We start from the raw sequence: 40,587 nt of genomic DNA on the forward strand, positions 1-40,587 counted from the left end.
AGATTATGATTTAACCTTCCGGTTTTATAGAGCTGGTTATAAATGTATTCCTTGCGATCAAGTGCTATTACATTGGCGAGACTATAGTACTAGAACATCTCGAACTCATGAGCATTATGCTATCAATTATTTTCTAGAGATAAAAGTGCATTACTTTTTAGAATTAGATTATGATGAAAAACGACCACTAACAATTTGGGGAGCTGGAAATAAAGGAAAAACAGTTGCTAAATTGCTCATTAAAGAAGATATACCATTTTATTGGATCTGCAACAACACTAAAAAAATAGGAAAAACTATTTATGATCACGCGCTTTTAAATTTTGAGTACCTATCCGAACTACATAAACCTCAGAGCATTGTTACTGTGGCCAATGAAGATGAACAATTAAAGATTAAAACCTACCTCCAAAAGCAAAATATGAAGGCTGCTAGAGATTATTTTTTGTTTTGTTAAATTTCTCAAAAGCTACAGGTTGTTATCTTTTATCATTTTCTATATTTGATTTTATAAACTTTTTTTACTGGAATGCAGTTTAAATATCCCGAATTACTTTACGCGCTTTTTTTACTTATAATTCCTGTTCTTATTCACTTATTTCAGTTACGTCGTTTTCAAAAGGTCCAATTTACAAATGTGAAGTTTTTGAAATCTGTTAAACTGCAAACAAGAAAAAGTTCTCAATTGAAAAAGTGGCTAACCTTAGTATCTAGATTATTACTCTTAGCCTTTGCTATAGTCGCCTTTTCTCAGCCGTACATCCCTAATGAAAAAGATTTCAATGAATCCCAAGAAACCGTAATTTATTTAGATAATTCCTTTAGTATGGAAGCCCAGGGCAATAATGGCTCCTTACTTAATGAAGCAATTCAGGATATGATTAACGGTTTACCTGAGGATGAGACTATTAGCTTATTTACTAATACAACAACCTATAAAAGCACATCCATTAAGGCAATTAAGAATGAACTCATACAATTGGAGCACTCACCAACTCAACTTAATTATGATGTACTTTTATTAAAAGGCAAGCAATTATTCTCAAACGACCAAACTTCAACAAAAAATTTAGTCTTGGTTTCAGACTTTCAGCAAAAAGATAAAGCATTAACTCTTGTAGCTGACAGTTCATATAACTTAAAGCTAGTACAACCAAAGCCCGCAATTACAACAAATGTTAGTATTGACAGTTTATATATTTCAAACACTAATGCCGAAACTATAGACTTAAAGGTTTTACTTTCAAATCAAGGTAACACTAACTCCAACGTAACCGTTTCTTTATATAACAATGAGACATTACTAACAAAGAGCGCATTAGATGTTGAAACAGAAGCTGAAACTATTTTTACAATAGCCAACAAAAATGGATTTAATGGTAAATTAGTTATTGAAGATAATGGTTTACAATATGATAATACATTCTATTTTAATTTTAATTCTAAACCAAAGATTAAGGTTTTAACCATTAATAACAATAGTAGTGATGACTTCCTTAAACGTATTTACACATCTGATGAATTTGAATATCTTTCTTTTGGAATTAATGCTTTAAATTTTAATCTCATTCCAGATCAAAACTTAATTATTTTAAATGAATTAGAGCGTATTACAGACGCCTTATTATCTGCACTTAAATTATTTAAAAATGAAGGAGGTCATATTATAATTATTCCTTCAGTTGACATCTCTTTAAATTCTTATAGTCAAATTTTTAAGGAATTTACAAATAATAACATCGTCGCTTTAAATAGCAGTGAAAAACGTGTTACAACTATTAATTATAATCATCCACTATTAGCTAATGCTTTTTACTCGAAAGTGAGTAATTTTCAATATCCAAAAGTGAATAAATCTTATGTTTTTAGCAGTAGTATGAATACCGTTTTATCCTATGAAGACGAAAACTCTTTTTTAAGTGGCTCAAACGGATTTTACATATTTTCTTCTGCTTTAAATAAGGATAATTCTAATTTCAAAAATTCACCCTTAATAGTTCCTGTACTTTATAATCTGGGTATCCAAAGCTTAGAGTTAGCTCAACTGTATTACACTATAGGGCAACCTAACACCATTGCTATTCCAAGCTCATTAGGTCAAGATGAAATCTTAACACTCCATTCAGCCAACAATTCTGTAATTCCCTTACAAAAAACATATAGTAATTCTGTAGTTATTGAAACTTCAGAGTTTCCAAATGAAGCAGGAATATTAGAAGTTAAGAATAAAGCAAGACGTCTTGAAAACTTAAGTTTTAATTATAATCGTGATGAAAGTCAGCTGCTTTATTTCGATATCAATGCGTTAGATGACGTTTTAACTTTTAATAATCTTGAAGAAACTATAAATGATATAAAAAGTAGCACAACTATTAATGCACTATGGAAATGGTTTGTTATTTTTGCGCTAGTATTCTTAATAATAGAAATACTTCTGCTAAAATATCTTAAATGAACGCACTCATAAAATCTGCAACTATCGTTGATTCTAAAAGTGATTTTCACAATGAGACAGTTGATATTTTAATTGAAAAAGGCCGAATTTCTAAGATATCTAAACGCATTTCGAATCCTAATCATTATAAAGAAATTAAACGGGAAAACCTTCACGTATCTCAAGGGTGGTTTGATTCTAGTGTATCCTTTGGTGAACCGGGTTATGAAGAGCGAGAAACAATAGACAACGGATTAACCACTGCTGCACAATCAGGTTTTACGGCAGTTGCTTTAAATCCAAATGCAAACCCTGTCATTGACAGCTATGCAGCCATCACATTCGTTAAATCAAAGGCACAAAATAAGGCAACTATGCTCTATCCTGTTGGTGCTCTAACCCAAGGTAGCAAAAGTGAAGATTTAGCTGAATTGTTTGATATGAGTAATGCAGGTGCAGTTGCTTTTTATGACTATCAAAAACCTGTTAGCAACCCTAATTTATTGAAAATTGCCTTGCAGTATGCAAGTAATTTTAATGGGTTAGTTTGTTCCTTTCCTCAGGAATCTAGAATCTCAGGACTAGGTGTTGTCAATGAAAACATTAATAGCACACGATTAGGGCTTAAAGGAAATCCAACCTTAGCAGAAGATTTGCAAATTGCTAGAGACCTCTTTATTTTAGAATACACACAAGGAAAACTTCATATTCCAACAATTTCTACAGCAAAATCAGTGGAACTTATAAGAGCTGCTAAAGCTAGGAAATTAGATGTGACGTGTAGTGTGGCAATTCATAATCTTGTTTTAACAGATGATACGCTTGAAGGGTTTGACACGCGTTACAAAGTATTGCCACCGCTAAGAACCCAGAATGATTGTGATGCTCTTATTGAAGGGCTTAAAGATGGAACAATTGATATGGTGACTTCCGATCATAACCCAATTGATATTGAGGATAAAAAAATTGAATTTGACTATGCCAAATATGGAACCATTGGTTTAGAATCAGCTTTTGGTGCGTTACAAACTGCGTTTACAACTAAAAAGGCAATTAGTTTGTTGACTTCTGGTAAGTCAAGATTCAATATCGCAGAGCATTGCATTAATGTTGGAGAAATGGCAGATTTAAGCTTGTTTAATCCTACTCCATCTACTACATTTAGTAAATCAAAGATTACGTCCAAATCAAAAAATAGCGCATTTTTAGGGCTGGAATTAAAAGGAGAAGTATTTGGAGTTATTTCAAATAATAAAATTGCGTTGAAATAATGACACAAGAAGATATTAAGGCAGGAAAAACGCTAGCCATAATCAACTATATAACACCAATTGGCTTTCTCATTGCAGTTACAATGAATCAAGAAAAGAGAAACCCATACGTTTTTTTTCATGCCAGACAGATGATTGGACTAATTATCATGGTTGGTTTCTCCAATTTATGTGAAAAGTTTGTCAACTCTTGGTTAGGCACTGGAATTTGGTTTATTACGTTTGTAGGTTGGTTATATTGCCTCATATACGCCATAAAAGGTGAATATAAACTTCTACCAGTTTTAGGTCACTATTTTCAAGACTGGTTTAAAAACTTAAAGTAACAAATTAATGTCCTCAGATCTTTATTACATTACTCGTAAATCGGTATTAGAAAAAAACGCTCCTTTATTGATTATGTGTCATGGTTATGGAAGTGACGAAAATGATTTGTTTTCATTCGCTTCAGAACTACCGGAAGAATTATTTATTATATCACTAAGAGCTCCTTATCCAATGCAGCCTTATGGTAATGCTTGGTATGCCATTAATTTTGATGCTGTTCAAGGAAAGTGGTGTGATAATGTACAAGCGAAAGCGTCTGTTGATGCAATCTCAAAGTTTATTGATTACGCAGTAAACACCTATCCCGTAAATCCTGATAACGTTACATTACTAGGTTTTAGTCAAGGCACGATTTTAAGCTGTGCTGTAGCGCTTAATTATCCGAAAAAAGTTAAAAACATTGTTGCATTAAGTGGATATTCAAACAAAGAAATTTTACCAGAAACAATTGAAAAATCAGAGGTTTCGCATTTAAACTTTTTCTGCTCTCATGGCACAGTAGATCAAGTAATTCCTGTGGACTGGGCAAGACAAACACCTACATTTTTAGAGGTAATAGATATTAACCATATTTACAAAGAGTACCCTGTTGGTCACGGTGTTGCACCTCAGAATTTTTATGATTTTAAAGACTGGTTAAAAAACTATATCTAATTAATTTTTGGGTACATAAAATATTCAACCAACTTATATTTTAAGTTGTTGTTTTCGTCTATATCATAGGTGACGAATATTTCTCCCCAATACTCACCATCGGTAAAATTAGCAACAATCCAACGGTGATTAAGAATTCTGATTTTATTAATAAGAAGTTTTGATCCAGTTAGTGATACAAACGGCACAATCGGATGATCATCTCCTTTATAATCGTTCATATTATATAGACCGTCAGTAATTGCAGTTATTAGTTCGTCTGCATTGTATCCTTGAGCTATAAAGTAGTCTAAAGCATTATCATTACCTTCAATATTAAAATAACCGAGTTCAAAGTTTTGCTCCTCTAATTGAGAAATCGTCGTGCTTTGTTCCTCAATTGTATTCTTAAATCCTTTAATATCCTTTTCGTACTTATCAATTATGTTTTTTGAATTCACATACTGAAAAATAAGCAGCAGTACTGAAAAAATTAGGAGATACGTTAATACTCGTGCCTTCATAAATCTTAAATCGTAATTTTTAAATTATCGTATGCCAGAAAAACGTTTTCTGGTAGTTTTTGTTGTACGTCGTCATGAAAACCTAATAGGTGACTTATATGCGTTAAATAGGCGCGTTTAGGCTTTACTTTTTCAATAAACTGTAGGGCTTCCTCAAGATTAAAATGTGAAATATGGGGTTCTTCACGTAATGCATTAACCACCAACACATCAAGATTTTCTAACTTTTTAACTTCTTCATCAGGAACGGTTTTCATATCGGTCAAATAGGCAAAATTGTCAAACCTAAAACCAAATACTTGCAGTTTATGGTGCAAACCATCGACAGGAATAACATCTAAATTACCCAATTGAAAGGTTTCATTCTTAATTTCATGCTGTATCACACTTGGAACACCAGGATATTTTTCTTTCGTTGTAAATATATAGTCAAACCGTTTTGCAAGTGCATTAAATACGCGCTTATGCGCATACAAATTAATATCACCTTGTCTAAAAAAGAATGGTCTTATATCATCAAGTCCCATTGTATGATCTGCGTGCTCATGAGTAAAAATTAGACCGTCTAATTTTTTGACATTTACACGTAACATTTGTTGCCTAAAATCTGGACCACAATCAACTACATAAGTAAAGCCATCCCATTCTAGTAAAATTGAAACACGTAAACGTTTATCCTTTGGATTTTCACTTAAACAAACGGGATGAGTACTACCGATTATTGGGATGCCTTGTGAAGTGCCAGTACCTAAAAATGTTACTTTCAAAAGGTGTTAAGTTTATAACAAAAATAAGCTTATTTTTTTGTTTGAAGTACTAATTTGATACCTTTGTAGCTCAGATACAATCCCAATATCCATGGAAGAAATAACGTATAAAGGCGACTTTCATATTGAGAATATTCCTTCTCTAAAAGACAAAGCTTTACGTATTAATCTTAATAAAGACATTTATGGGACATTTGCAGAGATTGGTGCTGGCCAAGAAACTGTACGTCAGTTCTTTAGAGCTGGAGGAGCTTCTGGCACAATCGCAAAAGCCATGTCTGCCTATGACAAACATTTTAGTGATGCTATTTATGGAATCGAAAACGATAAGCGTTATGTAACAGAAGCGAGACTTCGTAAGATGTTAGTGCATGAAGTTAACTTAATGGAAGAACGTATTCCAAGAGATGACAATCCAAATAAAATTTTCTTTACGTACGCCAATACAGTGGCTACAATAGATTTCGCAAAGAAGTATAAAGGCCATGGTTGGGTGGGTATAAGATTTCAGGTAGAACCTAAAGGTGAATATAACGAGATTGTACTTCATATTCGCTTTAAAGAAAATGATGCGCGTTTACAGCAGGAAACTTTAGGAAAGCTAGGAACGAATTTGATTTATGGTGCTTTTTACAAGTATAATCAACCACGTAAATTACTACGGTATTTATATGATCATTTAGACAAAGATCAGGTTGAAATTGATACTATAAATTTTGACGGTCCTGTCTTTAAAGATGTCGACAATCGCTTAATGAGTTTACAACTTGTTAAAAATGGTATGACGGATGCCGTAATGTTTGCCCCAGATGGAAATAATGTTTTACCTGCAAGAGTTCTTTACAAGAAAAATATTTTAGCCCTTAGAGGTAGTTTTAGACCGGTAACAAAAGTAAACATGGATATGTATGAGAAGTCATACGAGATGTTTATTAAAGAAAATAAGGTAGATAAAGAAAAAACACAGGTTATATTCGAAATTACCCTCTCAAACCTTAGAGCAGAAGGTGAAATAGATGAACAAGACTTTATGGATAGAGCACGACTTTTATGCTCCCTTGGTCAAACTGTATTAATTTCAAACTTTCAAGAGTACTATAAACTAGTGGAATACTTCTCACAATACAGTAAGAACAGAATGGGTCTAGCATTAGGTGTCAATAACTTGGTAGATATTTTTGATGAAAAGTATTATCGCCATTTAAGCGGTGGAATTCTCGAAGCCTTTGGGAAACTATTCTACAAGGATTTACGCGTGTATCTTTACCCAATGCAAAATGAAGATGGTACGCTAACAACGAGTGAAAATCTCAAAGTACATCCGCGTATGAAGGAACTTTACAAGTTCTTCAAGTATAACGGTAAGGTTGTTGATATTACTGATTTTGACACATCAAACTTATCCGTGTTTTCACGTAAAGTTCTAAAAATGATTGCGGAAGGCAAAACCGGTTGGGAAACCATGTTGCCAGAAGGTGTTGCTAATTTAATTAAAGCACAAAGTTTATTTGGCTGTGAATCTGAAGAAGTAATCCATAAATAATGCGATAGACTAATAATAAAAAACGACTTAAATCTAAGTCGTTTTTTTGTTTAAATATCTAATCTGCTAAGATTTGAGCCGTATGTTCTTTGGTTTTTACTTTTGTAATTACATTAGACAATATCCCATTTTCATCAATTATAAAAGTAGTTCTATGAATACCATCATATTCTTTGCCCATAAACTTCTTTGGTCCCCAAACACCAAAAGCCTCAATCACAGATTTGTCTTCATCTGCTAATAACGGATATTGAAAACCATATTTATTTTTAAAATTTGATTGACGCTTAGGACTATCTGCACTAACACCTAAAATCTCAAAGCCTTGAGCTTTAAATCTATCATAATTATCATTTAGATTACAGGCTTCGGCTGTGCAACCAGGTGTACTCGCTTTTGGATAAAAGAAAACCACTAATTTCTTACCTGCATAGTCTGCAAGGCTAATTGTATTTCCATCTTGATCAACTCCTGAAAAATTTGGTGCTTTATCACCTACTTTTAAATGCGTCATAATTACTTTAATTTTGTTTTTGTAAAAATACGATGAATGACAAAACAAGAAAAGGTAGAGTTTGTTATAAATACGTTAAATGAACTTTATCCAGAGATTCCTATACCTTTAGATCATAAAGATCCATACACCCTATTGATTGCGGTTTTAATGTCTGCACAAAGCACAGATGTAAGAGTCAACCAAATTACACCACTGCTGTTTGAAAGAGCCGACAATCCATATGACATGATTAAATTAAGTGTAGAGGAGATTAGAGATATTATAAAACCTGTTGGACTATCACCAATGAAGAGTAAAGGGATTCACGGTCTATCTCATATCCTTATTGATAAACATAATGGGGAAGTCCCAAAAACTTATGAAGAACTCGAAGCCTTACCTGCAGTGGGTCATAAAACTGCCGCTGTTGTATTATCTCAAGCTTTTGGAATTCCTGCATTTCCTGTAGACACTCATATTCATAGGTTAATGTACCGTTGGAATTTAACTAATGGTAAAAATGTTGTTCAAACCGAAAAGGATGCCAAACGTCTATTCCCAAAAGAACTATGGAATGACCTTCACCTTCAAATAATTTGGTACGGTAGAGAGTATTCACCCGCTCGTGGTTGGGATTTAGATAAGGATGTAATTACTAAAACTGTTGGCAGAAAAAGTGTTATAAATAAACACCTTAAAAAAAAGAAATAACAGTTCTTGGTATAATTATTGCTCCTTGTTGTGAAACTTCCAATCAATGAAAAAAACTATAATTCTACTCTTTACACTTATAGCTACATCTTGTATTCCCTATAAAATTGCACCAAAGTTTAAAAACAAGGATTATAAAATTATGAAGGCTAAAAAATTTCAAAGAAAATTGCCCAATGAGACCTCATACATTTTTAAAGACCCTAAAGATGCAAACGAATTCTACAACTACCTAAACACAAAATACAATCTTAATCATGTAAATGTTGGTCTTAACACAACTATTAATATAAACAACAGTACTTACAATTTAACGTATCATGAAGTAGAGCGAACAGATGAAATTGCTAATGTTGGACTAGTGGTTACTGATTTAGTATTAGAAGAGAAAACAGGGCTTACTGCCTTCGAGAATAATTATTCCTCAAGAACAGGACATTGGTATATTATTATAACCGTTTATGATGAAAGCCTAAAGAATTGTTTGCTAGAGAAGCATCCTAAACATAAAGAGATTGTTTCGTTTTTGAGAGAATTACAACAAGAATATCTTAGAACGTACAATTACGAGGAATTACGATTCACAAAAAAATCCTGATTTTTTCAAATCAGGATTATTTCCAACTTAATTTAGAAGTGCTTCAAACTTCAATTTATTATAATTTATAACACTTAAAGCCTTTGAATAATTCAAAAGGAAACTTATCGTTTCTTCTTTTGGTTTTAGGTTATCATTTTTTGGGGAAGCGTTAGAGTAAATTTTTTCCATACTAATAAATTAGAGTTTATTATATGTTAAAAACGCATCAAAAAACACTTTATTGTATCAATTTGTTAAAACTATATTATTTTGTTCAATAACCTTTCGCATATTAATCAATGCATATCGCATTCTACCTAAAGCTGTATTTATGCTAACACCTGTTCTTTCAGAGATTTCTTTAAAACTCATATCCTGATACATACGCATTACAAGCACTTGTTTTTGATCTTCGGGCAATTCTTCAATAACCCGTCTTACATCAGACGCTACTTGAGTTTTAATCATACTCTTTTCTGCATTTAGTGAAGAATCACTTAAAATCGAAAATATGCTAAACTCCCCTGCATTATCAAATTTTGGCATACGGCTATTCTTTCTAAAATGGTCAATAACCAAATTGTGCGCAATACGCATTACCCATGGTAAAAATTTACCCTCCTCATTATATTTTCCACGTTTTAATGTCCTAATTACTTTGATAAAAGTATCCTGAAAAACATCTTCAGTAATATCTTTATCATAAACTTTAGAATATATAAAACTGTAAATTTTCTGTTTATGACGTTCTATCAACACTGATAGTGCTCTTTCGTCTCCTCTAATGTAGTTACTAACCAACTCTGCGTCCTGGATAAGTTCTTGTTTCATAATATTACTCTTAGTAGCAAGAAGTGAACTTCTTGTCAAGGGGTTAAAATTTTCTAGAGTAATGTTATGCTATACAGTGTTGTTTTATTGCGTAATAATGTTGTAAATATAATAACAATCATTCTGAAAAAGCAAAAAAAAGCACCAAATTTTAACATTTAATCTATTAATTATGCATTTTATCAGCTTAAATAGATAACGTATCTTTGCAAAATTATACGCGAACAAATCCAATGAACACTACTATTTTAGATGTAAATCCTAAAGAAAGCATCATTATTAAAGGTGCTAAACTGCATAACCTTAAAAATATTGATGTTGTTATCCCTAGAAATAAATTAGTAGTTATTACCGGATTATCTGGTTCAGGAAAGTCTAGTTTAGCCTTTGATACCTTATATGCAGAAGGACAACGACGCTATGTAGAAAGTCTTTCGAGTTATGCCAGACAGTTTTTAGGTCGACTCAATAAACCTAAAGTAGATTATATTAAAGGAATAGCGCCTGCCATTGCGATAGAACAAAAAGTAAATTCAACAAATCCTAGATCTACTGTAGGCACAACAACAGAGATTTACGACTATCTTAAATTATTATTTGCAAGAGTTGGTAAAACCTTTTCACCCATTTCTGGAAACGAGGTGAAAAAGCATACAGTTACAGATGTCATAGAACACATCACTAAATACGATGAAGGTTCCAAATTACTGTTGCTCTCTCCTATTCTATTAGAGGAAGGTCGTACTATAGACAATAAATTACAGACCCTTTTGCAACAAGGTTATGCGAGAATTAAATATAAGGGCAAGGTCTTAAGAATTGATGATGCCTTAAACGAAGCTATTTTGTCAGATAAAGACCTATATCTTGTTGTAGATAGAATTGTTTACAAAGACGATGAAGATTTTTTAAATCGTTTGGCAGATGCCATTGAGACTGCTTTTTTTGAAGGGGTTGGGAGCTGTATTATTGAATCGCTATTCGATAATTCGCAGATGAGTTTTAATAATAAGTTTGAGCTAGACGACATGCAGTTTCTAGAGCCAAATGTTCATTTATTTAGCTTTAATAATCCTTACGGTGCTTGTCCAAAATGTGAAGGATATGGTGATGTTATTGGTATTGATGAGGACTTAGTCATCCCTAATACAGCCTTATCTGTATATGAGAATGCCATTTTTCCATGGAGAGGTGAAAGTATGAGTTGGTATAGGGATCAGTTAGTGAATAATTCTCACAAATTTGATTTCCCTATACATAAGCCATATTTTGAACTTAGTACAGAACATAAAGCATTAATATGGTCTGGGAATGCCTATTTTGAAGGATTAGACAGCTTTTTTGCTGAATTGGAATCGAAAGCCTACAAAATTCAGAACCGCGTTATGCTGTCCCGGTACCGTGGTAAAACAAAATGTAATGTTTGCAAAGGTAAACGCTTACGTAAAGAAGCTAGTTATGTTAAAATAAATGGTGCTACAATTACAGATTTAGTGGACCTTCCACTCAATGAACTTAGAAACTTCTTTAATGGGCTTGAACTCAATGCTTATGATGAAAAAATTGCAAGACGTCTCCTTACAGAAATAAATACGCGATTAGATTTCTTAGCAAATGTTGGTTTGGACTATTTAACATTAAACAGGCGTTCAAACACTTTATCGGGCGGGGAAAGCCAACGTATTAATTTAGCAACCTCATTAGGAAGTAGTTTGGTCGGTTCGATGTATATATTAGATGAGCCCAGTATAGGCTTGCATCCAAAAGATACAGAGCGATTAATTAATGTTTTAAAGTCTTTACGTGACTTAGGCAATACAGTAATTGTTGTTGAACATGACGAAGATATCATGAAGGCTGCTGATGAAATTATAGATATAGGTCCTGAAGCTGGCACCCTTGGTGGTGAGATTGTAGCCACTGGAAATTTTAATAATATTCTCGCATCTACAACACTTACAGCTCAATATTTAAATGGACAATTAGAAATTAGAGTACCTGAAAAGCGAAGAACCTCTAAATATCATATCGATATCCTAGGAGCAAGAGAAAACAATTTAAAGAATATTGATGTGAGCTTCCCTTTGAATATGCTCACTGTTGTCACTGGAGTCTCAGGAAGTGGCAAGAGTACTTTGGTTAAAAATATACTGTTCCCTTCTATCCAAAAGAAATTAACAGGTTTTAGTGATAAGGCTGGCCAGTTTTCTGAAATGACAGGTAATTTCTCAAACATTCAGCATGTAGAGTTTGTAGATCAAAACCCGATAGGACGATCATCCCGTTCCAACCCTGTAACCTACATAAAAGCTTATGATGATATTCGCGCATTGTTTGCCGCTCAAAAGTTAAGTAAGATACGAAATTACCAAGCCAAGCACTTCAGTTTTAATGTAGATGGTGGACGCTGTGAAACGTGTAAAGGTGAAGGAGAAGTGACCATTGAGATGCAGTTTATGGCTGATGTCCATTTAACCTGTGATACTTGTGGCGGAAAACGTTTTAAAAAAGAAATCTTAGAAGTACAATTTGAAGGCAAGTCCATTCACGACATCTTAAGTATGACTATTGATGATGCTATTGATTTTTTTAAGACCTATAAGCAAACTAAAATTCAAAATAAATTACAACCGCTTCAAGACGTTGGGCTAGGCTATGTTACTTTAGGGCAGTCCTCTTCTACCCTTTCTGGTGGCGAAGCTCAACGTATAAAATTGGCAACCTTCTTAGGAAAAGGAAGTAAAAGTGATAACGCGCTTTTCATTTTTGATGAACCAACAACTGGGTTGCATTTCCATGACATACAGAAGCTCTTATCATCTTTTCAGGCTCTAATAGCTAAAGGGCATTCAATAATCGTAATCGAACACAATATAGATCTTATAAAATGTGCTGATCATATTATTGATCTCGGACCAAAAGGGGGCAAACAGGGTGGACAACTCATTGCCCTTGGAACACCAGAAGAATTAGTAAGTAATTCTGATTCTATTACTGGAAAATATCTACAAGAAAAACTGTAACTATGGAATCACCAGAAGGATTCCATCAAGAAGCTATAGAGGCAAGAGAAAATGCAAGAAAAAAGGTTAGCACCTATTTATTAAATCGTGGTGGACCTAATTATGAAACCCACTCACTTCACAAAACTAGAAGAAATAACCTTTGCTTCAAACTTAATGCTCGCTTAGGTTTTGAATCTGTAGTTTTTTTTGGACTTCCCTTGGCTTTTATTGGTTTTATAAGTTATAAATACAGTGTTTCAAACAACCTTAAATTTTTATTAAGTAACACAGTTTTTTATTTAGTCTTTGGATATTTTTCTTTTACACTACTCTTAAGTCTATTCGGAAATTTAAAGTATTTTACCTTTAGTAAAAGACATAATCTTTACTATAAAGGTTTTCCATTATTTCCGCATCAGCTAGCTTATTTTAAATATAAGCTTAGTGACATTATAGCAATACAGGTTTTAGGAGAAGAATTGGTTGCTGAAGAATCAAAACTTAAAAGAAATAGTTTTGAATTAAACCTCGTACTTGAAAATCTAAAAAGAGTCCATCTTATAGACCATAATAACTTACAAGGTTTATTGGACGATGCCGAAATTTTATGCGCTTATCTCAACGTACCATTATGGCATGTGAAATCCGCTGAAGACTCAACCTCAATTAATTGGAAAAACTCTTAGAAAATAAATGCTAATAAAACCAGTACACTAAACGACATTGGTACAATAAACATAAGAAAGGTAAACGTAATTATACCACTCTTAATCCAAGATAAAAACCAATTCTGACCATAAAACTTAATAAGAGAGATTAAAAAATAGAAATAGGTTGATATAGCAATAAGCCAATCAATCCAGTTTGGTATGTCATATATAAACCTGTTAACACCGAAAAGAATACTAAATACGGTAAATAGAAATGAGAAAAAATAAAAACTAAATACTAAATGGTGAGAGTATCTGCCTTTATTGAAATAAAATATCTTTAATATAAATGCAAACAGTGGCAACAAGAAAAACATTGAAATAGGAATACTATCAAAAAAAGCTTGTACAATGCCACCTGCACCTCTTCCCTTAGTGATTTTAAGTAAATTTTCAAAGATGCGTCTTTCAAAATATCCTGGATCATCAGACATTCCCATTGCTTTTAAAACAATTTCTTTATCTGCACCTGCAACAATTAAAGAATCTACTTTCTCCTTATCAAAATCCCAGGTTATATTTTTAGAATTACTCTTTTTAGCCCCTTGTTTTAAGATAGAATCAGTTAATTTTAAATCCTCATCCTTTAAACCTAATAGTGCTTTATTAGCTTCCAAAGGCACCATGGCTTTTGATATTGCTATCGAATCAAGGACATTTTTTACACTATCATTTTCTACTTTAGTGGCAGGATTACTCGCAACTACTTTTTCATTGATTTCATTAGCCTTAGTCACCAATTCTCTAGTACTAAAAGATATAATAAAAAAGAAAATAACAGAAATAAATAAGTACATCTGAGCTGGATGCAGGTACAACAATCGCTTCCCTTCTAAAAACTTCTTAGCTAAATAACCTGGTTTAAACATTAAAGGCAGAAAACTCTTGAAAAATCTTGCGTCAAAAGAAAAATAATTACTAATGGTATTATAAAATAACACACCAATTGTGAGATCATCATTAGTCTTCTGACCACAATGCGGACAAAATTGAAAGCCCATCTCGAAGAGCTGATCACAATTCTTACAATTAATTTTTTCTGTACGCATTTATGATGGTTAGTCTGGTTTAAAAATAATGAAATTTATAATATCGCGTCTTTAAATAAGAAGAATCAATATGTAAAATGTAACATATTAGCGTTTAAAAATATTTTTAGATAATTGTTTATCAACCTCTTATAGTTTTGGCACGCTAATTGGGTATTAAGAACATATTGCGTATACCTAAAAGTCCTAAAGGAGTTAGTGACTAGGTAAATCTAAAAACCTATTAATTATGAAAAGTAAATTACTTTTTTTGGTAATGATGTTATTAGGAATAATATCTACCGTAAACGCAACAGCAGGATATGCTGTTTTAAATGGGGAAGATTTAAATAATACGCGCTACCGTTTTACACAACCAATATTGTTTGTAGAACGTGGTGTAGAATTTCTAATCTTTCCAGATGGAAGTTTCGACTTTAATACAGATGTGTTTGCAACGAGATCTCGAGATGGACACTATTATTACAGACATAATAGAAGAGGAACAAATCGAACCTATGGGGCGCCAGGAACACGATACCACAAAGTTAATCGAGGTGTTTTAATTACTCATGACCGACTTGGTCGAGTAAGACGAATTGGAAATGTATTTATCAATTATGATAGACGTGGACGTATAAAACGCGCTGGCTCTGTTTACATGAGTTATCGTATAGGACAATTAAAGCAAGTCGGGGGGTTAAGGTTATTGTACAATAGATATGGAAAAGTTATTGGTATTAGAGGTCATGTTAACCTTAATAATCGCAGCAATAGTTTCAATTTTCAAACCAATGATGAATGGCAAAACGACTGGAATAATGAATGGAATGATGATAATGACTTCTATTACTACCGAAAAAACGGTAAAGTAAGGACGCATAGAAAACGTAAAGTAAGTCTTGATAACTCAACACAGTCTAAATAGATGTTGAGTGCCAAAAATCCTGAAGACCTTCCCCAAAGCTTCGGGATTTTTATTTGATAGCATATAGCGCTAATTATCAATTGTTTAAATTTTTTGGCACGTTGTTTGTATAAAATATATCGAATGATTTTAAACCCTTTAACTATGAAACGGATTCTATTATTAGCAGTTTTAATTGTCGTGAGCACAACTGTATTTGCAACTACCATTAGAGTAGCAGAAGCAGAAGCTTCATTAAATAATTACGTGAGAGGTTATGGTAATTCTTTCATATTTAACGAAGGAGGTATTGAATTTTCAGTCTATAGAGATGGACAATTTGACTTTTACATTCCAGATAATGGACCGGATGTAAGTGTTGGAATCAATACACCTGGATTTGCTTTAAGTTTTAATGCTGGTTACAACTATAATCCATATGTACAATACGATAGATTTGGTGCAATTATCCAAATTCAAAACACACCAATCTTCTATGATTTCTATGGGCGTGTTAACCAGATTGGCGACATCTTTATCGCATACAATAGTTTTAATAGAATCAGCAGAATTGGCGGTTTAAATGTGTATTACAGAAACAATATCTTTTGGCGATATGATGGATTCATCAACACTTATAACAGAGCCTATGTTTGGAGGCCTTGGCATAGATTTTATATCCTTCCACCAGTCAACTATTGTGTTATTAATGTAAATCCTTACAGACAGTTTTATTCACCTGTAAGACACATTTGGTATAGACCATACAGAAACAATGTGAGATACTATAATGTAAATAATGGTAGACGCGGTAATACACAGATTACTAGAAGAAATAGCAATTATGTACAAACACCGCGCACACAAAGAGAACGTACTATTCAAAGAACAGTAACGCGTAGAAATGCAGAAATAACAAGACGAAGAACTACGAGCCTTGCTGAAACCACAAGACCACGTGCTATGGTTAGAACAACACGTAATAGCTCAAATACAAGAGTGTCAACACCAGAAAGGCCTACAAGATCTAATTCGGTTAGAACAACTAGAAGTCGCAATGAAAATGTGACTAGAACACAAAGATTTGTGTCTAAAGAAGTAGAAAACCCAAAAAATACTTCTGTTAGACAACCAAATGCGATGGAATCTCGTATATATAATAGATCGACATCGCAAAACAATAGACAACGAAGTACAATTCAGAAGCAAAGAAAAACGTCTTCAGTATCATCAAGATCTAATGCAAGTAGACAAAGTAACCAAAGGTCTACAAGGTCTAATTCAAGACGAGCTAGAGGATAAAAAATAAAACATGATTTTTTTTGGTTGGTTAGTAGAAGTCCCGTATGATGTATGCCTCAGAGCACCTTGCGGGATTTCTTGTTTATAAATATTAAAAGTATCTAAATTTTTAGGTACTTTTTTATGAGCTGTGATACGTCATCAGATACATTCAACTTATAAATGATGCAAATATATAGTCCTGAAATTAGAATGGATTTTATACTGATATTTAGAATAGCATAAAACTGAAAGTCCCAAAAGTAGAAACTCATGCTCAACACCAATAGAATTCCAATTAACTTAAGACTATGAATAGAGTAAGGCAGCATGTTAAACTTCTGCTTTACAAATAATATTTTTATAGTGTTATACATAAAAACTGCAAGAAACGTGGCTATGGCTGATCCTTCTATCCCATAAATAGGAATAAATATCAGATTTAATAGTATTGCCATTATGGCAAGCCCAATTCCAAAAAGAAGCACCATGAAATAGTAGTCACTATTAAATAAGATGGCGTTATTATTACCTAAACTATTATCATAAAGCTTTGCCAAACTAACAATTAAAACCACAAACAATCCACCTGTAAACTCTGTTGGTAAAATGTCGTAAAGTGCATTTATATTTACCACAATTAAAAGAAATATCAAACCACTAACAACCATTAAACTTAAAGAACTTCGCTTGTACAAATCTTCTAAAGCCTCAGCGTTATTTTCATTTAAATATTTAGCAGTTAAAGGCATCATTATTTGATGCATAGATCGTTGCGGCACCGCAATAACAGTTGCAATAAAAATTGCAACACTATAATAGGCTACTTGTTCAATATGCGCTAGAAGCAATCCAATCATAAACTTATCAATATCCAAAATTAACATAGCCACCGATCCAGCTATGATCATTAGCAGTGCATATTTGAAAATAGATCTAAATCCTTCGAAATTTATAAATTGAAATTTAGGTGACCAGACAGAAAACGCATATAGCTTCATGATGAGCATTCGTAAAACATAAACCCCAACTAATGCTAAAATAAAGTCTTTAACGGTGATCCATTTTAAATACACTGCAATTAACAATACCATGATACAAAGGCGATGAAAAATTTCTTTCATAATATTGCCAAAAACGGTTTTCATCTGGACCTTAGCCCATGAAAAGAAAATTTCAAAATACGCCATTGTAATAGCTAAAACCAAAATATGCCATAGATAATCCTTTACTATAGGATTTTCCCCAGATAACAAAATAGCAATACTTTCATATGACAAATAGCCAATAAATACAGCCGGAATAATAACTAATAATGGCAATAATAGCATCAATGTGAGAAAGCTATCAATGCTTTGTTTGGTTTTAAAAGACGAATAAAACTTTATAATAGCATTATGAACACCAAAAGCCATAAATGGCATCATAATATTGGCTGCAGAGAGCAAAAAAGCAACCAAGCCATAATATTCGTCAGTTAAAAAATTGGTATAAAGAAATAAGGTATTAATGGCACCTAAACCAAAACCGAGATAAGTGCTAATTGTATTTTTAAAAGATTGTGTTAATACAATACCCATGGCTTTACAAAGTACAACTATAAACGCTCAATATGCAAAAACAGCATTAACTCTTAATAATTGAAGTTAGAACTTTAGTTAAGTTTTTTCTACTATATCTCTCAATTCCTGTAGGATTAACAGTTAATGCGTCTTGCTGATAAGCCTTAAAACAGGAACTTATGCGCGTCTTAAGCATTTTCTTTTGCTGATAGTTAAAATAAGAACCTGTATTGGTTTCTTTGATTATTTGCTGTATATCTGAATCATCCGGACCAATAGCCAAAATTGGTGTTTCAGAAACTAAATATTCAAAGAGTTTTCCAGGAATTATGGCCTTCGTGTCTTCCGAATCAATTTCGATGAGTAATAGTAGTCTTGATTTAAGTTGAAATTTAATAGCGTCGTTATGACTCACATAGCCAACTAAATTCACATAAGTTTCCAAACCAGAATTATTTAAAGATTCTAAAACATCTTCACTAACGACACCAACTAAATTAAGTTGAAATTTAGAAGCAAATTCTGTATTTGATTGGATAAGCTCTGCTAGAACTTCCCACAGAACTTTTGGATTGCGTTCAGAAAGTAAAGATCCAATATGAGATAATGTAAATTTTTCATCTTTACCCTCTACCCTTACTGAGTGATTATCATAGCCATTGGTAATTACAGAGATAGGCTGTTCTGTTTTAGTCTTAAATTCAGCTTGTGTATGCTCACTAGTTACGACAATATGATCTGCAGAATTCAACACTTGTGCTTCAAGTGTTTCATGTTCTAATTCAGAGGATTTAGTTAGTTTTAATGCTTTATGATATCCTATTGTGGTCCATGGATCTCTAAAGTCTGTAATCCATTTTAAGTTTAATTGCTGTTTTAATTGTAATCCAATAAGATGTAAACTATGAGGTGGACCAGTAGTTATAATTGTATCTATTTGGTGATCTTTTAGATAGTTTGATAAAAATGACACTGATGGTTCTATCCAGTTTTTCCTTGCATCTGGAATAAAATAGTTACCTCTGATATAAAGCATCAACTTTTCGATTAGTGATTGCTTTTTAGTTTTTGGAATAACACCTGAGCTAATTGTTGTAGCGCTTTTTTTAGAGAATAGTCTAGCCAAGGCGTATGGCTCTTTTATCGGTAGCTTAATAATTTCAACACGCTCAGGAACCTCATTAAGTAAACTTTGATCTATGATTGGATAATTAGGATTCTGTGGACAATAAACGATAGGGTCTATTCCAAATTCAGGTAGATACTTAACAAATTTCAACCAACGTTGCACGCCTGGTCCACCAGCTGGAGGCCAATAATAACAAATAATAAGTGCCTTTTTAGTATCCATAAAACCAATTACGCTGGTTCTTTACGCTGTTTTAATTGAAAGGCAATTGCTAACAAAACTAAAATCCCCAATAATGCAGAACTTGCTAAGGCAATAGAGCTTCCCGTCTTTACAACTCGCGGCTCAAACTTAAACTCAATGGTATGATTACCGGATGGGACTTCCATACCACGCAGCACATAATTCACACGAATATGCGTGGCCAATTCTCCATCGATATAAGCGTTCCAACCATTTGCGTAATAAATCTCAGAAAACACTACGAAACCTTGATTTGGATTTGTTGATTCGTATTTTAAATAGTTTGGCTTAAATTCTTTTAAACCGATGGAAGCTGTAGAATCAACTGAATAATTAAACTGCTTCTGTTTCAAACTCCAATTATTCATACTCGTAACTGCAGCACGCTTTGTATCTAAAGAATCAAGTATTTGAATTTCTTCATTAGAATCCTTTAATACATGTAAAGATGACACAAACCAAGCATTACCGTTTGCATCGGGATTATCATATGGAAAAATCTGTCCTTGGTCTTCGGCAATGATATATTTTGTATTAAGCATATTAAGAACATTCATATTATTATTATAAATATGAAATTCCATAAGCTCATTGTAACGGCCTAATTTAGCAGCATGGTAACCAAATAAAGAATTGTGAAAATAGGCTGCGCGACCAGGGCGACGCTGTCCCTCAGATGACATGTCTAGGACACGATAATGGCCTTTATCTTTTAATATTTTCTTATCAGCAGCATTAGGTTGATAAGGCTTATCGACGCTGATAGCTGAAACAAAGTCCTCATTATTCACATACGATTTATTAATGCTCACCTGATCAAACAAAATCAACACACCAAAAACAACTACAACAAGCACTTCAGATAATTTCTTTTTCAAGAATACATAAATAGTACCAGCAGACAACAACACTAAAATCAAACTTCTAATAGTATCTGCATTAAATAGTGTCTTTCTGTCTTTTATTAAAGCATCTATCAAAGGCTCAGGAATGCCTTGGTCTCTAAAGCTTTTAAAGTCGAAGAAAGTTGATTTGAACAACAAGAAAATCAAGCATAAACCTGCTGTTATAGCAATGGTATACTTGAGTGCCTTTAGCTTTTCGCCATCTTTTTCAAAGTCATTGAAAAGACGCACTAATGCAAATATTCCTAATACAGGAATGCATAGTTCTAAAATCACTTGAATTGAACTTACCGCTCTAAACTTATCGTAAAGCGGTACATAATCAATAAAGAAGTCCGTTAGAAACCCTAAATTCTTTCCGTAAGAGAGTAGTAAGGATAAGATTGTTCCACCTACCAACCACCATTTCAATCGACCCTTTACTAAAAACAGTCCTAGTACAAATAAGAAGATAATTACGGCACCAACATAAGCCGGAGCCTCGACTATAGGTTGATCTCCCCAATACATAGGTGCATTACGCGACAAATCCAATGCTTCAATTGGTGACGCACCCATAGTAACATATGTCTTATATGTTTCAGAGTCTTTACCAATATCTTCAGAATTACCACCACCCATAAACTTTGGAATGAATAAGTTGAATGTCTCCGTAAGTCCGTAACTGTATTCAGTGATGTAATCTTTACTTAAACCACTGGTAGCTTCCTTAGCACTGCCATCCACATTTATGGTTAACTCGCTTTGACCTCGGGTACTTTCTTTGACGTATTCTTGGGTGGCCATGATATTAGTGGCATTGAGTCCAACCGCAAGAATAGCAGCAACAGAAAGTAAGCCTACAGATTTAAAAAAATGCGGCAATAATTTCTTCTTATAAGCATCAATCAAATAAACCAAGCCAAGGACTAACACCAATAACAATAAGTAATAAGTCATTTGAAAGTGATTGGCAACAATTTCTAAACCAAGTGCAACTGTTGTCAGTAAAAATCCGAGAACATAGTTCTTCCGGAATGTGAGTATTATTCCGGCCAATACCATTGGCATATAGGCTATTGCATGGGCTTTTGCATTATGTCCCACACCAAGAATAATAATTAAATACGTTGAAAATCCGAAAGCTAAGGCACCAAGTGCGGCTAGTTTAAAGTCAACCTTTAAGGCTAATAGTAACATGTAAAATCCTAAAAAGTAAAGGAACAAGTAATCTGCAGGTCTTGGTAAAAAGCGCAAGGATAAATCGAGCTTTTTAATGTAATTATGAGGGTATTTAGCCCCTAACTGATAGGTTGGCATACCACCAAACGCACTATTGGTCCAATACGTTTCTTCACCTGTAGTTTTCGCATATTCTTTCTGCTGCTGCGCCATTCCAATGTAATGCATAATATCACTCTGGAATATTTTTTTACCTTGTAAAACTGGACTGAAATACGCTAATGATAGAACCACAAAACCAGTTAGAACTAGTAAATGTGGCAATAAACGTTTGAAAGAAAATGACATGAAATCTTTATATTATTGATTCCGAAAAGTAACTAATTTTTAGTAAAGAATTAGAATGGGATTCAAGTAATATTATTCGATTTCTTCAAAATCGATATACTCCCCCACTTTCTCATTAGAAGCCTTATTTTGTTTTGGCATTGTATCAATAACCGTTTCACCTTCCCTACGCTTTTGATCTGCACGTTGCTGTGCTTGATTTTGAAAATCTCCAAATTGTTGTCCAAAGCGTTCCTCCGCCTTCTTTGCAACAAATTTCATCAAAACCGGAGCAAATAGTCGGGATAATATCTTTAGACCAAACCAGATAAGTAAAATTATTAATACTGTTCTTAGTAAACCCATAGCCGAAGCTTCTTATCGTATTTTATAATGTTAGTATCAAAAATACAATTATAGTTACGTATAATCCGTTATTAATCCTTAAAAAAAGTATAAATTATATATATTTGAATTCAAACCAAAAGTACATGCGCATACTCAAATCAATTTCTATCTTAATACTGATTCTAACTTACTCGATGTCCTATGCTCAGTATACTGAGGTCATAAATTCTAACAGACCTGGACTTTCTGAAAGTGCCTTTGCTGTGGGTGTTAATGTAATTCAATTTGAAGTCGGTGCTTTTACAGTAAAGGAAGAACATGTTCCTTTAGAATACGAGGTTGCAGGTTTTGGACTTGACTTTTCTGTTCGCTACGGATTATTGTTTGAACAACTGGAAATTTTGCTCGATGGTGCTTATCAAAACGATCAGATAACATTTAACAGCGCTTCAGTTGCAGTAGAACGTGACCGTTCAAATTTTAGAAATTTTACTTTAGGAGCTAAATATCTGGTATATGACCCTTATAAAAATGCTGAGGAAGCAAAACCAAACTTATATAGTTATCATGCCAACCGTAAATTTCAATGGAAATCACTAATTCCAGCGGTTGCTGTCTATGCAGGTGCTAATTTTGACACAAAAGACAACCCATACACAGCACCAGATGTAGAAGGTTTTAGTCCAAAGGTCATGATTGCCACACAAAATAATTTTAATGGGGGTTGGGTGTTTGTTATGAACTTAATTAAGGATCGAATAGGATCTGAATTTTCTGAATTTCAATATATTTTTACACTAACGCATTCCTTCACTCCACAATGGGTTGTATTTGGTGAGGCACAAGGTATAAGTAGTGATTTTTATGCAGATAACATCTTCAGAATTGGTGGTGCATATCTTTGGAATAAAGACTTTCAATTAGACGCAAATATTGCATTTAACACTAAAGATACACCTTCTGTATTCAATATAGCATTTGGTGCTTCTTACAGACTAGATTTTCACAAAGACAAGAAAATCGATAATGGAAATGGAAATACTGGTAATTACAAGAAAAAGCGAAAAAATAGGAAAAAGACAGAAGACGAATTTGATTCTGATGGAATATAATTAGCTGTATGATTACCATTAAAGAAGTAACATCAAAAAAAGATCTAAAAGCGTTTGTTAAGTTTCCTTTCAAACTTTATCATGATTCTCCGTATTGGGTGCCACCAATTATAAGTCAAGAATTAAAAACCTTCAACAAAGAACAGAACCCTGTTTTTAAGGATGCAGAGGCGAGATTCTTTTTGGCCTATAAAGGAAAGGATATTGTTGGCCGCGTTTCTGCTATAATTAATTGGATTGAAGTCAAGCAACAAGGGATAAAAAAAATGCGCTTTGGTTGGTTTGACTTTATTGATGACAAGACGGTTTCCCAAGCCCTATTAGATAAGATTACTGAAATCGGAATATTCAATAATTTAGAATTTATTGAAGGTCCTGTTGGGTTTTCTAACCTTGATAAAGTTGGGGTAATGACAGAAGGATTTGATCATATTGGTACTATGATAACCTGGTATAACCATCCGTATTATCAAGCACATTATGAAGCTTACGGGTTACAAGTTTCTAAAAAATATGTGGAAAACAAGTTCCCATTTAGCAATATTAACCCAGAGAATTTTAATAAGATACAGGATTTAATAAAGCGCAGATATAAACTTAAAGCCTTAGATTTTAAAACCACTAAGGATATCATGGCTTATGCAGATGAAATGTTCGATGTTTTCGAAACGTCTCATGCGAAACTCTCATCGTTCGTAGCTATTAATCCTGAACAAAAAGCCTATTTTAAGAAAAAGTTTTTACCCTTTCTTAATCCAGAGTATGTGAAGTTTGTGGTTGACGAAAACGACAAGTTAATTGCATTTGCTATCGTTACGCCGTCATTTGCAGAGGCATTACAAAAAATGAAGGGTAAGTTATTCCCTTTTGGATTTAGGCATATTATGCACGCAAAAAAACATTCAAAATCAGTAACCTTCTATTTAATTGGTGTACTTCCAGAGTACCAGAATAAAGGGGTTACTGCCATTATCTTTAATGAATTTTATAACGAATTTGAGAAAAAAGGTGTTGAGCAATGTATTAGAGGTCCAGAACTAGCGGATAATACAGCAATCCATCAATTATGGAAACACTTCAATCCAACAGTGCATAAAAGACGATGTACTATGAGTAAACCTATATAAAAAATGCCTTATCAATACTGATAAGGCATTTTTATTATCATAACAATTATTAGATCTTTACTCACCCATGGCTGCTATTAATGCAGCAGACATCCTGCGGTAAGTACCGTTTTCAAGGCGATCTCTAATCGCATCAAAAGCATCTAAAGTTTCTTTAACATCTTCTAAAGTATGCGTTGCTGTTGGAATCATTCTAAGTAGAATTAAACCTTTAGGTATTACAGGATAAACCACTATAGAACAGAATATTCCGTGATTTTCTCTTAGATCTTTTACTAAAGCCATGGCTTCTGGAATACTTCCTTTAAGATATACAGGCGTTACACAACTTTGAGTCGTTCCTATATCAAAGCCACGTGCTTTTAAACCAGACTGTAAAGCGTCAACAATGGTCCAAAGATTCTTTTTAAGTTCTGGCATAGTACGCAACATCTCTAAACGTTTTAAGGCACCAACTGTTAAAGTCATTTGTAATGACTTGGCAAACATTTGAGAACGTAAATTATATTTTAGGAAATCTATAATTTCTTTATCACCAGCAATAAATGCACCAGTACTCGCCATAGACTTAGCAAAAGTTGCAAAATACACATCGATATCGTCTTGAACTCCTTGCTCCTCGCCTGCGCCTGCACCTGTAGCACCTAGGGTTCCAAATCCGTGTGCATCATCAACCAATAATCTAAAGTTAAATTTCTTCTTTAAAGCAACGATTTCCTTTAACCGCCCTTGCTCACCACGCATACCAAACACACCTTCAGATATGACTAAAATACCTCCGCCTGTTTGCTCGGCCATTTTTGTAGCACGCTCTAAGTTTTTCTCCAAACTCTCAACGTCATTATGCTTATAGGTAAAGCGTTTACCCATATGCAGTCTTACACCATCAATAATACATGCATGTGCATCGACATCATAAACGATTATATCATCTTTAGCAACCAAAGCATCAATCGTAGACATGATTCCTTGGTAACCAAAATTAAGTAAATAAGCTGCCTCTTTACTAACAAACTGAGCAAGTTCGTTCTGCAACTGTTCATGCAAATCGGTATGACCAGACATCATTCTCGCACCCATTGGATAAGCAGATCCATACTTAGCAGCTGCTTCAGCATCTACTTTTCTTACTTCAGGATGATTTGCTAATCCTAAGTAATCATTTATACTCCAGGTAATAACTTCTTTTCCTTGGAATTTCATTCTGTTAGAAATCTCCCCTTCTAACTTAGGAAATACGAAATAACCTTCAGCTTGTGCTGCCCATTTACCTAATGGTCCTTTATCTCTGTAAATCTTATCAAATAAATCCTTCATACAATACGTTTGCCATTAACCCTGTTCTATGTTACAAAACACATAGAAAAGTTAAATAGTCTTAGTTATTTTAATTTTATTACTGTGCGCAAAATTAGGTAATAATATTATGAATGCATAATATTATTTACTTGAACTATTCACTAAGTTTTAAACATAAAAAAAGCCTACCAACCAAGGTAGGCCTTATATTTTTATAACCTACTACTTCACATACTGAATTGTAGTAGACACTTCATTTTTACTGTCAAAAAAGCCTTGATCAGACATCCATTTATCGCTATACACTTTACTCATATATCGTGACCCATGATCTGGGAACACCACAACAATCTTATCTGTTGCCTTAAATTCGCCTTCAGCATTTAATTGTTTTAATGCTTGCATTGCAGCACCACTAGTATAACCAACGAATATACCTTCCGTATTAGAAATTTCTCTTGCTGTATGTGCACTCTCTTCGTCTGTTACTTTAACAAACTTATCTATTAAATCGAAATCTGTTGCCGTCGGGATTAAATTCTTTCCTAAGCCTTCTATCCGATATGGATAAATCTCCTTTTCATCAAACTCACGTGTTTCATGGTACTTCTTTAAAACAGAACCATAAGCATCAACACCTATAATCTTTACATTTGGATTTTGCTCCTTCAAGTATTTTGCAATACCAGAAATCGTTCCACCTGTTCCACTACAAGCAACTAAGTGCGTAATTTCACCGTTAGTTTGATTCCATATCTCTGGACCCGTTGAATTATAATGTGCATCAATGTTTAATTGATTGAAGTACTGGTTAATATAAATAGAACCTTTAATTTCTTCATGTAAGCGTTTAGCAACCTGATAATAGGATCTAGGATCATCAGCGTTAACATGAGCTGGACAAACATAAACCTTCGCACCCATTGACTTTAACATGTCAATCTTATCAGCTGAAGATTTAGAACTTACAGCAAGGATACACTCATATCCTTTAATGATACTCACCATAGCGATACTGAAACCCGTATTACCAGAAGTCGTTTCAATAATCGTATCGCCAGGAGATAAAATTCCCTGACGCTCAGCTTCTTCAATGATGTGTAATGCTATTCTATCTTTAGAGGAATGACCTGGGTTAAATGCTTCAACTTTTGCGAAAAAGTTACCATCAAAATCAGAGGTCATTTTATTGAGTTTGATAAGGGGTGTACTACCTATTAACTGTAATACATTATCAAATACATTTTTGTTGTTCTCCATAAATGTTAATTTCTGTTATCTAAAACGAAGTCGTATAGACACATAAAACCTTGCAAAAGTAACATTTTTTTTTGAACTAGCTCGAAATACCTTCCAAATCTAAAAGGAAGGCAAATTCTTCAGCCTCTTCCTTAAGACTTTCGAATCTTCCAGAGGCTCCACCATGACCTGCATTCATGTTGGTTTTAAGGTACAATTGGTTACTATCTGTTTTTAATTCACGTAATTTTGCAACCCATTTTGCAGGTTCCCAATATTGGACCTGAGAATCGTGCAATCCAGCGGTAACTAGCATATTTGGATAAGATTTAGACGTCACATTATCGTAAGGTGAATACGACTTCATATAGTCATAATAGAGCTTATCGTTAGGATTACCCCATTCATCATATTCTCCAGTCGTTAACGGAATAGAATCATCTAACATCGTGGTAATTACATCCACAAAAGGGACGGCGGCAACAACTCCGTTATAGAGTTCTGGGGCTTCATTAATAACAACTCCCATTAACAATCCCCCAGCACTTCCACCCATAGCATAAAGATGCTTAGAAGAGGTAAATCGTTCCTTAATTAAATAGACAGAGCACGCAATAAAATCAGTAAACGTATTTTTCTTTTTTAGAAGTTTTCCATCTTCATACCAAGGTCTACCTAAATACTCACCTCCTCGTACATGAGAAATGGCATAAATAAACCCTCGATCTAACAAGCTCAATCGAATCGTTGAAAAATAGGGATCTACTGTCGATCCATAACTGCCATATGCATATTGTAACAATGGGCTGTTTCCATCTTTTTTAACACCCTTTTTATAGACCAAGGATATTGGAATTTTTGTACCATCATTAGCAGTTGCCCAAATACGTTCAGACACGTAATTGTCCTTGTTAAATGCCCCGCCTAAAACTTCCTGCTCTTTAAGAACACGCCTTTCTTTAGAAATCATATTAAACTCAATGACTGAAGCAGGAGTTGTAAGTGCGTTATAACCAAACCTAAGTATGTTAGTGTCGAACTCAACATTAGTAGTCGTATAGGCTGTATACGTTTCATTATCAAAAGGCAAATAGTAATCATCAGTATTATCCCACCGCATTATTCGAATTTGGTTAAGACCATTTCGTCGCTCACTAACTACCAAGAAGTCTTTAAAAATATCTACGTTTTCGATCAGGGTATCTGCTCTATGTGCTATGACTTCTTCCCAACTTTCCATAACCCTATCCGATTCATTGCATCGCATCAGTTTAAAGTTAGTGGCCTTGTCCTTATTGGTTAAAATGTAAAATTGATCTTGATAATGTGAAATACTGTATTCTAACCCACGTACTCTCGGATAAAACACCTCAAACTTACCATTCGGATCATTTGCGTTGAGTAGATGATACTCATTAGTTAATGTACTATAACACGCAATGATAATATATTTTCTGGATTTGGATTTATAAACCGTTGTCCCGTAGGTATCGTCTTCCTCTTGAAACACTAACACATCCTTAGTTTTACCCAAGGTATGTCTATAAATTTGATAGGCTCTTAAGGTAACCTCATCTTTTTTAGTGTAAAATAAAGTTTGGTTATCATTTGCCCAACTCGATGAACCTGTCGTATTAGGTATGGCATCGGACTTTATTTGCCCAGTCGTAAGATCTTTTACATATATGGTATAATTACGACGCCCTGTTTTATCAATTCCGAAAGAGACTAAGGTATTATCAGGGCTTATGCTAATTCCTGCTAATTTAAAATAGCGCTCTCCCTCTGCCATCGCATTACAATCAAATAGTAATTCTTCAGGATTATCCAAACTATCTTTCTTACGCAAATAAATAGGATAATCTTTTCCCTTTTCAAATTTTGTAATGTACCAATACCCATTGTATTTGTAAGGTACAGAAGAATCATCCTCTTTTATCCTTCCCTTCATTTCCTCAAAAAGATCCTTTTGAAAGGCTTTTGTATGCGCCATAGACTCATCACAATAGGCATTTTCAGCATTTAAGTAATTTATGACTTCAGGATGTTCCCTATCCTTCATCCAAAAATAATTATCGATACGTATGTCGTTATGCTTCTCTAATTGTTGCGGTTTTTTTTTCGCTAACGGTGCCTTTATTATAGAATTGGATGCCATTATTTTTAGGAAAATTTTAATCTATAAAGTGGCGCAATTTACTAATTTTGCATCGTAATAATTAAAAAGAAGCGATTATGTTTGGAGATATGATGGGTATGATGAGTAAATTGAAAGACGCTCAAAAAAAAGTTGAAGAGACCAAAGAACGGCTACATACCGTACTTATAGACGAAGAAAGTAATGACCATAAACTAAAAGTTACTATTACAGCAAACCGTACAATTAAATCTATTGCTATAGATGACGAGCTGTTACAAGATAAAGATATGCTTGAAGATTATTTAATTCTTACCTTAAATAAGGCTATTGAGAAAGCTACTAGTGTGCATGAAGCCGAAATAGCAGCTGTGGCTAAAGCTGGAATTCCTAATATTCCAGGAATGGATATGTTTTAGTAATCCGATTTTAATGTACTATGAGCCAATTATTTAACAATCCCTGATAATAATTCTAAATAAAACTTTTTAATATTTTACCACATAACACAGGGGATAAAATTACCCCTTAACAACATATATAATCGACTAACTACCTGTTAAACTGGTCATATCCGAAACTTTTGCGCTTGAACTAAAAAGTGCTGATTATCAAATGTTAAGATATATATTTGTTTCATAGATGCTATTAACTAAAATTACTTGTAATGAAACAATTATCTAAATTAATCTTATTGACGATGCTTGCTATTTTCGCATCGTGTCAAAACGAATCAACCGAAGAACAAAGCCTTGACGAGCAAAGAGGTGCTATCCGTGAAATTGACGGAAGGGTTGTTGGGGATGGTGAATTAGACGCAGACTTAGTCTTTGATCCTGCAACACAAGAAGTTGCTGAAAGAGAAAATGATGGTCTCTCTGTAGCTGTTCTTAATTCAACTACTGCTAATTCGGAAATTGCTTACATCGAGTCTTTATTACCTGAAACTGTAAATGTAACTACAACAGCAAAGCCTGGTGCTAATGCTTACTTCGATTTATCAATCTCTGACCCATCTGGATTTTTATCTGGAACAGAAATCCCAGCATGGTGCGCTGATCAGGATTTAAGCCTAAATGCTAATGAAACTTTAGATTTTGATGTGTATTCATCTTATGGTGATTTACCAGAAGGAAGATTTGAAGTACCGGAAAATTTTGATAAAGTAAACTGGTTATTAAACCAAACAATTGTTGGTGAAAGTAGTCCTAATGGACTAGGCGAGTATACTTTTGGTCATATTCAGTATGCAATTTGGCTATTAGTAGACGACTCAGTATGTCAAGTTTGTACGTTCTTAAGTGATCCAACTGGAAACTGGAATGCTGATGGTAACGATATTGCTAAAGCTGAAGAACTTAGAGACTTGGCTCTGAATAATGGTGATGGTTTTGTACCAACTTATGGTGAGCAATTAGCCGTTGTATTAGTGCCTGAAGGTAAACAATCAGTTGTAATAACTGTAGAAGTTACTGAGCAACCTTGTAGTGATTGTATCGGTAAAGTAGATCATATTACTTTTAACTGGGATTGGCACAGAAGCTATAGAGTACAATTAGTTCAGCGTTATGAAAATACTTGTTATGGCGTTTTAATCTACAATGATATTGTAAATGCTGGTCAAGATTTCTCAGTAGAAGGCTATAACCATGATGGCTCGTTTGGTAAGTGGATATATGTTTTCTTAAACGGGTGTTACTACACTAAATTTAGAACAGATTGTAACTTAAATATTGGACCTGGCTATAAGCGTGGTGTAATCGAAGTTGTTGAAGGTACAAGTACACATGGTGGAGAATTATGTGAGTACGAAAACAACTATCACTGCTGGTGGTAATTCAGAAATTAAAAATCTCTGATGCTAAGACTAAATATGTAGCAATTAACAATAACAAAAGAGGAGACCCAAACGTCTCCTCTTTTTTTGCTCTCTATGAAATTCTTTTTTATAACTCTTGTAATGCTAATAAAAGCTTCATATGCATGTCATCAGTATAGTCTAAATGCGTCACCATTCTTAGCTTACGACTTCCCATACCAATTATGTGGATGTGCTTTTCGCTAAGTTTATTTAAAAACTCCGTTTCATCAATATGATCTTTTAATTCAAAAATGATAATGTTGGTTTCTACAGGCTCTACCTTTTTTACAGATGCCATCTTTTTAAGAACCTCACCAATGGCTTTAGCTTTTTTATGATCTTCTGCCAAACGCTCCAAATGATTATCTAGAGCATATAAGCCTGCAGCGGCTAAATAACCGACCTGACGCATACCGCCACCTAGAATTTTACGCACACGCATTGCCCCTTTCATAAGATCTTTATTACCTAATAAAACAGATCCAATAGGACATCCTAAGCCTTTGCTCAAGCAGACAGAAATCGTATCAAATAATTCACCATATTGCTTAGGATTTTCATTTTTTGCAATAAGCGCATTCCAAAGTCGGGCTCCATCAAGATGAAACCCCAAATTATGGCGATTAGCAACCTCTTTAATTTGTTTCAATTCTTCAAAATCCCAACACGCACCACCACCTTTATTGGTTGTGTTTTCAACAGCAATTAAAGAGGTTAATGGACTATGATAAAAATCTGGAGGATTTATTGAAATTTCCGCTTGATTAGCTGTAAACATACCACGATGACCATCGATGAGTTTACATGAAATGCCACTGTTAAATGAAGCACCACCACCCTCATAATTATAAATATGAGCATACTTATCACAAATAACTTGTTCCCCTGGATTGGTATGAAGTTTTAATGCCGTCTGGTTAGCCATACTCCCTGTTGGAAAAAACAAAGCTTCGTCCATACCAAATAGTTCCGCTAAACGCCGCTCAAGGGTATTCATTGATGGATCCTCCTTATATACATCATCTCCAACCCTAGCACTTAACATGGCCTCTAGCATACCATTCGTAGGTTTAGTCAGTGTATCACTCCGTAAATCTATTTTCATTTGTGTTTTTTTTATAAAATTAACTCGTTGATTTCTCAATTTTAGAGACTATTACATTTTTTGTTCGCCAAAAAAACTTGTAAATCATTGGTAAAGGGTCTTTCAAAGCAAAGCCTAATGATGTGTTTCTTTTTAAAAATCTAAAATTAAATAATAGTCTTGGCTGTTTTACGACCTGCCTTGTTAATCCTTTAAGATTAAAGTAGGGTATTCGCAACCCTTTGTCATTAGGAATTATTGCGTTCAAAGTAAGCAAACAGCATAAGTACGGAAAATTAATTCCAGCAATAGCTGATGCATCTGTATTTATCCAAAACCTAGGATTAATTTCTATGACCTTATATGTATTGTCCAATCTATCGAATCGCACATCAACATTTGCTACACCTGACCATTGCATACTCTTCATAAGTTTAGAAAGTAATTTGTATACTTCGGGTTCGTCAAAAAAATCGAAACCAATCTGTGGACTGGATTCCTCTCGAAGATAAACGCTACCTCTTTGCATGTTATATGTCTCAATCTCACCGTCAAGACATAAAACATTACACGAAATATCATAACCTTCAATATACTCCTGAATAATTGTATCACATGCATAAGTTCGTGTCTCACAATACGCATTCACAGCGTCTTTATCAATTAAAACTTTAATTTGTTGTCCACCACCAAAACCTGTAACTGGTTTTACGATAACAGGAAAATCAAAATTCAAATCTTCAGGAATGCTTTTGGATTTTACAATTACACTTTTAGGGCATGCTATACCATTTTTTTTTAAATGAAGATATAAGGCGCCTTTTTCTATTGCTATTTCAAATTCCTTCAAACCTGGCAAGGGACATAACTTATCGATATGCTTGAGTTGTGCCTGATGAACAATTAATTTTCGAATACCTAGTTCGAACACAGGAAGAATCACATCAATTTGTGACTTTTCTACTGCTGAATTGATGTTTTGAATCCAACCAGCAGTATCTGTTTTTGGATAAAACAATAAACGCTTTACATTTCGTGAATATTTCAAATAATTGTGCTTATTTGATGTCATAACAAACACATCTATTTCTTTTTCAAGAGAAAGACAATTCAGTACTTGAAGTACAAGCGAGGTATGATCATCACCATCTGGAATTAAAACATTTATTGGTGTTTTAATAGTACTCTTCATAAAATTATGTGCACAACTTATTTTATTCTTAATTATACTTACAAACTGAACTACCTATTGGTGAGCCATCTGGAATCTTAGGTGACATTTCAATTTGAAATTGTTCAGGATGCTTAAAATATGCTTTGATCATCATACCATATTGAATACTCATGGCGTCTTTAGATACGAACTTTTGAGACAATTCTAATAGTCTCTTATTAGCAATCGCCTTGGTGTGAAAATAACTTTCTGTATTAATGGCTAAATTCATAAGGTATTTTAAAATATTCACATTCACTAGATGCTGAATCTCCTGCAAATAAGCATCGTCATTCATTGTACTAAAGTTTTGTGTTAACACAGACACCACATCGTCTAATGACAATTGTCCATCATCCAAACTTTTCTGTAACACCAAGCGATTCGCACGTTGTGGATGCAATAAATATTTTAAAGTCATATCACTAGCCGTATTGGCAGCACTCAAGGGATCAAAGGTTACACCTGTTTGCCCTTTAAAAGACTCTCGTGATCTCCCATAGCCAAAAGCTCTAGGTGGAAATAGACCCAATTTATCCTTTGGAATGGCCAAAGTTTCTGGTTCTAAGGTTTTAAGGATAACTTCTAATGTCTCGCGTTGTAAGGCAACAGCCACTGGTTTAGTTATGGCTTGTTCATCGCCTTTTGTCGCGTAATTATAATCCAATCCGCCAATTACTTTCGTGGCGGCTTCTACTTGGTAACGATGATAAAAATATAAGGGTACAAAAACATCTTCTAACACAGAGTAAGGCTCGTAACTTCTAATATTATCTTCCGAAAAATTCGAAATAGCTTGTGCACGTAAAGCTAATACATTGTTGAGCTCTTCAGCAGCCGTAGCACCATTATCCCAAAGATGTGCTAAAGCATGAGCCCCTCCAGCAGCTCTAGCATCTGAATCTGTTATAAAGCGTAGCCCATCATCTTGTGCCTTCTTCAAAATAGCATTTAAGGCCTTTGTTTCATTAGTACGCCTATCAAATTCGGAATAACTATAGGCTACAGTCACCTTATCCCAATCCCCAATACCTGTGGCATAGGCTTCACTAAAATCTATCTCATCATTCTTAAGCTCTATTTGAGGATGTGGATAATCCATTACAGACGCGCGATTATTTGTACTTGCTGCAAAATTGTGAGCAAATCCTATGGTATGCCCTACTTCATGAGCACTTAATTGCCGTATTCTAGCCAAAGCCATATCTAGCATCGGCTGGTAATTGTCATCACGATCAGCAAAAGGTTGATTCATCAAAGCTTGGGCAATCATAAAATCTTGCCGAATACGTAGACTTCCTAAGCTAACATGCCCTTTTATAATTTCACCTGTTCGTGGATCGACCACAGAACCACCATAACTCCACCCTCTTGTACTGCGGTGTACCCATTGTATCACGTTATAACGGCAATCCATAGGATCGGCATTATCTGGAAGTATCTTTACCTGAAAGGCGTCTTTAAAACCAATGGCATCAAACGCTTGGTTCCACCAGCGCGCACCATCTAATAAAGCCGAACGCACAGGCTCTGGAGTACCAGGATCTAGATAATAAATTATTGGTTCTTTGGCTTCGCTACGTCGCAGTTTAGGGTTTTTCTTTTCCAATCGGTGTCTTATCACAAATCGCTTTGTTATGGATTCTTGAATCGGTGTGGCATAATCCATGTAAGACATAGAAATGGCACCACTGCGCGTATCAAAGGCTCTTGGCTTATAGTTGCCATCTGGCAATTTGACAAAAGAGTGATGCTGAACCACCGTAACCAATGATGCTGTTGGAGTTACACTTCGCAGATTGCGACCTGTTGGTTGCCCTTTAAAGGTTAGCAAGGCTTCGAATTCTACATTATTAGGAAAGGCCTTGGTGCGCTCTAAAGCTAAAGCACTTTTAGACGCATCAATTTTATAGGTACCCTCTTTTCTCGATTTTAATCGATTTGCCACGTGATGCGCATCCTGCATTAAAAACGGTGTCATATCAATGATGTATTCTCCATTTTCTTGGGACAATATTTTAAAACCAAACAATACTGATTTCGCAAAAGCTTGCTCAATACTTTTCTTTTCCAATTGGTTAGAGGTATTGGCACGGTACTTTAAATTAGGTTGTATGAGCAAAAGCTTATTTCCAGCCTTTTCAAAATAGACCACGCGGTTATTACCCAATTGCCCTCTATCCAAGCCAATATCATTACTTCCAACGCCAGAGGCTAAAGAATTTACATATAGGAAATCTTGATTAAGACGTTTCACTTTTAAGTAGATTTTATCGGTATTGTCTTCATAATAAAAGTCAAAAAATCCTTCATAGGTTTTGAGATTATCTTTCTTTAAAATCTGGGCGTTCACCTGAAAACAGATACCAAAAAACAATAGTAGCCAAAAGTGTTTTTTCATGTTGCTTAAATTGATTGTTAAAGCTACGGAATTTCTAAAAAATGCATTCAAAATTATGGCACTTTAATAGGGCATCTTATATTTGCACAAAGACTACAATTTTATGATAACATCAGATCAAATAAAAGATCTTAATTCCCGTCTAGATACACTTAGACAGTATCTTTGACTTAGATGCTAAGCTTATAGAAATCACCAACGAAGAAGAGCAGACTTTCGATCCTAATTTTTGGAATGACTCCAAAAAGGCCGAACAGGTGATGAAATCCATTAGAGAAAAAAAGAGCTGGGTCAAGGATTATAATAATGCCAAAGAGTTTTTTGAAGATCTCGAAGTTATTTATGAATTCTATAAAGAAGGGGAAGCAGAACTCAGCAATGTAGAATTGCGTTATGGTAAAGCTGTTAATGCCATTGAAAAGCTAGAATTTAAAAACATGCTTTCTGAAGAGGGAGATAGCTTATCTGCTGTTTTGCAGATTACGGCTGGTGCTGGTGGTACTGAATCTTGTGATTGGGCTAGTATGTTGATGCGCATGTATTTTATGTATGCTGAAAAGAGTGGCTATAAGGTGAAAGAGCTCAACCATCAAGAAGGTGATGTGGCCGGCATTAAAACAGTAACTTTAGAGATAGAAGGCGACTATGCTTTTGGATGGCTCAAAGGTGAAAATGGTGTACATCGCTTGGTACGTATATCGCCATTTGATAGTAATGCCAAGCGACACACGAGTTTTGCCTCAGTTTACGTATATCCTTTAGTAGATGATTCTATTGAAATAGATATTAATCCAGCAGATATAGAAATCACAACAGCACGATCAAGTGGTGCTGGAGGACAAAATGTAAATAAGGTAGAAACGAAGGTACAGCTGCTGCATAAACCTACAGGTATTCAAATTCAGTGTTCAGAAACGCGATCGCAGCACGATAATAGAGCGCGTGCATTACAGATGCTGAAATCGCAATTATACGAAATTGAATTGCAAAAGCAGATGGCACAGCGCGATGATATTGAAGCCAGTAAAATGAAAATTGAATGGGGAAGCCAAATCCGTAATTATGTGATGCATCCATACAAATTGGTGAAGGATGTCCGATCTGCCCATGAGACTGGCAATGTTGATGCGGTAATGGATGGGAACTTGGAACCGTTTTTAAAGGCTTATCTCATGATGATGGGGCAAAAAGAAGACACGTCTAATAAGCTATAAATGAAAACAATAGATACGATAATATTCGACTTAGGTGGAGTGCTCATAGACTGGAACCCAGAATATGTATTCTTAAAAGAGTTTGAAGGAGACCGACATAAAATGCAGTGGTTTTTCGATACTATTTGCACCAACGATTGGAATGAAAACCAAGATGCAGGTTATTCTTTATACAAAGCCACGCAAGAACGTATTGCCCTATTTCCAGAGTACGAAAACTATATCAGAATGTATTATGGCCGTTGGACAGAGATGCTCGGAAATGCCAAGCAAGGCACTGTTACCATTCTTAAATCTCTTGTGGCCAACCCAAACTACAAAGTAGTAGCCTTGACCAATTGGAGTCATGAGACCTTCCCCTTTGCACAAATTAAGTTCGACTTTTTAAGTTGGTTTGAGGGCATTGTAGTTTCAGGTGAAGAACACACACGAAAACCCTTTAAAGATATCTATGAGATTACTTTAAATCGTTTTAACATAGTCGCAGAAAAGGCTATTTTTATTGATGATAGCCATAGAAATATAAAAGCCGCAGAAGCTTTAGGTATAAATGGCATACATTTTGAATCACCAGAAGCGTTACAAACACAATTAGCTAACTTTAATATTAGTTTATAATTATGATTACCATTTACCATAATCCAAGATGCAAAAAGTCCAGAGAAGGCTTAGCCATTATAGAAGCCTCGGGACAGGATTTTGAAATTGTAAAGTATCTAGACGATCCCTTAACTGCTAATGCCTTAGCAGATATCATTTCAAAATTAGACATAGCACCAATGGACTTGGTGCGTAAAAATGAAGCCATTTGGAAATCGGATTATAAAGGAAAACACTTGAGCGATGCACAAATCATAGATGCTATGGTACAGCACCCTAAACTCATTGAACGACCAATAGTTATTAATAATACCAAAGCTGTGGTGGGCCGACCACCAGAGACTATAAACAAAATTTTATAAGATGAAGAAAATTGTATTTGTGGCCTTTGCCCTACTCTTAGGATTTAATACATATGGTCAAGGACGCAGAGACCGGATGGGAAATCCAATTGTGCAGCGTGAGCCAACAGATAAGGATATTGAAAATTACAAGCGCAAAGTAGAAGAACGCAAAGAAGAGTTTATTGCTAATTTCTTAACGACCTTAGAGGCCGATGATTTTCAAAAAGAAATCATTAAGCAATACCTCAATTCATATTTCGACGAAAAACAAAAGCTCTACAAAATTAAATACGAACGTAGTTTCGATCGTCAGCAAGCGGTTAAGAAATTAGATGATTCGCATTTCAAAGATCTTGAAGACCTCATTTCTACAGGCGATATGACCAAAATTAAGGAGATGATTCAGGGAGACTTCGACGAACAGGAAGTTAAAAAAGAGAAAAAGAAGAAAAGGAAGCGCCGCAAAAATAAAGACAAAGACGAAGGATAAGTACTCTAAATAGAGGTATTAAGAATCGCTATTTGTCTTTAACAAAAGATTAACCAATCTCACCACAAGTAAAGGTAGTTTTGCACATCTAAAAGCAAAAACCACTGACCACTTTTTATGAGATTATCAATTCTTTGCGCTGCTTTATTGCTATCTAGCCTTATTAGCTATGGGCAAGAAGACATTACTGTTTCTGGAAAAGTCCTAGAAACTGACACCAATATTCCTTTAGAATATGCCACCATAACCTTTAAAACTACAACAGATAATAGCGTTGTCACTGGGGGCATAACCGACACCAAAGGTAAATTTAGTATCGAAGTCCCAGCAGGTACTTACAATATTTATGTAGAATACATCTCTTACAAAACCAAAGAATACCTCAATAAAACCTTAAACAATTCCATTAACTTAGGTACAGTGAGTTTGGCTTTAGATACAGCCGTTTTAGATGAAGTAACTGTAGTTGCGGAACGCACCACCGTAGAAATAAAGCTCGATAAAAAAATCTATAATGTTGGTAAAGACCTCACGGTTAGAGGTGGTACTGAGAGCGACGTGCTCGATAATGTTCCTTCCGTTTCTGTAGATGTAGAAGGTGCAGTATCCTTAAGAGGAAATGAAGACGTCCGTATTTTAATTAACGGAAAACCCTCCGGACTGGTAGGTTTAAATTCAACCGACGCCCTACGCCAATTACCAGCAGAAGCGATTGAACGTGTGGAAGTGATTACCTCACCATCGGCACGTTACGATGCCGAAGGCTCTGCAGGTATTCTTAATATTATACTACGTAGAAGTAAGTTGCAAGGCTTAAATGGCGCCATAACAGTTAATGGTGGTTATCCTACACAGGCTGGTGTGTCTGGGAATATAAACTTTAGAACAGGCGACGTTAATATCTTTAGTACCACCAGTTATAACTATAGAGAATCTCCAGGAAATGCCCTAAACGAAACCGAATTTTTTAATGGAGTCGATCCGAGTACCTTTTTAATTGAAGATCGCGAATTTGATCGTCAAAGTAAAGGCTATAGCACCAACACAGGTATTGAGTGGTATGTTAACGAAACCAGTTCTATAACCGCAAGTTTGGTGTATCGCGATAGTGATGACGAAAGCAACACCTTTAACCTTACGGAACGTTTTGACGCTAACAATAATCTCTTAGAGCGCATTGAGCGTCGTGATCCTGAACTTGAGGACGATAAGACCGTACAGTATTCTTTAAGTTACGATAAGCAGTTTAATGGAGACAGCCAGCATAAACTCACCTTTGATTTTCAGTATGAAGACAGTAGAGAGATTGAACAATCCTTGATTAACCAAAATGGTTTTGATTCTGAATTTGTAGAAACCGACGAAAGCCAGGATCGTATCTTATTACAAGCCGATTACGTGCAGCCAATTAAAGAAACCGGACAGTTTGAATTTGGTTATCGTGGTGAATTTTTTGATCTACTCACCGATTATTTGGTAGAACAGAGTTTTGACCAAGGCCAAACCTTTGAAGTTAATACCGACCAGACCAATACGCTAAATTTTAAACAGCATGTGAATGCATTTTACACCCAATATGGCAATAAAATAGGTGAGAAGTTCTCGTATTTATTAGGTTTACGCTACGAAGGCACACGCATTACCATTGACCAAATGACCAGTGGTGATTTTGAAAAGAAAGACTACCACCAGCTCTTTCCTACGGTGAATTTGGCTTTTGAACTCTCAGAAGATGAAAATATT

General features: G+C 34.6%; 35 protein-coding genes and 1 pseudogene. 21 read left to right on the forward strand and 15 right to left on the reverse strand.

Annotated elements, in window-relative coordinates; translation table 11 throughout:
* The 5 genes and pseudogenes from HRU49_RS04030 to HRU49_RS04050 form a co-directional block, all read left to right on the forward strand.
* Positions 1-457: pseudogene (locus HRU49_RS04030) on the forward strand (glycosyltransferase family 2 protein); the annotation flags it as partial.
* 72 nt (positions 458-529) lie between these two features.
* Positions 530-2,455, forward strand: a complete 1,926-nt coding sequence (locus tag HRU49_RS04035; protein ID WP_296354416.1) for a BatA domain-containing protein — start codon at positions 530-532, stop codon at positions 2,453-2,455.
* Positions 2,452-3,705: a dihydroorotase gene (locus HRU49_RS04040; RefSeq protein WP_296354417.1), complete on the forward strand. Its 1,254-nt coding sequence runs from the start codon at positions 2,452-2,454 to the stop codon at positions 3,703-3,705. Before HRU49_RS04035 ends, HRU49_RS04040 begins: the two co-directional genes overlap by 4 nt.
* Entirely contained in the window at positions 3,705-4,031 is a 327-nt protein-coding gene (locus HRU49_RS04045) for a hypothetical protein (protein ID WP_296354418.1), read from the forward strand. Before HRU49_RS04040 ends, HRU49_RS04045 begins: the two co-directional genes overlap by 1 nt.
* Before the next feature lie 7 nt (positions 4,032-4,038).
* Positions 4,039-4,686: an alpha/beta fold hydrolase gene (locus HRU49_RS04050; RefSeq protein WP_296354419.1), complete on the forward strand. Its 648-nt coding sequence runs from the start codon at positions 4,039-4,041 to the stop codon at positions 4,684-4,686.
* Here the strand turns inward: HRU49_RS04050 and HRU49_RS04055 are convergent.
* Both HRU49_RS04055 and HRU49_RS04060 read right to left on the reverse strand, forming a co-directional pair.
* Positions 4,683-5,189 carry a hydrolase gene (locus HRU49_RS04055; protein WP_296354420.1) on the reverse strand — a complete coding sequence of 169 codons (507 nt, stop codon included), beginning with the start codon at positions 5,187-5,189 and terminating at the stop codon, positions 4,683-4,685. The genes HRU49_RS04050 and HRU49_RS04055 overlap by 4 nt on opposite strands.
* 5 nt (positions 5,190-5,194) lie before the next feature.
* Complete coding sequence (locus HRU49_RS04060; protein WP_296354421.1) at positions 5,195-5,956, reverse strand: MBL fold metallo-hydrolase; 762 nt, start codon at positions 5,954-5,956, stop codon at positions 5,195-5,197.
* Positions 5,957-6,047: 91 nt separating this feature from the next.
* On the opposite strand from HRU49_RS04060, the gene HRU49_RS04065 reads away from it, so the two are divergent.
* The gene (locus HRU49_RS04065) at positions 6,048-7,499 is read left to right on the forward strand and encodes a TonB-dependent receptor (protein WP_296354422.1); all 1,452 of its coding nucleotides are present in this window, start codon (positions 6,048-6,050) and stop codon (positions 7,497-7,499) included.
* A gap of 58 nt (positions 7,500-7,557) precedes the next feature.
* On the opposite strand, the gene bcp is transcribed toward HRU49_RS04065, so the two are convergent.
* The gene (gene bcp, locus HRU49_RS04070; protein ID WP_296354423.1) at positions 7,558-8,013 is read right to left on the reverse strand and encodes a thioredoxin-dependent thiol peroxidase; all 456 of its coding nucleotides are present in this window, start codon (positions 8,011-8,013) and stop codon (positions 7,558-7,560) included.
* Positions 8,014-8,049: 36 nt separating this feature from the next.
* Here bcp and nth point away from each other — a divergent pair, with 36 nt between their 5' ends.
* Positions 8,050-8,706, forward strand: a complete 657-nt coding sequence (gene nth / locus HRU49_RS04075; RefSeq protein ID WP_296354424.1) for an endonuclease III — start codon at positions 8,050-8,052, stop codon at positions 8,704-8,706.
* A 46-nt stretch (positions 8,707-8,752) separates the two neighbouring features.
* A complete protein-coding gene (locus tag HRU49_RS04080) occupies positions 8,753-9,304 on the forward strand; it encodes a hypothetical protein (RefSeq protein WP_296354425.1) in 552 nt (183 codons plus the stop codon).
* Between the two features lie 228 nt (positions 9,305-9,532).
* Here HRU49_RS04080 and HRU49_RS04085 read toward each other — a convergent pair whose 3' ends face one another.
* Positions 9,533-10,117, reverse strand: a complete 585-nt coding sequence (locus HRU49_RS04085) for a sigma-70 family RNA polymerase sigma factor (protein WP_296354426.1) — start codon at positions 10,115-10,117, stop codon at positions 9,533-9,535.
* 233 nt (positions 10,118-10,350) lie between these two features.
* Here HRU49_RS04085 and uvrA point away from each other — a divergent pair, with 233 nt between their 5' ends.
* On the forward strand, positions 10,351-13,140 hold the full coding sequence (uvrA, locus tag HRU49_RS04090; protein WP_296354428.1) for an excinuclease ABC subunit UvrA: 2,790 nt from the start codon (positions 10,351-10,353) through the stop codon (positions 13,138-13,140).
* Between the two features lie 2 nt (positions 13,141-13,142).
* Positions 13,143-13,808: a hypothetical protein gene (locus tag HRU49_RS04095; RefSeq protein ID WP_296354430.1), complete on the forward strand. Its 666-nt coding sequence runs from the start codon at positions 13,143-13,145 to the stop codon at positions 13,806-13,808.
* Here the strand turns inward: HRU49_RS04095 and HRU49_RS04100 are convergent.
* Positions 13,805-14,881 carry a DUF3667 domain-containing protein gene (locus tag HRU49_RS04100; protein WP_296354432.1) on the reverse strand — a complete coding sequence of 359 codons (1,077 nt, stop codon included), beginning with the start codon at positions 14,879-14,881 and terminating at the stop codon, positions 13,805-13,807. The genes HRU49_RS04095 and HRU49_RS04100 overlap by 4 nt on opposite strands.
* A 229-nt stretch (positions 14,882-15,110) precedes the next feature.
* Here HRU49_RS04100 and HRU49_RS04105 point away from each other — a divergent pair, with 229 nt between their 5' ends.
* Positions 15,111-15,788: a hypothetical protein gene (locus HRU49_RS04105; protein WP_296354434.1), complete on the forward strand. Its 678-nt coding sequence runs from the start codon at positions 15,111-15,113 to the stop codon at positions 15,786-15,788.
* A gap of 144 nt (positions 15,789-15,932) precedes the next feature.
* Positions 15,933-17,069: a hypothetical protein gene (locus HRU49_RS04110; RefSeq protein WP_296354436.1), complete on the forward strand. Its 1,137-nt coding sequence runs from the start codon at positions 15,933-15,935 to the stop codon at positions 17,067-17,069.
* Between the two features lie 101 nt (positions 17,070-17,170).
* Here HRU49_RS04110 and HRU49_RS04115 read toward each other — a convergent pair whose 3' ends face one another.
* The 4 genes from HRU49_RS04115 to HRU49_RS04130 all read right to left on the reverse strand — a co-directional run bounded on the left by HRU49_RS04115 (position 17,171) and on the right by HRU49_RS04130 (position 22,741).
* The gene (locus HRU49_RS04115; RefSeq protein WP_296354438.1) at positions 17,171-18,628 is read right to left on the reverse strand and encodes an oligosaccharide flippase family protein; all 1,458 of its coding nucleotides are present in this window, start codon (positions 18,626-18,628) and stop codon (positions 17,171-17,173) included.
* A gap of 46 nt (positions 18,629-18,674) precedes the next feature.
* Positions 18,675-19,961, reverse strand: coding sequence for a glycosyltransferase family 4 protein (locus HRU49_RS04120; RefSeq protein ID WP_296354440.1), 1,287 nt, complete (start codon positions 19,959-19,961; stop codon positions 18,675-18,677).
* An 8-nt stretch (positions 19,962-19,969) separates the two neighbouring features.
* Positions 19,970-22,396 (reverse strand): YfhO family protein, encoded by a 2,427-nt coding sequence (locus tag HRU49_RS04125; protein WP_296354442.1) that lies wholly within the window; start codon positions 22,394-22,396, stop codon positions 19,970-19,972.
* Positions 22,397-22,468: 72 nt separating this feature from the next.
* Complete coding sequence (locus HRU49_RS04130) at positions 22,469-22,741, reverse strand: DUF4834 family protein (RefSeq protein WP_296354444.1); 273 nt, start codon at positions 22,739-22,741, stop codon at positions 22,469-22,471.
* Between the two features lie 125 nt (positions 22,742-22,866).
* Here HRU49_RS04130 and HRU49_RS04135 point away from each other — a divergent pair, with 125 nt between their 5' ends.
* Together HRU49_RS04135 and HRU49_RS04140 are read left to right on the forward strand one after the other, a co-directional pair.
* Complete coding sequence (locus tag HRU49_RS04135) at positions 22,867-23,835, forward strand: transporter (protein ID WP_296354446.1); 969 nt, start codon at positions 22,867-22,869, stop codon at positions 23,833-23,835.
* 8 nt (positions 23,836-23,843) lie between these two features.
* Positions 23,844-24,962: a GTP cyclohydrolase gene (locus HRU49_RS04140; protein WP_296354448.1), complete on the forward strand. Its 1,119-nt coding sequence runs from the start codon at positions 23,844-23,846 to the stop codon at positions 24,960-24,962.
* Positions 24,963-25,019: 57 nt separating this feature from the next.
* On the opposite strand, the gene HRU49_RS04145 is transcribed toward HRU49_RS04140, so the two are convergent.
* The 3 genes from HRU49_RS04145 to HRU49_RS04155 form a co-directional block, all read right to left on the reverse strand.
* Entirely contained in the window at positions 25,020-26,279 is a 1,260-nt protein-coding gene (locus HRU49_RS04145; protein WP_296354450.1) for an aminotransferase class I/II-fold pyridoxal phosphate-dependent enzyme, read from the reverse strand.
* Positions 26,280-26,483: 204 nt separating this feature from the next.
* Entirely contained in the window at positions 26,484-27,521 is a 1,038-nt protein-coding gene (locus HRU49_RS04150; protein WP_296354452.1) for a cysteine synthase family protein, read from the reverse strand.
* 76 nt (positions 27,522-27,597) lie between these two features.
* Complete coding sequence (locus HRU49_RS04155) at positions 27,598-29,658, reverse strand: S9 family peptidase (protein WP_296354454.1); 2,061 nt, start codon at positions 29,656-29,658, stop codon at positions 27,598-27,600.
* A 77-nt stretch (positions 29,659-29,735) separates the two neighbouring features.
* Between HRU49_RS04155 and HRU49_RS04160 the strand changes: the two genes are divergently transcribed.
* Both HRU49_RS04160 and HRU49_RS04165 read left to right on the forward strand, forming a co-directional pair.
* Positions 29,736-30,056: a YbaB/EbfC family nucleoid-associated protein gene (locus HRU49_RS04160; RefSeq protein ID WP_296354456.1), complete on the forward strand. Its 321-nt coding sequence runs from the start codon at positions 29,736-29,738 to the stop codon at positions 30,054-30,056.
* A 248-nt stretch (positions 30,057-30,304) separates the two neighbouring features.
* Positions 30,305-31,474, forward strand: coding sequence for a hypothetical protein (locus HRU49_RS04165; protein WP_296354458.1), 1,170 nt, complete (start codon positions 30,305-30,307; stop codon positions 31,472-31,474).
* 109 nt (positions 31,475-31,583) lie between these two features.
* On the opposite strand, the gene HRU49_RS04170 is transcribed toward HRU49_RS04165, so the two are convergent.
* Genes HRU49_RS04170 through HRU49_RS04180 form a run of 3 tightly spaced genes read right to left on the reverse strand, consistent with a single transcriptional unit; the run spans position 31,584 to position 36,196 of the window.
* Entirely contained in the window at positions 31,584-32,603 is a 1,020-nt protein-coding gene (locus HRU49_RS04170) for a GntG family PLP-dependent aldolase (protein ID WP_296354460.1), read from the reverse strand.
* A 19-nt stretch (positions 32,604-32,622) separates the two neighbouring features.
* On the reverse strand, positions 32,623-33,774 hold the full coding sequence (locus HRU49_RS04175; protein ID WP_296354462.1) for an ATP-grasp domain-containing protein: 1,152 nt from the start codon (positions 33,772-33,774) through the stop codon (positions 32,623-32,625).
* 28 nt (positions 33,775-33,802) lie between these two features.
* A complete protein-coding gene (locus HRU49_RS04180) occupies positions 33,803-36,196 on the reverse strand; it encodes a zinc-dependent metalloprotease (RefSeq protein ID WP_296354464.1) in 2,394 nt (797 codons plus the stop codon).
* Between the two features lie 103 nt (positions 36,197-36,299).
* Between HRU49_RS04180 and prfB the strand changes: the two genes are divergently transcribed.
* The 5 genes from prfB to HRU49_RS04205 all read left to right on the forward strand — a co-directional run.
* A protein-coding gene (prfB, locus tag HRU49_RS04185; protein WP_296354466.1) for a peptide chain release factor 2 occupies positions 36,300-37,410 on the forward strand; the annotation gives its coding sequence in 2 pieces (ribosomal slippage) (positions 36,300-36,362 and positions 36,364-37,410; 1,110 coding nt in all).
* A complete protein-coding gene (locus tag HRU49_RS04190; RefSeq protein ID WP_296354467.1) occupies positions 37,411-38,028 on the forward strand; it encodes an HAD family phosphatase in 618 nt (205 codons plus the stop codon).
* A 2-nt stretch (positions 38,029-38,030) separates the two neighbouring features.
* On the forward strand, positions 38,031-38,372 hold the full coding sequence (gene arsC, locus HRU49_RS04195; RefSeq protein ID WP_296354469.1) for an arsenate reductase (glutaredoxin): 342 nt from the start codon (positions 38,031-38,033) through the stop codon (positions 38,370-38,372).
* Position 38,373: 1 nt separating this feature from the next.
* Positions 38,374-38,844: a hypothetical protein gene (locus HRU49_RS04200; RefSeq protein WP_296354471.1), complete on the forward strand. Its 471-nt coding sequence runs from the start codon at positions 38,374-38,376 to the stop codon at positions 38,842-38,844.
* 117 nt (positions 38,845-38,961) lie between these two features.
* A partial coding sequence (locus HRU49_RS04205; RefSeq protein WP_296354473.1) for an outer membrane beta-barrel protein occupies positions 38,962-40,587 on the forward strand: 1,626 nt, incomplete at its 3' end.

Origin of the sequence: Winogradskyella sp., assembly GCF_013213975.1 — a bacterium.
Classification (GTDB): Bacteria; Bacteroidota; Bacteroidia; order Flavobacteriales; family Flavobacteriaceae; genus Winogradskyella.

What these genes read in the sequence shown, in the direction of transcription:
- HRU49_RS04115 (WP_296354438.1), bottom strand. Translation starts at nt 18,628, where the DNA reads ATGGGTATTGTATTAACACAATCTTTTAAAAATACAATTAGCACTTAT.
- HRU49_RS04035 (WP_296354416.1), top strand. Translation starts at nt 530, where the DNA reads ATGCAGTTTAAATATCCCGAATTACTTTACGCGCTTTTTTTACTTATA.
- HRU49_RS04080 (WP_296354425.1), top strand. Translation starts at nt 8,753, where the DNA reads ATGAAAAAAACTATAATTCTACTCTTTACACTTATAGCTACATCTTGT.
- HRU49_RS04110 (WP_296354436.1), top strand. Translation starts at nt 15,933, where the DNA reads ATGAAACGGATTCTATTATTAGCAGTTTTAATTGTCGTGAGCACAACT.
- HRU49_RS04065 (WP_296354422.1), top strand. Translation starts at nt 6,048, where the DNA reads ATGGAAGAAATAACGTATAAAGGCGACTTTCATATTGAGAATATTCCT.
- HRU49_RS04120 (WP_296354440.1), bottom strand. Translation starts at nt 19,961, where the DNA reads ATGGATACTAAAAAGGCACTTATTATTTGTTATTATTGGCCTCCAGCT.
- HRU49_RS04180 (WP_296354464.1), bottom strand. Translation starts at nt 36,196, where the DNA reads ATGAAAAAACACTTTTGGCTACTATTGTTTTTTGGTATCTGTTTTCAG.
- HRU49_RS04040 (WP_296354417.1), top strand. Translation starts at nt 2,452, where the DNA reads ATGAACGCACTCATAAAATCTGCAACTATCGTTGATTCTAAAAGTGAT.
- HRU49_RS04055 (WP_296354420.1), bottom strand. Translation starts at nt 5,189, where the DNA reads ATGAAGGCACGAGTATTAACGTATCTCCTAATTTTTTCAGTACTGCTG.
- HRU49_RS04165 (WP_296354458.1), top strand. Translation starts at nt 30,305, where the DNA reads ATGAAACAATTATCTAAATTAATCTTATTGACGATGCTTGCTATTTTC.
- HRU49_RS04045 (WP_296354418.1), top strand. Translation starts at nt 3,705, where the DNA reads ATGACACAAGAAGATATTAAGGCAGGAAAAACGCTAGCCATAATCAAC.
- HRU49_RS04085 (WP_296354426.1), bottom strand. Translation starts at nt 10,117, where the DNA reads ATGAAACAAGAACTTATCCAGGACGCAGAGTTGGTTAGTAACTACATT.
- HRU49_RS04150 (WP_296354452.1), bottom strand. Translation starts at nt 27,521, where the DNA reads ATGGAGAACAACAAAAATGTATTTGATAATGTATTACAGTTAATAGGT.
- HRU49_RS04145 (WP_296354450.1), bottom strand. Translation starts at nt 26,279, where the DNA reads ATGAAGGATTTATTTGATAAGATTTACAGAGATAAAGGACCATTAGGT.
- HRU49_RS04140 (WP_296354448.1), top strand. Translation starts at nt 23,844, where the DNA reads ATGATTACCATTAAAGAAGTAACATCAAAAAAAGATCTAAAAGCGTTT.
- HRU49_RS04155 (WP_296354454.1), bottom strand. Translation starts at nt 29,658, where the DNA reads ATGGCATCCAATTCTATAATAAAGGCACCGTTAGCGAAAAAAAAACCG.
- uvrA (WP_296354428.1), top strand. Translation starts at nt 10,351, where the DNA reads ATGAACACTACTATTTTAGATGTAAATCCTAAAGAAAGCATCATTATT.
- bcp (WP_296354423.1), bottom strand. Translation starts at nt 8,013, where the DNA reads ATGACGCATTTAAAAGTAGGTGATAAAGCACCAAATTTTTCAGGAGTT.
- HRU49_RS04050 (WP_296354419.1), top strand. Translation starts at nt 4,039, where the DNA reads ATGTCCTCAGATCTTTATTACATTACTCGTAAATCGGTATTAGAAAAA.
- HRU49_RS04135 (WP_296354446.1), top strand. Translation starts at nt 22,867, where the DNA reads ATGCGCATACTCAAATCAATTTCTATCTTAATACTGATTCTAACTTAC.
- HRU49_RS04095 (WP_296354430.1), top strand. Translation starts at nt 13,143, where the DNA reads ATGGAATCACCAGAAGGATTCCATCAAGAAGCTATAGAGGCAAGAGAA.
- HRU49_RS04170 (WP_296354460.1), bottom strand. Translation starts at nt 32,603, where the DNA reads ATGAAAATAGATTTACGGAGTGATACACTGACTAAACCTACGAATGGT.
- arsC (WP_296354469.1), top strand. Translation starts at nt 38,031, where the DNA reads ATGATTACCATTTACCATAATCCAAGATGCAAAAAGTCCAGAGAAGGC.
- HRU49_RS04105 (WP_296354434.1), top strand. Translation starts at nt 15,111, where the DNA reads ATGAAAAGTAAATTACTTTTTTTGGTAATGATGTTATTAGGAATAATA.
- nth (WP_296354424.1), top strand. Translation starts at nt 8,050, where the DNA reads ATGACAAAACAAGAAAAGGTAGAGTTTGTTATAAATACGTTAAATGAA.
- HRU49_RS04125 (WP_296354442.1), bottom strand. Translation starts at nt 22,396, where the DNA reads ATGTCATTTTCTTTCAAACGTTTATTGCCACATTTACTAGTTCTAACT.
- HRU49_RS04160 (WP_296354456.1), top strand. Translation starts at nt 29,736, where the DNA reads ATGTTTGGAGATATGATGGGTATGATGAGTAAATTGAAAGACGCTCAA.
- HRU49_RS04175 (WP_296354462.1), bottom strand. Translation starts at nt 33,774, where the DNA reads ATGAAGAGTACTATTAAAACACCAATAAATGTTTTAATTCCAGATGGT.
- HRU49_RS04200 (WP_296354471.1), top strand. Translation starts at nt 38,374, where the DNA reads ATGAAGAAAATTGTATTTGTGGCCTTTGCCCTACTCTTAGGATTTAAT.
- HRU49_RS04190 (WP_296354467.1), top strand. Translation starts at nt 37,411, where the DNA reads ATGAAAACAATAGATACGATAATATTCGACTTAGGTGGAGTGCTCATA.
- HRU49_RS04130 (WP_296354444.1), bottom strand. Translation starts at nt 22,741, where the DNA reads ATGGGTTTACTAAGAACAGTATTAATAATTTTACTTATCTGGTTTGGT.
- HRU49_RS04100 (WP_296354432.1), bottom strand. Translation starts at nt 14,881, where the DNA reads ATGCGTACAGAAAAAATTAATTGTAAGAATTGTGATCAGCTCTTCGAG.